The 57671-nt window shown below is 56.7% G+C and carries 48 protein-coding genes and 1 pseudogene (1 of these 49 running past the window's edge); 23 read left to right on the top strand and 26 right to left on the bottom strand.

What is annotated here, in order from left to right; genetic code table 11:
• The 3 genes from ACUTQW_RS23870 to ACUTQW_RS23880 form a co-directional block, all read left to right on the top strand.
• On the top strand, window positions 1-1653 hold a 1653-nt coding region (locus ACUTQW_RS23870; protein ID WP_445654992.1), incomplete at its 5' end, for a VENN motif pre-toxin domain-containing protein.
• 5 nt (window positions 1654-1658) lie between these two features.
• Window positions 1659-2003 (top strand): hypothetical protein, encoded by a 345-nt coding sequence (locus tag ACUTQW_RS23875; RefSeq protein ID WP_020439820.1) that lies wholly within the window; start codon window positions 1659-1661, stop codon window positions 2001-2003.
• 237 nt (window positions 2004-2240) lie between these two features.
• Window positions 2241-2624 carry a hypothetical protein gene (locus tag ACUTQW_RS23880; RefSeq protein ID WP_144080251.1) on the top strand — a complete coding sequence of 128 codons (384 nt, stop codon included), beginning with the start codon at window positions 2241-2243 and terminating at the stop codon, window positions 2622-2624.
• A 60-nt stretch (window positions 2625-2684) separates the two neighbouring features.
• Here the strand turns inward: ACUTQW_RS23880 and ACUTQW_RS23885 are convergent.
• Window positions 2685-2989, bottom strand: a pseudogene (locus ACUTQW_RS23885) (hypothetical protein).
• Window positions 2990-3264: 275 nt separating this feature from the next.
• Between ACUTQW_RS23885 and ACUTQW_RS23890 the strand changes: the two are divergent.
• The 6 genes from ACUTQW_RS23890 (at window position 3265) to ACUTQW_RS23915 (ending at window position 7001) form a co-directional block, all read left to right on the top strand.
• The gene (locus tag ACUTQW_RS23890) at window positions 3265-3447 is read left to right on the top strand and encodes a hypothetical protein (protein ID WP_232808086.1); all 183 of its coding nucleotides are present in this window, start codon (window positions 3265-3267) and stop codon (window positions 3445-3447) included.
• A gap of 17 nt (window positions 3448-3464) precedes the next feature.
• On the top strand, window positions 3465-3632 hold the full coding sequence (locus ACUTQW_RS23895) for a DUF596 domain-containing protein (protein WP_232808085.1): 168 nt from the start codon (window positions 3465-3467) through the stop codon (window positions 3630-3632).
• A 218-nt stretch (window positions 3633-3850) separates the two neighbouring features.
• Window positions 3851-5305 carry a VENN motif pre-toxin domain-containing protein gene (locus ACUTQW_RS23900; protein ID WP_006328110.1) on the top strand — a complete coding sequence of 485 codons (1455 nt, stop codon included), beginning with the start codon at window positions 3851-3853 and terminating at the stop codon, window positions 5303-5305.
• The gene (locus ACUTQW_RS23905; RefSeq protein WP_020439818.1) at window positions 5302-5553 is read left to right on the top strand and encodes a hypothetical protein; all 252 of its coding nucleotides are present in this window, start codon (window positions 5302-5304) and stop codon (window positions 5551-5553) included. Before ACUTQW_RS23900 ends, ACUTQW_RS23905 begins: the two co-directional genes overlap by 4 nt.
• 119 nt (window positions 5554-5672) lie before the next feature.
• Entirely contained in the window at window positions 5673-6242 is a 570-nt protein-coding gene (locus tag ACUTQW_RS23910; protein ID WP_020439817.1) for a hypothetical protein, read from the top strand.
• Window positions 6243-6425: 183 nt separating this feature from the next.
• A complete protein-coding gene (locus ACUTQW_RS23915; protein WP_004948194.1) occupies window positions 6426-7001 on the top strand; it encodes an Ail/Lom family outer membrane beta-barrel protein in 576 nt (191 codons plus the stop codon).
• Window positions 7002-7086: 85 nt separating this feature from the next.
• On the opposite strand, the gene ACUTQW_RS23920 is transcribed toward ACUTQW_RS23915, so the two are convergent.
• From ACUTQW_RS23920 to hycA, 21 genes are all read right to left on the bottom strand, one after another.
• The gene (locus ACUTQW_RS23920; RefSeq protein WP_020439816.1) at window positions 7087-9234 is read right to left on the bottom strand and encodes a phosphocholine-specific phospholipase C; all 2148 of its coding nucleotides are present in this window, start codon (window positions 9232-9234) and stop codon (window positions 7087-7089) included.
• A 125-nt stretch (window positions 9235-9359) separates the two neighbouring features.
• Window positions 9360-10202: an NADPH-dependent 7-cyano-7-deazaguanine reductase QueF gene (gene queF / locus ACUTQW_RS23925; RefSeq protein WP_006328106.1), complete on the bottom strand. Its 843-nt coding sequence runs from the start codon at window positions 10200-10202 to the stop codon at window positions 9360-9362.
• On the bottom strand, window positions 10180-11076 hold the full coding sequence (locus tag ACUTQW_RS23930; RefSeq protein ID WP_006328105.1) for a queuosine precursor transporter: 897 nt from the start codon (window positions 11074-11076) through the stop codon (window positions 10180-10182). Before ACUTQW_RS23930 ends, queF begins: the two co-directional genes overlap by 23 nt.
• On the bottom strand, window positions 11077-11679 hold the full coding sequence (locus tag ACUTQW_RS23935) for a helix-turn-helix domain-containing protein (protein ID WP_006328104.1): 603 nt from the start codon (window positions 11677-11679) through the stop codon (window positions 11077-11079).
• Between the two features lie 568 nt (window positions 11680-12247).
• Window positions 12248-12562 carry an NIPSNAP family protein gene (locus ACUTQW_RS23940; RefSeq protein ID WP_004948175.1) on the bottom strand — a complete coding sequence of 105 codons (315 nt, stop codon included), beginning with the start codon at window positions 12560-12562 and terminating at the stop codon, window positions 12248-12250.
• Between the two features lie 59 nt (window positions 12563-12621).
• Window positions 12622-13923 (bottom strand): cytosine permease, encoded by a 1302-nt coding sequence (locus ACUTQW_RS23945; protein ID WP_004948173.1) that lies wholly within the window; start codon window positions 13921-13923, stop codon window positions 12622-12624.
• Window positions 13924-13943: 20 nt separating this feature from the next.
• A complete protein-coding gene (locus tag ACUTQW_RS23950; RefSeq protein WP_004948170.1) occupies window positions 13944-14633 on the bottom strand; it encodes a helix-turn-helix transcriptional regulator in 690 nt (229 codons plus the stop codon).
• A gap of 25 nt (window positions 14634-14658) precedes the next feature.
• Window positions 14659-15069: a GNAT family N-acetyltransferase gene (locus ACUTQW_RS23955; RefSeq protein WP_006328102.1), complete on the bottom strand. Its 411-nt coding sequence runs from the start codon at window positions 15067-15069 to the stop codon at window positions 14659-14661.
• Window positions 15070-15883: 814 nt separating this feature from the next.
• Complete coding sequence (locus ACUTQW_RS23960) at window positions 15884-16906, bottom strand: HoxN/HupN/NixA family nickel/cobalt transporter (protein WP_006328091.1); 1023 nt, start codon at window positions 16904-16906, stop codon at window positions 15884-15886.
• Window positions 16893-19211, bottom strand: a complete 2319-nt coding sequence (gene hypF / locus ACUTQW_RS23965; protein ID WP_020439814.1) for a carbamoyltransferase HypF — start codon at window positions 19209-19211, stop codon at window positions 16893-16895. Before hypF ends, ACUTQW_RS23960 begins: the two co-directional genes overlap by 14 nt.
• Before the next feature lie 275 nt (window positions 19212-19486).
• Window positions 19487-21643: a formate dehydrogenase subunit alpha gene (gene fdhF, locus ACUTQW_RS23970; protein WP_020439813.1), complete on the bottom strand. Its 2157-nt coding sequence runs from the start codon at window positions 21641-21643 to the stop codon at window positions 19487-19489.
• An 11-nt stretch (window positions 21644-21654) separates the two neighbouring features.
• Window positions 21655-22197, bottom strand: a complete 543-nt coding sequence (gene hydN / locus ACUTQW_RS23975; protein WP_020439812.1) for an electron transport protein HydN — start codon at window positions 22195-22197, stop codon at window positions 21655-21657.
• Between the two features lie 140 nt (window positions 22198-22337).
• Window positions 22338-22808 carry a hydrogenase maturation peptidase HycI gene (gene hycI, locus ACUTQW_RS23980; protein WP_004948151.1) on the bottom strand — a complete coding sequence of 157 codons (471 nt, stop codon included), beginning with the start codon at window positions 22806-22808 and terminating at the stop codon, window positions 22338-22340.
• Entirely contained in the window at window positions 22801-23214 is a 414-nt protein-coding gene (locus ACUTQW_RS23985; protein ID WP_004948148.1) for a formate hydrogenlyase maturation HycH family protein, read from the bottom strand. Before ACUTQW_RS23985 ends, hycI begins: the two co-directional genes overlap by 8 nt.
• Window positions 23211-24008: an NADH-quinone oxidoreductase subunit B family protein gene (locus tag ACUTQW_RS23990; protein WP_004948145.1), complete on the bottom strand. Its 798-nt coding sequence runs from the start codon at window positions 24006-24008 to the stop codon at window positions 23211-23213. The genes ACUTQW_RS23985 and ACUTQW_RS23990 overlap by 4 nt, the downstream gene beginning before the upstream one ends.
• Complete coding sequence (locus tag ACUTQW_RS23995; RefSeq protein WP_006328068.1) at window positions 24005-24538, bottom strand: formate hydrogenlyase complex iron-sulfur subunit; 534 nt, start codon at window positions 24536-24538, stop codon at window positions 24005-24007. The genes ACUTQW_RS23990 and ACUTQW_RS23995 overlap by 4 nt, the downstream gene beginning before the upstream one ends.
• A 12-nt stretch (window positions 24539-24550) precedes the next feature.
• Window positions 24551-26254, bottom strand: coding sequence for a hydrogenase large subunit (locus tag ACUTQW_RS24000; RefSeq protein WP_006328067.1), 1704 nt, complete (start codon window positions 26252-26254; stop codon window positions 24551-24553).
• A gap of 18 nt (window positions 26255-26272) precedes the next feature.
• On the bottom strand, window positions 26273-27208 hold the full coding sequence (locus ACUTQW_RS24005; protein ID WP_006328066.1) for a respiratory chain complex I subunit 1 family protein: 936 nt from the start codon (window positions 27206-27208) through the stop codon (window positions 26273-26275).
• 10 nt (window positions 27209-27218) lie between these two features.
• A complete protein-coding gene (locus tag ACUTQW_RS24010; RefSeq protein ID WP_006328065.1) occupies window positions 27219-29093 on the bottom strand; it encodes a proton-conducting transporter transmembrane domain-containing protein in 1875 nt (624 codons plus the stop codon).
• Window positions 29090-29707, bottom strand: a complete 618-nt coding sequence (locus tag ACUTQW_RS24015; RefSeq protein ID WP_006328064.1) for a 4Fe-4S dicluster domain-containing protein — start codon at window positions 29705-29707, stop codon at window positions 29090-29092. The genes ACUTQW_RS24010 and ACUTQW_RS24015 overlap by 4 nt, the downstream gene beginning before the upstream one ends.
• A gap of 89 nt (window positions 29708-29796) precedes the next feature.
• Entirely contained in the window at window positions 29797-30264 is a 468-nt protein-coding gene (gene hycA / locus ACUTQW_RS24020; protein ID WP_006328063.1) for a formate hydrogenlyase regulator HycA, read from the bottom strand.
• Window positions 30265-30516: 252 nt separating this feature from the next.
• Between hycA and hypA the strand changes: the two genes are divergently transcribed.
• From hypA to ACUTQW_RS24070, 10 genes are all read left to right on the top strand, one after another.
• On the top strand, window positions 30517-30861 hold the full coding sequence (hypA, locus tag ACUTQW_RS24025) for a hydrogenase maturation nickel metallochaperone HypA (protein WP_004948123.1): 345 nt from the start codon (window positions 30517-30519) through the stop codon (window positions 30859-30861).
• 18 nt (window positions 30862-30879) lie between these two features.
• Window positions 30880-31683 carry a hydrogenase nickel incorporation protein HypB gene (gene hypB / locus ACUTQW_RS24030; protein WP_006328061.1) on the top strand — a complete coding sequence of 268 codons (804 nt, stop codon included), beginning with the start codon at window positions 30880-30882 and terminating at the stop codon, window positions 31681-31683.
• A complete protein-coding gene (locus tag ACUTQW_RS24035) occupies window positions 31674-31970 on the top strand; it encodes a HypC/HybG/HupF family hydrogenase formation chaperone (protein WP_037431747.1) in 297 nt (98 codons plus the stop codon). The genes hypB and ACUTQW_RS24035 overlap by 10 nt, the downstream gene beginning before the upstream one ends.
• Window positions 31957-33084: a hydrogenase formation protein HypD gene (gene hypD / locus ACUTQW_RS24040; RefSeq protein WP_006328059.1), complete on the top strand. Its 1128-nt coding sequence runs from the start codon at window positions 31957-31959 to the stop codon at window positions 33082-33084. The genes ACUTQW_RS24035 and hypD overlap by 14 nt, the downstream gene beginning before the upstream one ends.
• Window positions 33081-34097, top strand: a complete 1017-nt coding sequence (hypE, locus tag ACUTQW_RS24045; RefSeq protein WP_006328058.1) for a hydrogenase expression/formation protein HypE — start codon at window positions 33081-33083, stop codon at window positions 34095-34097. The genes hypD and hypE overlap by 4 nt, the downstream gene beginning before the upstream one ends.
• 113 nt (window positions 34098-34210) lie before the next feature.
• Entirely contained in the window at window positions 34211-36265 is a 2055-nt protein-coding gene (gene flhA, locus ACUTQW_RS24050) for a formate hydrogenlyase transcriptional activator FlhA (protein ID WP_020439805.1), read from the top strand.
• A 212-nt stretch (window positions 36266-36477) separates the two neighbouring features.
• Window positions 36478-36903: a hypothetical protein gene (locus ACUTQW_RS24055; protein ID WP_041417649.1), complete on the top strand. Its 426-nt coding sequence runs from the start codon at window positions 36478-36480 to the stop codon at window positions 36901-36903.
• Window positions 36900-37412, top strand: coding sequence for a hypothetical protein (locus ACUTQW_RS24060; protein WP_020439803.1), 513 nt, complete (start codon window positions 36900-36902; stop codon window positions 37410-37412). Before ACUTQW_RS24055 ends, ACUTQW_RS24060 begins: the two co-directional genes overlap by 4 nt.
• An 18-nt stretch (window positions 37413-37430) precedes the next feature.
• Window positions 37431-38804 carry a pyridoxal phosphate-dependent decarboxylase family protein gene (locus ACUTQW_RS24065; RefSeq protein ID WP_020439802.1) on the top strand — a complete coding sequence of 458 codons (1374 nt, stop codon included), beginning with the start codon at window positions 37431-37433 and terminating at the stop codon, window positions 38802-38804.
• A gap of 47 nt (window positions 38805-38851) precedes the next feature.
• Window positions 38852-39505, top strand: coding sequence for a hypothetical protein (locus tag ACUTQW_RS24070; RefSeq protein ID WP_006328047.1), 654 nt, complete (start codon window positions 38852-38854; stop codon window positions 39503-39505).
• 69 nt (window positions 39506-39574) lie between these two features.
• Here the strand turns inward: ACUTQW_RS24070 and ACUTQW_RS24075 are convergent, their stop codons facing one another.
• From ACUTQW_RS24075 to ACUTQW_RS24090, 4 genes are all read right to left on the bottom strand, one after another.
• Window positions 39575-40207 (bottom strand): 4'-phosphopantetheinyl transferase family protein, encoded by a 633-nt coding sequence (locus ACUTQW_RS24075; RefSeq protein WP_006328045.1) that lies wholly within the window; start codon window positions 40205-40207, stop codon window positions 39575-39577.
• A gap of 166 nt (window positions 40208-40373) precedes the next feature.
• Entirely contained in the window at window positions 40374-41294 is a 921-nt protein-coding gene (locus ACUTQW_RS24080) for an efflux RND transporter periplasmic adaptor subunit (RefSeq protein WP_006328043.1), read from the bottom strand.
• Window positions 41291-42010: an ABC transporter ATP-binding protein gene (locus ACUTQW_RS24085; RefSeq protein WP_006328041.1), complete on the bottom strand. Its 720-nt coding sequence runs from the start codon at window positions 42008-42010 to the stop codon at window positions 41291-41293. Before ACUTQW_RS24085 ends, ACUTQW_RS24080 begins: the two co-directional genes overlap by 4 nt.
• A gap of 8 nt (window positions 42011-42018) precedes the next feature.
• Complete coding sequence (locus ACUTQW_RS24090; RefSeq protein WP_332271447.1) at window positions 42019-43185, bottom strand: ABC transporter permease; 1167 nt, start codon at window positions 43183-43185, stop codon at window positions 42019-42021.
• 609 nt (window positions 43186-43794) lie between these two features.
• Here ACUTQW_RS24090 and ACUTQW_RS24095 point away from each other — a divergent pair.
• The 4 genes from ACUTQW_RS24095 to ACUTQW_RS24110 all read left to right on the top strand — a co-directional run.
• Window positions 43795-44790, top strand: a complete 996-nt coding sequence (locus tag ACUTQW_RS24095; protein ID WP_037431738.1) for a DUF6347 domain-containing protein — start codon at window positions 43795-43797, stop codon at window positions 44788-44790.
• Between the two features lie 136 nt (window positions 44791-44926).
• On the top strand, window positions 44927-51688 hold the full coding sequence (locus ACUTQW_RS24100; protein WP_445654993.1) for an SDR family NAD(P)-dependent oxidoreductase: 6762 nt from the start codon (window positions 44927-44929) through the stop codon (window positions 51686-51688).
• 82 nt (window positions 51689-51770) lie between these two features.
• On the top strand, window positions 51771-56021 hold the full coding sequence (locus ACUTQW_RS24105) for a hotdog fold thioesterase (protein ID WP_197912312.1): 4251 nt from the start codon (window positions 51771-51773) through the stop codon (window positions 56019-56021).
• A protein-coding gene (locus tag ACUTQW_RS24110; RefSeq protein ID WP_020439796.1) for a PfaD family polyunsaturated fatty acid/polyketide biosynthesis protein crosses the window boundary here: on the top strand, window positions 56018-57671 show its 5' portion. 1379 nt of this gene lie beyond the right edge of the window; only the first 1654 of its 3033 coding nucleotides appear in the window; it begins with the start codon at window positions 56018-56020; its stop codon lies beyond the right edge, outside the window. Before ACUTQW_RS24105 ends, ACUTQW_RS24110 begins: the two co-directional genes overlap by 4 nt.

The raw sequence follows: 57671 nt of genomic DNA on the forward strand, positions 1-57671 counted from the left end.
CAGGCGCAGCTGATCGGCGAGATCGGCAATCAGGCGATGGACATAGCGCGGACCGAGGGGGATATCCGCTCCATCAATGCAGGCAAGGCAGAGCTTGAGAAAAACGGGATCAAAGAGCCGGGTAAGGATGCCACGAAAGAGCAGTGGAAAGCCTACAACGAGAAGCTGCACGCGACAGACAGCTACAAAGCGGCGCAGAAGCAGTGGGGCACCGGCAGCAGCGTCCAGCAGGGCATGCAGGCGGCCACGGCGGCGATTCAGGGGCTGGCGGGCAACAATCTTGCGCAGGCGATGGCCGGGGGGCTGAGCCCTTATGCGGCTGGGGTCATCAAGGCGATGACGACCAACGCGGATGGCAGTACCAACGTTGCTGCGAACGCGATGGCGCATGCGGTGTGGGGTGCGGTAGCGGCCAAAGCCAGCGGTAACAGCGCCCTGGCGGGAGCCGCCGGTGCGGCCAGCGGAGAACTGATGGCGCGCTACATTGCGGGTGAGCTTTACCCGGATGTGAAACCTGAAAACCTGACGGAAGACCAAAAACAGACGCTTAGCGCGCTGGGGACGCTGGCGGCAGGACTGGCAGGCGGGCTGGTGGGTGATGGCACCGGGGATGCGGTAGCGGGGGCGCAAAGCGGCAAGAACGCGGTTGAGAACAATTATCTGAGTGATGCCCAAAAAATTCAAAAAGATAAAGAGTTGGCAGAGTGTGGCACGCTGGTCTGTAAAGCGGGTACTCAGGCTAAATGGACTGCGATAGATGCGGGCCAAGATGGTAGCTTTGCGGCGGGGATGGTTGCAGGGGTGCCAGCAGGGCTATATGACACGGTTGAAGGTATCGTGCAAATGGGCTTGAGCCCAGTAGAAACCTATGATGCTTTGAAACAGCTTTTCAACAGTGGAGATGTGCTCGGTAATGTGTCTGATGCGGTAAAACAATCGTATATTGAGCGCATCGACAAGATGGAAGCTGAGTATCAAAAAGCAGGTGCGAGTGGCTCGTTTAACTCGGGTATCGAAGGCGGTAAACTGCTTACTGATATTGCATCTTTAGCTGCTGGCGGTGCCGGGCTAGTGAAAGGTGGGGTGGTAATCACGGAGAAGGTTGCTGCTAAGGTTATTGGGAAAGTTGATAAGATAGTGTTGAAAGATGCATCATTGCTAAAAAATAGTGATGGTATTTATGAGATTAATATCAATGCCACTCCAATTGAAGGGCAAAAGCGCCTCAATACGGTCGATACAATGGGTAATGGTAAACTTAATCCTGCAGAGGCAGCAGCCGCAGCGAGAATGGAGACGGTTTTAGGCTCAATGGAGCGCTTACCTGATTCAGTAGCCGGGCAGAAAAGTGCTGATTTTGTTATTACCAGCGGACCACAGGCTGGAAAAACTGTTGATTTGATGTATACGACGAAAAACCTTTCGCAGAAAGAAATTGATGGCCTAAATAAGTTCTATGAGAAAAATATGACCATTTCTCCAATTGAGGGGAAAATTCCAGCAGGGCAACAACAAATTCTTGACCATTTAGGTAAGGCAGATATTGTTCCTGTGGACTTTAGTGTGCTGACACCGGGTAATCAAAAAGTGTTCTTAGACTTTGTAAAAAAACTACCTGAGTCGCAGCAATCAAAAATTATTATTATGAGGTAAGTATTATGGGGTCTACAGTTTTCTTCGGTTACACTACGGATAAAAGTTTACATGTGACATTGAATCGTGGCGCTTCGGATGCATTAGAGTTACTTATTGATGATGCATTGGAAAAAAAACATCCCAAACTCCATGAGAAAATAATGGAAATGCTTCCGCTTGACCAAATCCATTTCGTCGAGCTAGATGACCATGAGTTTAATATGGTAATTAGAGAGATTCGTCAGTGTATTTCCTCTTGGGATGCACCGACGGAATGGCAATTACGAGAGAAGAAAGTCTGGGAGGAAGAGGCTGAACCATTAGTTGTGTTGGATCCAAGATATAATCAGGAGACGGATTGCGAGTAATAAGCAAGAGAACTATCAGAAAACTGGTCAACTCCTGATAAATGCAAGGTCGGAAGATGCGAAGAAGATCATAGCTAGAACTGAGCTGTTCCCTGAAGGTGATGGTTGCAAATATGAGTTTTACTATGTTGATTTTTTTCAGGAAAGTTAGATTGGTTCGATCCTGATGGGGGAGCTATGAGAGATCTGACTGAACTGCTTACAGTCATTCATGCTCGTTATTTGGGGGGGGATTAAGTGGATATAGAAATTACAAGCCCTATCAATATCACATTGGACGTAATAGAACTTGATGAACATATTCCATCATTGAAGTTTAATTTGGCGATTCAAGTGAATAAATTTAATTATAGCTTGAGCGTAACTTCCCAGCTATGGCTTGAATGTCAATGCTTTGATGAGTTTATCGATAATATACGGAATGAGGATATTGCTCATCTTAAAGATATGAATGGGGGCTTTGAATTGATTTTAAATCCAGTTTTAGGCTGGCTTGAATGGTCATGCGCCAAAGAAGATCTGGATGGGAATGTCACAGTATCAAAAGGCAGAGAAAAATTAACGGACGAGGCAAAATCTGCAATATATGCAGCGTTTAATAATTATCCTAAATGGTGGTGACTGTCAGATCTAAGCTACTAAGACTGAAAGTAACCCCAGCCTTGGCTGGGGTTGTTGCTTCTAAGCCCTAAATCCCCCAACCTCCCGCCGCCGCAACCGGATCACTCCGGGGGCGGTAGCGATCTCCAGTTGTTCAGCCTCAGTGATCCCAGCATCGATCAGCCAGTCGCCACCAATAACCAGCTCACCGTTCTGCCGCACCCAGTCCGCCCCCAGATCCGTGCGGTGCTGGCTGGGTATACTCGGCTCATCCATGAGCCTCGCCCCTGTCGGGGCCGCTGCAAGCAGCGTTCAAATCTGCTCCAGGCAGATTTGTCACACAGTGCTTCCCAGATAGCATCGTCGGTAACGGTAGTGGTCCACAGTTAAGTTTAGGTGCTCCTGTATTTAAAGGAGCTACTGACGCTGATGTTATGACTTACTTTAAGCAACTTTCGGGGTCAGAGAATATGCCATCAGCTAAGGTGGTTCCTGGTAAAGGTACGGTGTATTCGATAAAAGTCACAGAAGGACCTTCTGCTGGTAGCACTTTGGCATTGAGAGACTTTTCAACGTCAGCACAACAAACTGGTGCTAAATGGACCATAGATTTAATGACTCCATCTATAAATGGTGGAAGAAGGGTGGAGATTAAATTTAAATGATTAAAAATATCAATGAGATATATACATCTGTTGCCGAAAGTTCTTATGGATTGTCTTTGGGGGCTATATGGCAACATATCAGTGTTGAATGTTCTGAGTTGCCTGATAACTACTCTTTCAGGAAAAAAATATTTTTTGTTATTTTGGGTAACTTATTGAATGATAAAAAATTAAATTAGCTACGAATGGCGTGTTTTTGACTGCTCCTGTTGAGCAACAAATAAAAATGTTGCAAGAGGCCTGGCCTGCTTACCCATATGAAGATGAGGATGATGATTTAGATGAATATGGAATGTGGTTTTTAGTTAAGGCACCTGTTGGGGTCGTTTGGCTAACACCTGATGGTGGAGAGCTATGGACTTGAAATAATCCCGGCTACCGAGCCGGGATCCTTTTATCAGCCGTTACCAGCTCCATCCGTCACGGCGCTTGAACACCGGCGCATCGCCGATATCGTTCAGCTGGCCCGGAAAATCCTTCGGCCACAGGGCCACCTTCTTGCGGTTGTCGAGAATAACTATCTGAGCAGTAAGCAGATAGATGCATGGTCTGCTGAAATGAAATTCTGTCAGACCAGCGGTGGTGAGCGACGGCCCCCTCGTCATTCGCGATCAGGACAAACAGACGCAGAACGTCAGCGATCTGAGCCGCGACGTCGAGCACGCCAACCAGACGTTAAGCCCGATCTTCGACAAGGAGAAAGAGCAGAAACGGCTGCAACAGGCGCAGCTGATCGGCGAGATCGGCAATCAGGCGATGGACATAGCGCGGACCGAGGGTTCGATCGCCGCGACCAAAGCCGCGAAAGAGAAGATGAATAACGTCACGGACGCCGATCGCCAGGCCGCAGCGGCTAAACTGGCGAAAGAGAAACCGGGTACGGTCATCACCGACGACGATATCAACGCGCAGATTTACCAGACGGCGTATAACCAGGCGTTTAGCGAATCGGGTTATGGTACGGGCGGTAAGGTGCAGCAGGGGATGCAGGCGGCGGTCGCTGCGGTGCAAGGGCTGGCCGGTGGCGACCTGAAAGCGGCGATTGCCGGTGGGGCGGCACCGTATCTGGCGGAACAAATACACCTTCTGGCACCGAATGAGGAAAGCCGTGTCATCGCGCATGCGGTGGTGGCTGGCGCGTTGGCCGAGTTGCAAGGCAAGTCGGCGGCGGCAGGAGCTGCGGGGGCTGCGACTGCGGCATTGGGTACCAAAGCGATTGCCGAGGCCATGTTCGGCACCAGCGACTTCAGCAAAATGAGTGAAGAGCAGCGCCAGACGGTTTCTGCATTGGCTACGCTTGCAGGTGGTTTGGCCGGCGGTCTGGCGAGCGGTGATACGGCGGGGGCGGTAGCTGGCGGGCAATCGGGTAAGAATACCTCCGAGAACAATGACCAGTTTAGCTTGCCGCCAGGGATGATGAGCTACGGTCAGGGAGCCTCTACTTTGGCAGAACAAATGGTGAAAGAGGGTAAAAGCTCGGCAGAAATCAGTTCTGCGTTGAATAAGTATGCGAGAGGAGATTTACCTGAAGGTGCGAATATCGCCAAAGTGATTGTTAATGGCTATAAAGATGGTGTGCTGATAGCAGGGGCTATTTATCTGGGACCTGCGGCATCCATAGGTAAGGTAGCTGTCAGCTCTATATTGAGCGGCGGAGCGAATGCAGCATATCAATGGTACGACATGAATCAACCGGGAAATGAAAACAAAACTTATGATTATTGGGGCACTACAGCGGCGGCAGTAACGGGAGGTTTGGCTCCAGGAAGAGGTATCCCAGCAAATATCGGTATTGCAATGGGAGGCACTCTCTTTACTGATGGAGCTGATCCTGTGTCGGTTGGTGCTGCAGCAGGCGGTGCTCTTGTCGGGGGTGGATTTGGTAAGTATGCGCCTGTAGGCGTTACTAAGATCCTTGGGGACGATAAGGTTCCAGGGTATGTGTATGATTTCATCGGCGGTATGTCGTTCGAGTTTACTAGCGGCTTTATAAAGGATGTTTCAAAGCCTGTTGATGAAAAGGGGAGTAAAAAATGATGGGATCGCTTATTAAATACATCAAGCTATTTATCTATAGTTGGGTATTTTGCATTGCCTTCTTGCTATTAATTGGTGCGGTTATTTCAACTGTGTCATTTTTCACTAGTGGGGAGTTTAAATTTCCTTTTGATCAGGTCTTAAGAGCTGTGTTTTTCGGCTTTGTCGGCGGAAGTGCAATATCGTTGGCGGCTATTTTATTTAAGCTTTTAGATTGGTATCGGTCGTGTAAAGACAAAAAGGTATAATGATTAAGGTGTTGTGTTGGTTTTTTTAATTCTTAGTCGGGCTGAATGCCGTGTTTTGAATGGTGATTTTATTCAGCCCAACTTAAAATGAATTTTTAGTTTAAATATTGAGATTAATCATGCTTGTAAAACGATTGATAAAAATACTGACTGTTACCCTCTCTGTCGGCGCTGTCTCTGGCTGTTCAGTGAGCTTAACAAAATCTATGGAAGATTATGCGGGTACAGATTCCGCCAGGATCAGAGTGAAAAACTACCTGCCGCCGTTAACGCTGGAGGTTTATGAAAAATCAGGAGAGTGTTACAAACTTGTCGACGCCAGGACGTTAACCGCCGGGGTTAACGTTATCGGTATAAAGTCTACCTACAATAAAAAATTGCCGGGTATGCTGCCGCCGTCGCCTGAAATGCAGGGCATGGATGCGATAGAGTATAAAATCAAAGCGAATCAACATGTCAGCATCACCTATAAAGAAGAGACGTTTAGATCGCAATACAATCAAACTATCGCCACCCGCTCCTCCAGCTTCATTCCTGAGGTCGGTCACGACTATGATATTTACCCAGTCAATGCGTATGTAAGCATTATTGATTTAACCGCGGGTAACCATGCGACAAGATTTTGGGGGAAAGAAGATAAAGAGTGCCATTACAAGACCGGGTTACTGGGCGGCAGAAATTACTATTAATGCGTGATGGTTCGCAACTTACGAGTTCGACTGATTTATTTTTATATCAAGTCAGTTATTATTTGTTCTTGTCTATTAGCTGTTGGGTTTATAAAGTCCAATAAAATATTCATACCATCAATAACTCATGGGCACACATGAGTTAGCACTACGTTTGTTCTACTTACTATTAAGGATGATTCGATGAAGAAGTTAGTTATCGCCAGCATGGTTATTTCCACTCTGGGCCTCAGCGCTGCGGCCCATGCCGGGCAAAGCACCCTCACTGCCGGTTATGCGCAAAGCAAGGTGCAGAATTTCAAAAATATCAACGGCGTTAACCTCAAATACCGTTACGAGTGGGATTCACCGATCAGCGTGATCAGCTCCTTTACTTATATGAGCGGCGATAAGAGCGAATCTTACTATATATATCGCGACAGGATCGATAACCATGCGGAAGTCAAGTATTACTCCTTGTCGGTTGGCCCGGCGTACCGTATTAACCAATATATCAGCGTCTATGGTCTTTTGGGTTTGAATTATAATAAGGTCGATTACACGTCATCCTGGAATAACTACGCCTACAACACTTACGAGTATATGGGCGAAGAGAGAGGCAGCCAGAAGAAAACGTCCTTTATGTACGGCGTCGGTTTCCAGGTAAACCCGATGGAGAATCTGGCGTTTGATGTCGGCTACGAAGGCTCCAGATTGGATGTCAACGGCAGGAACTTCTCGATCAACGGCTTCAATATCGGCGTTGGTTATCGTTTCTGATGAGTTGAACGCTGTCGGCCTCCCCATTGCAGGAGGCCGACAACCGTTACCCCTATTTTTCGATAAACCGCCCGCCACAAATATCTCAGGCTTTGCCCATCAGCGGATCGCTGACGCTATCCCGGCCGGTTTCCAGGCGGCCTGCCAGCCGCCGCTGCCAGCCGAGTGCACTCTCTAGCACCAGATCGTACCAGCCGCCGCTGGACAGGGTATCGAAGGTCTGCCGATGGTTTTCGCCCGGCGGCAGTTCAATGCGCCACGGGCCGTTTTGCGTATAAGGGCAGCGGGCGATAGTGACGGTTACTGCCTGGTCGCCGGGGTTATTGAGCGCCAGTTCCAGGCTGCCGTCATGTGGAACCAAACGCACTTCCGGCTGCGGCCGTTGCAAGGTGCCTCGCAGCTCACGGTGGAAGCCGTTAGGCCCTAGTAGCCAGAGGTGGTACTCGTCCGCCGTTTGCCAGTCATCGCTGACCGCCTTGCCGGCCTCGACGGTGTAACGACGCGGGATCTGGTCCAGATCCCGCTGGTCGTAAACGTGAAACACCGCGCCCTGCTCACCGGTATTCAACAGATTGAGCGTCAGCCGTTTTTGTTCGGGATAGGCGCTGGCTTCGACATGCAACTGGTAAGGCAGCGCCCGGGAAGGGCGCGCCAGCCGCTGCTGATGCGGTAACTGCTGGCTGCCAGGCGGCGGCAACGGCACCTGCGGCAGCTGTTCCTGGTGCATGCGCAGGCGGTCGGCGCCGTGGCGGGTGGTGGTCGGCAGCTTGGGCAAGGTTTCCCCGTTGGGATCGACAAAGTTGAATGCCGAGGTGAGATCGCCGCATACCGCGCGGCGCCAGGCGCTGATGTTAGGTTCATGCACCTGAAAACGTTTTTCCAGAAATTGCAGTACCGAGGTGTGGTCGAATACCTGAGAATTGACCCAGCCGCCGCGGCTCCAGGGCGACAGGATCAGCATCGGCACGCGTGGCCCGGGGCCATAGATGCGGCCATCCGGCGGCGGTTGCTCCTGCGAGCCGGGCGGGGCGACATGCTGGAATATCTCGGTTTCGAAAGGCACCGTAGATTTGCCGGCGAAGCTGCCGTCTTCCCGCAGCGAAGGTGCCGAAGGGGAAGGCATGTGATCGAAGAAACCGTCGTTTTCGTCGTAATTCACCAGCAACACGGTTTTGCTCCATACCTCGGGGTTGTCGGTCAGCGCATTCAGGATCTCCTGGGTAAACCAGCCACCTTGCACCGGGCTGGAAGGCCCGGGGTGCTCCGAGTAGGCCGCCGGGGCGATTATCCAGCTTACCTGCGGCAGTTTGCCTTGCTGCACGTCGGCGCGAAAACCGGCCAGCATCGCTTCCAGATCGTTGCCGTCGGCGGCCGGCAGGGTATTGCCGTTGCCTTTGTACAACGGCGCGCTGTCGTTCAACTCGTCGCGGTAGGGCACAAAGGCGGTGAAGTCTTTCGGCGGTTGCGCCGGGTTGCCCACTTTAACGCTGGCGGCGCGGTACTGGCGAAAGCCCGCCAGCGGGTTATCGGTGAAGTTATCCGGCAGGAATTGGTAAACCTTCCAGCTGACGCCACTCTCCTCCAGCCGTTCCGGATAGGTTTTCCAGTCGTAGCCGACGCCGACCGGGCCGGGACTGTCCCACTCGTTAACCACCACGGCGACGTTGGCCGCCGACGGGCCGTTGGTGCCGGTCCAGTGGAACATGCGGTTGGTGTTGGTGCCCGCGTGGATTGAGCAATGATAGGCGTCGCACAGGGTAAAGGTTTCCGCCAGGGCAAACTGGAACGGCAGCTCGTGACGGCGGTAATAGCCCATCGAGGTCGGCGTTTTATAAGCGGGCCAGGCACTCATGCGGCCGCTGTCCCAGGCCGATTGCTCATCCACCCAGGAATGCGGCGTGCCCTCGACGCGCTGGGCGTTGCCGCGCTTGCTGTCCAGATGGTAAGGCAACACCAGCCGCTCGGCGCCCTGCTGTTGCCAGACGTGGCGGCCTTCCGGCAGAGGAATGGTGATGCGATCGCTAAAGCCGCGCACGCCGGGCAGGGTGCCGAAGTAGTGGTCGAAGGCGCGGTTTTCCTGCATCAGGATCACCACATGCTCGACATCCTTTATCGTGCCGGTGCGGTTATTGGCCGGTATGGCCAGCGCTTTGCGAATCGAGGCGGGTAACAGTGAAAATGCCGATCCGATGGCGGCAGCCTGCAGTAACTGTCTGCGTGAAAAGTGGGGCATGCGTCGTTAACTCCCTTTAGCGGTGTGGTTTGAAGATAGTTGTTAACGACGGTAATGGCCAAAAATAACAAGGAGATGAATGGAGGAAATAATGCCCCCGGGTGAGGGCATTACAGGGCTGGCGTTTATTGTCTGATCAACCGGCCCAGGGTTGGTGCCGTTTCGAAATCACTGCGGAACGGGTTGATGTCCAGACCGCCACGACGGGTGTAGCGAGCGAATACGCTGAGTTTTTCCGGCCGGCAGTGTTGCTTGATGTCGTTGAAAATGCGTTCGACGCACTGCTCGTGGAACTCATTATGCTGGCGGAAGGAGATCAGGTAGCGCAGCAGGCACTCACGATCGATTTTCCGGCCTTGATAATGGATCACCACGCTACCCCAATCCGGCTGGTTGGTGACCAGACAGTTGGATTTCAGCAGATTGGAGGACAACGTCTCCGCCACGATTTCCGCCTGTTCGCTGGCAGCACCGTGCAGATATTCCGGTTTGAAGTCGAAGTCATCCACGGCAATATCCAGGTCGTCAATATTGATGCCCGGCAGGCGGTCGATCTGCGATGAATAACCCTCTAACCCCGGATACAGCTTCACCCCGACTTGACCGTTGGCGGCCTGCGACAGATCTTTTTGCATCGCGGCGCTGACCTGTTCCACGCTGTCGAAGCGGGTCTGGTTAAAGCTGTTGAGATACAGCTTGAATGATTTGGACTCGATCAGGTGGGTTGAGGAATAGGGCAAGGTGAATTCGCCAATGCCGACCACCGGCTTGCCTTTGGCATTGAGCCAGGACAGCTCGAAGGCGGTCCACAGATCAAAGCCGTGGAACGGCAGGTTCTGTTCATCTACGCCGATCAGATCCCGACCTCGTGCGCGCGGCAGGGCTTCGAGCAACTCGGGAGCATACTGGTCCGGGTAATCGGAGTTGGCGCCAAGATGGGTGATTTTATCTTGTTTCTTGATATGCATATTTATTGCTCCTTGCAAGATCGGTATTGATATAGCGGTTAAACAGGCTGCGGGCGGCGTAAATCGGCCCAACACCGACCAGGGCGTAGACTACCTTGATCAGGAACTGTGACAGGATCATGGTTTTGATGATATCCCAGCCCAGGACGTTGTAGAACGCCAGGGTACAGAACACCACGCTGTCGATGGCCGAGGCGACCACGGTGCTGGTGATCACCCGCACAAACAGGTAACGGGAGTTGGTCAGTTCCTTGATTTTGCACAACAGATAGGAATTGACGTTCTCGGAGATCAAATAGGCCGCGGATGAGGCTACCAACACTGCCATGATGCTGTGGACGATGCCGTCATAAGTCTTGCTGAATTCCCACTGCGGAATGCTTGGCACCAGCGTGGTCGCCCAGACGCCCAGCACAAAAATCAGGTTGGCCATAAACGAGATGATAATGGTGCGTCTGGCCAGTCGCAGTCCGTAAAACTCGTTCAGAATATCCACCAGGATAAAGGTGAGGGGGTAAATGAATATTGCCGGAGGCGTGATCAGGTTCAATGCGGGGATTTGAATCGGTTTGACGCCGCACAGGGTTGAGAAAATATAAATCACGCTGAGCGCCACGGTAATGATCAGATAGGCATACCAGGATCGTTCATGACGATCACTGAGCTCATAGGCGGTTTGCTGCTGATTATTGCCGTAAATTTTGCGATAGAGCGCTTGTAACTCATGGCGGCTCAGATCTTCCGAGATGTCGCTGTCGGCCAGTTCATTCAGCCCCATGGTAATGGTTTTACCGGTGGCTAATACCATGACATTGGCTGCCAGAGTGCCATGACGAGTAAAACCCAGCAGTTTGAATTTTTGATTAGATTCCATTTATAGCCTTTCTCCAACGATATAACCCAGAAATCGCACGGTATCCTCCATGCCGTCATCTTCTTTGCCGTTAACCACAAAGAAGCCATTTTTTCCCGAGTGATACAATAAAGGCGAATCGCAAACCAGCACCGGCGGGCGTTTTATAATAATGACCTCGCCTGGGATAAATGAACCTTTTATTTCGGTTTCTATTTTCATTGCTACCATATTTGACTCGTCACCGAAGAAATAAGTCAAAGGGAAGGCTGTAACCAACTGCCCGACCTTCCAGGCCGCCACCGATAAATATCGGGACTGGGGAATGACGGGGATAGCGGAAGGGTTTTTATTCCCCTCGGTGGAAAGTGTTTCGTTGAGCCGCTCCAGTTTTTCCAGATCATAGTCCTCGATCTCTTCGCAGGAAACGCCAAAGAAATCTGAGATCCGGTTAACGGTGGCCTGTTGCACATTGTTGACCCGGCCGTCCAAAATTTTATAAAGGGTAGTGCGCGTCAGGCCGGTGCGGTTAGAGAAGGATGCCTTGGTTTCGCCCCGGGTACGCATCAGATATTCAATATTTTTAATGATGTTGATTTTGCGCTGAGCGTTGGTGGTCTTCATAAGCATTCCTTACAATATTGTCGCGGGCATTACTATATCGTAAGTACCGACATTGTCTATAACGGGCGCATCCATTACGGCGCTAAGCACCTGATTACTCTTTTAAATTAGATGGATTGGCATTAACACATTCACGTTATTGATTTTTTTGTCATGATCAACGAGATGGAAGATGTAAGTAATAACATTAAAATCAATATGTTATGTTTAATTTTCATAAAAGTGGACACAAAAGTGACTTTTATGTCCACTTTTATGTTGACCAGAGTGGTTTGGGTGGGCTAATGTTCGCCCATACTGAAGTGTTTCTTGATGATCAAAACAGTTAAAAAACGGTCATTAACGGCTTCTATAATAAAAAACTCAGAGGGGAGGCGTTTTCCGTTCTCTGAGTAATAAAGGATGTTTTAGCAACTGGCACCAGGGAATTCCAATCTCGTCTCCAGCTTTAAAACCGCAGTTTTAAACCTAGCCTAACTCCAGATACCAGTCGGCTGCCCAGCCGACCGATATCTATTTTATTGCCTCAGGCCATTAAAGCCGAACCCCGCCTTATTTTTCTCTTCGCTCAGTCCTGTCCAGAAAGAACCGGACGCATAAAGCTCCGTTCATAACTGATGATGCTGCGATTGCGTTTTTCCAACTCATAGGCAGCGCAACATTCTGCATCCGCGGCCATTTTTATGCGGTATTCCTCGTAGGCGGCCAGGCTGGGAAAACTGAATAACGCCAGCGCAATGTTATTGGCGCCTTCCGACGGCAAAAAATAGCCGTGGTGCGTGCCGCCCATGCGATTGACCAGGGGGATCCATAAACGGGCGTATTGCTCAAATTCGGCGATTTTATACGGGTCTAAAACATATCTTAGGGTACAGGTGATCATTCGGGGTTCTCCTCACTCCCCGCAAGCGGGGAGTGTTGGTATGATTCGGGCAGACCGGATTACGTCAGTTTTTGTGAGGGCACCGGCTTCTGATAGCGACCTAGCGCCAATTTGGCTACCCAATATAAGAGACTGGCGACCAACAGTGAATTGATTGTTGGCACGCCCCACTCGGTAACCAACCCAACGATGCCGCCCACAATACTGGCGATAATCGCCGCCCAGCCAATGGTTGGCGTTTGGTCGGGCAATTTGCCTGCCTGTCGGCTCTCATCCAGAATTTTGCGGTGGGTGCGCAGCAGATAATAATCCACCAGCATGATGCCGATAATCGGCGGGAACACCACACCCAGCACCGTCAGGAAATCGACGAAGCGGTCCAGGATCCCCAGCACGGAAAGCGTGGTGCCCAGCACGCCGATCACCAGCGTGGTGGCGGTGTACTTGAGCCTTTTGCCGGTCATGCCTTCGACGGCGTTGACGATGCCGAGCGAGGACGAATACAGGTTGAGATCGTTAACCCTCAAGGTGGAGAACACCACGACCAGCAGGCCTGCACCGCCGGCGGCCTGAGACATGATGGTCACCACATCCGCCGTACCGAGCGTTTTGGCGATCAGGATCGCCAGGCCATTGACCACGAACTCACCGGCGACGATGGTGAAAATGGTCACGCCAAACACATGCTTGCCGTTTTTGGAATAGCGGGTCAGATCGGGGGTCATCAGGCTCGCCACGATGGCGCCGCCGACCACGATGGTGATGCCGGCGCTGATGGTCAGCGGCTCTCCCGGCGGCACCAACTGGATGATCTCCTGCAGGTTATGGCCGGAGAGGACGGTGATGGAAATATAGGCCACCAGCATGATGAACATCGGCACCGCAATGCGGGCGGCAATGCGCAATGCCTTGAAGCCAAACGCCACCAGAATCGTCAACAGGGTGCCGGACAGGCCGGCGGCCAGGCCAAAGCCCAGTTTATTGCCCAGGGCGAAATCCAGCGATTTGGCGAAGATGGCGTTTTGTATGCCAAACCAGCCCAGCAGGCTAATGGCCACCACCACCCCGATCAACACCGAGCCCAAGCGACCGAAACCGCACCAGCGGGCCAGCAGGCTGCCGGAGATCCCTTCGCGCATGCCCGCCAGCCCAAGGCCGTAGGTCACTACGCCAAAGATCAGGCTGCCGATGAAAATGGCGATGAACGCATCGAACAGCGTCATGGAGTGGCCGAGCACCGCCCCAAGCATAAACTGGTCCAGCGCGGTCAGCATGCCCATATGCACGATGGCCACGCTTAAAAAGGAGACTCTTTTATCCTGCGGTACCCGCGTTAACGGGTAGTCTTCAATCTTGATCACGATAAGGTATTCCTTGCTGTTCAGATAAACTGGATGCCTTTTGCTATCAGGCGATCGGGAATATAGCTGTCCAGACGCGCATATTTGCAGAACTCCTCGAACTGCTGCTGTGTATGGACGTCAGATTTCTGATAGATGTTATATATTCTATTTTCTATCGTTTTAGTGCTGATGTTATATATTTTGGCGATCTCTTTCACCGACAGCCTTTGCAGCATTAAAAATATAACGTCGAGCTCGGCTTGAGTGAAAATACTGCTGTTCACTTCTGTGGTCAGCACGCTGGGTTTTTGCTGGTTGATGTATTTTAGCGGGGATAGCGTGTTAAGCGGTTTGGCATTCCACATGACCCCGAATACCTGTTTCTTATCATTGTAAATGGGCAGTTTTTCGCTGATAAAGGGTGTCAGGCTGTCTTTTCCGTACCAATAATGCGTTTCTATTACGGCAACCCGATCCCGCGACATTTCTGTCATCTTGTCGTGTTCTATAAAGTCGTCTGCGCAGTCGGCCCAGTCGGCGGGAAACTCGTCGTCCCGTTTTCCGGCGATATCGAAACTCAACGGCGTATTGGTATAGAGGTAGGCGGCATGGTTCATATAGATATGACGGGATTCCAGATCCTTAATGCCCCAGGGATCACTCAAGTGCTCCATCATGGCAATAAGACCCTTCAAATAAAATTCATTATTTTTATCGGGCGAATCCATTCTGACCTCACCGATTAGAATTGGGTTAAATTTCTTTCGCCAGGTAATGACGCGTATGCTTTTTGGCATAGCCGCCTAAATTGCCGTAGACCTGATAACCCAATTTTTCGTAAAAGCCCCTGGCCTGGAAGTCGAACGTATCGACATAAGCCATGTGGCACCCTCGTTTACGGGCTTCTTTTTCCGCTTTTTCCATCAATTGGCGGCCATAACCGCTTTTGCGATGAGCATCGCTGACCCAGAGATATTGCACTTCAAGGCCGCCCCACCAGGTTCTGGCCACCAATCCGGCGACGATTTTACCGGCGTCATCGGTAACGGTCAGAAACAGCGGGTGGATGTCTACGGGTTGATAATTTTCGTTGTGGGCCCAAAGGCTGTCGATAACGTACTCTTCGTCCTGTGGGTTTGGCTGGTCCGTCACATTGATATTCATGGCAGTAATATACTTTCCCTTAGTAATAATTTGCGTTGAAATTAAATGAAATCCGCCCAACTAGCTTAACTATCATTTTTCATAATGTATTACAAGGGTGCTTTTCACCCGTTCCCGTCAGGCATACCTGCGGTTATATTGAACGTGACGGGGCCAACAATAGCGTAATACACGCATAAATAGCGATAGGCCCTGCCTCAGTAACCTATTCCTATTGCGCCTCACCAGGGCCTCACCAGGAACGTCGATCTGCAGTTCAAGGCTCCACCGGTAGAGCAAGCCAACTTGCCAAAGGGGAGCCGCTATCTTCCGTTGTTTTACATTATCCCGCTCAACGTTAAATGTTCAGACGTTGCTGCCGTCAGTTGGCGTGCAACAGAATCACGCCTATGCTTACCGGCCTTATTATTTTCCATAAATATAAGATTTACGCATTCCTTACGCTTTCAATACGGTTTATGACTTTTATTATTTGCGTTTATATAAATACCCGGAAAATCATCTTTAAAAAATAATTTTATTCTTTAAAAGGTGAATTTCTGCATGATCGGAACGCAATATTGCATTTTTATTATATGGGGTTATTTATTAAGATGTGCACCGCTTGTCATCGCAAGCTTCGTGATATTGGTTCTGCTCTGGAACACCTCCTTTGACGTGATAAAAAGGAGGTTTTTTCGCTTTGCCGGCAAGTTTACAGGCGAAGACGAGCACCCCGGTGGCCGCAGCGGGTTTGCCACTGCGGCGGGAATAATTAATCGAGCCTCATTTCTTCGCAAAAATAGACGCCTGACAATCAAGATATAAACAATGATTAAACCGCCAGTGCGTCATAGTTTTTACGCCGGTAATTGACCGCCGACAGCACCCAGAACAAGACAAACAGTGCAATAGCGGCGTAGCCGACGCTGCCCATGTTGTCATTGAGCAGCGCGATGCCATCCCAAAGGGCGCCGTGCAGGTTCAATTTTTCGGCCAGCAGCCCCAATCCTTCCAGCCCGCCAATCAGCACCGCAATCGCCACGCTGGTGGCGGTGATGGTCATGTTGTAATACAGCTTGCGCACCGGTTGGTTGAACGCCCAGCCGTAAGCGCCAATCATGACGAAATTATCCAGCGAATCCACCAACGCCATACCGCTGGCGAACAGCAGCGGGAAGATCATGATCGACCAGACGGACATGCCTGAGCCGGCCCCTGCGGCGGAAATGCCCAGCAGGCCAACTTCGGTGGCGGTATCGAACCCCAGCCCAAACAAAAATCCCACCAGATACATATGCCAGCTTTTATTCACGGTATTGAAGGTCACGCGGAACAGCCGCGTCATCAGGCCACCGTGCTGGTGCGCCAGGGCACTCTCCGTCAGTTTTTCGCCCCTTTTCACCCGGCGGAAGGTGCGATAAACATCGCGCAGAATCAGCCCGTTGAGGACCGCCATCGCCAGCAGGAACAGCGAAGAAATCAGCGTGCCGAGGGTGGAGCCGTAATCATGCAGCCAGCCGATGCGGCTGCCGAACGCCAGCGAGGTGGCGGCGATGGCCGCGCAGGCCAGAATCACGATGCTCGAATGCCCGAGCGAGAAAAATGCGCCGACGGAAACCGGCCGTTGGCCCTGTTGCATCAATTTGCGCGTCACGTTATCGATAGCGGCGATGTGGTCGGCATCCACCGCGTGGCGCAAGCCGTAGCTGTAAGCCAGCAGCGCGGCGGCCATCAGCGCCGGGTGCTGATGAAATGCGGCAAAGGCCGCAGCCCAGGCCAGCAGGTTAACGGCGATCAACGCCAACAGCAGCCAGAAGGCGCGGGTATTTTTTTGGAAGAACTCAGGGTAATTCATGTTGCGTCCTGTCAGAAAGAGAAGAAGAAAGCGGGGATTGTTGCGCACAGGCGACCATCGCCTGGCCGAATGCCAGCCCGCCGTCGCCTGCGGGGAGGCGTTGTGGCAGCAGAACCTGCAGCGGTGCCAGATGATGCACCAACCGTTGGCGTAGCAGGCGGTTGTGCAGCACGCCGCCGCTCAGCGCCACCTGTTTGATGCCGTACTGCGCGGCGAAACGCTGGGCCAGGGCGGCGAACCCTTGCGCCAACGCGTCGTGAAATGCCCAGGCGCGCTCGGCCGGCGGTGTGCGCCAGCCAAGCCATTGCGGCCAGAAGGCGGCGAGATCGAGCAAATTGTCTTTGAGCGGCAGGTGCAGCGGGTGGCGGCAATGGGTTGCCTGATGCGCCAGCGCCTCCAGCCGGCAGGCCGCTTCGCCTTCCCAACTGAGTTGCAAGGGCGCGCAGCCTAGCGCGGCGGCGGCGGCGTCAAACAACCGACCGCACGACGATGCCGGCGGGGCGTTGATGCCGGCCTCGATCGCTTTCAGCAGCGGTTGCCACGGTTGTTGCAGCAAAAACTGCGTTTCCGGCAGCCGTTGCCAACCGTCGACAAAGCGCGCGCAGTGCGCCAGCAGGTTGCGCCACGGCTCTTGCGCGGCGCGATCGCCGCCCGGCAGCGCCACTGCCGGCAAACCGCCGAGCGAGCGGCAGTGGCGGTAGTCCACCCGCAAACATTCGCCGCCCCACAGCTGGCCGTTTTCGCCATATCCCAGGCCGTCCAGCGCCAACCCGATGACCGCGCCGCCGTCGAGCGGCCACTGGTGCTCCGCCAGGCAGGCCGCCAAATGCGCGTGATGATGCAGCACCTCGGTCAACGGCACGGATTGACATTGCGCCCAGCGGCGGCTGGCGTAACCCGGGTGCGCATCGGTGGCGATGCGCTGCGGCCGGCAGTGATACAGCGTCAGGAAATGGGCGATAGCGTGTTGCCACTGTTGTTGAACGTCTTCCTGCGCCAGATTGCCGACATGCTGGCTGAGGATCGCTTTGTCGCCGCGCACCAGGCAGAAGGTATTTTTATTGTCGCCACCGACCGCCAGCAGCGGCGGTTGAACCGGGAAACCGGGCGGCAGCGGCAGGGCATCCGGCGCGTAACCGCGAGAACGGCGTAGCATCTCGGTGCCCTGCGGTTGCTGTCGCAACAGCGAATCATCGGCGCGTTGCAGGATCTCGCGGTTATGCATCAGCCACAGATCGGCAATGCCGACCAGATCCTGCAGAGCCTGTTCGTTGGTTAACGCCGGTGCGCGCCCGGCGGCGTTGCCGGAGGTCATCACCAGCGGGCGTCGCACTGCTTGCATCAGGAGATGATGCAAGGGGTTGGACGGCAGCATTACGCCGACTTCGTCGAGATGCGGCGCAACGGCATCGCACAGCGCGGAGTGGGGCCGCTGCGGTACCAGGACGATCGGCGCCGCCGGGGAAAGCAGCGTTTCGCTCAGCTGCGCCAGCGAGTGGTTGCCGGTGCAGCGCGCCAGCCAACTGACATCCGGCAACATCACCGCCAGGGGTTTGCCCGGCCGCCGTTTACGGTTGCGCAGGCGCATCACCGCGTGCTGATCGGTGGCGTCACAGGCCAGATGGAAACCGCCAATGCCCTTGATGGCGACGATTTCGCCGGCGCATAACAGCGCCGCCGCCTGTTGCAGCGCCATATCCGCCAGGTTGATGGCTTTGCCGTCGGCGTGGCAGCTGAAAAGCTGCGGCCCGCATTGGCTGCAGGCCACCGGCTGGGCATGAAAGCGCCGGTCCTGTGGCGAGTGGTATTCCCAGGCGCAGTGTGGGCACAGTGCGAACGGCGCCATGCTGGTCGCCGGGCGGTCGTAAGGCATATAGCGAATCAGGGTGAAGCGCGGGCCGCAATGCGTGCAATTAATGAAGGGATAGCGGTAGCGGCGATCGTGCGGATCGTTCATTTCACGCAGGCAGTCGGGGCAGGTTGCGGCGTCGGGAATGACTTGCGTGTCCATTTGGCTTTGCCGGCTGCGGCGAATGGCAAAGTCCTGCGGCGGCTGCAACCAGGTGAAGGGGCGCAGGCCGATATTGTCAATCCTGGCCAACGCCGGCGCCTGGCGCTGCAGCATATGCAGGAATATATCGATATCCACCGGTTGTACCAGCCGGATTTCGACCCCGGCGCTGTCGTTCCAGACTTCGCCACGCAGGCCGAGGCGCTGCGCCAGTTGCCAGACAAAGGGGCGGAATCCCACCCCCTGCACCTTGCCGCTGATGCGAAGCAATAATCCTGACGGTGACTTGGACATCTTACCTACCCAATAAGTAGGGGACGAACAGGTTCGTCCGAGGTTAATAACAGAGTGGTCTTTGAGTCCGAGATACCCGGGCCTAGCGCACCGAGGGACCATTATGGGACACGTCCCTGTGTCCCACCCTACGGGCCGACTTGAAGTCGTTCCAATTTGCTCCCGGCAAATTGGTCGACGGCCAAGGCCGTTACGACCCCTTCGGCACGCTCTCCCTAATTCCGGGCTTGGTCAGCTATCTGGGACGAACAGGTTCGTCCCGGTTTGGCTAACGGTCACATCACGTCTTCCACCGCCCTGCGCAGGCGGGCTTTCATATCGCTGTAGCTTTGGCTGGCGTAGTTTTCCGCCCAGTTTTGATCGCCAATCGCTTCGAGCTTGACCGCGCAGTACTTGGTTTCCGGCGTTTTGGATATCGGATCGAGGTTTTCCTGCGTCAATTCATTGCAGGCGCCAATCCACCACTGATAGGTCATGTACACCGCGCCCAGGTTAATGCGTTCGTTGTAGTTGGCGCGGGAGATCACCTTGCCGCGCCGCGAGGCGACCCACACCAGCTGCTGATCGCCAATGCCCAGGGCGGCGGCGTCCTGCGGGTTGATTTGCACGAAGCCCGGTTCGTCCGCCAGGGTTTGCAAGGCGGCGCAGTTACCGGTCATCGAGCGGCAGGAGTAGTGGCCGACCTCACGCACCGTACACAGCACCAGCGGATAAGCGGCGTCCGGCACTTCGGCCGGGGCGCGCCAGGTGGTGGCAAACAACTGCCCCTTGCCGGACGGGGTGGTGAATTGATTGCCCTGATACAAATACGGCGTGCCTGGGCTGTCGAGCGTGGTGCAAGGCCATTGAATGTGGCCGAGTTCGCCCATTTTTTCGTAGGTCGCGCCGTAAAACAGCGGGCACAGCTCGCGCATTTCATCCCAGATTTGCTGGTTGTCTTCGTAATGCATCGGATAGCCCAGTTCGGTCGCCAGCAGGCTGATGATTTCCCAGTCGCGCTTGACGTTGTACTGCGGTTCGATGGCTTTTTCGAAACGCTGGAAACCGCGATCGGCGCACGAGAACACGCCGCCGTGCTCGCCCCAGGAGGTGGATGGCAGGATCACGTCCGCTTGTTCGGCGGTTTTGGTCATGAAGATGTCTTGCACCACGATAAACTCAAGCGCATCGAACGCGCTGCGCACCAGGCTGAGATCGGCTTCGGTCTGTAGCGGATCTTCCCCCATGATGTAATAGGCTTTCACTTTGCCTTCGTGCACCAGGTGCGGCACTTCGGTGATGCGATAACCGATATCCGGATCCATACCGGCGGCGTCAATGCCCCAGGCGGCGGCGAATTTGGCGCGGACGGCGGGGTCGGTAACGGATTGATAGCCGGGGAATTCGTTTGGCAGCACGCCCATGTCGCAGGCGCCCTGGACGTTGTTCTGGCCGCGCACCGGGCCCACGCCGACGTTGGCGCGCCCGAGGTTGCCGGTCAACAGCGCCAGGCTGGCCAGCCCTTTGACCACATCCACCGCCTGGCCGAACTGGGTGACGCCCATGCCCCACATGATGGTGGCGGAAGGGGCGCTGGCGTAGGTGCGCATCGCCTGACGGATTTGCTGGGCGCTGACGCCGGTCAGCTGTTCCACCGTTTCCGGCGCGTAATCGGCCACTTGCTGGCGATAGGCGTCGAAGCCTTCGGTGTATTTCGCCACATAATCGCGGTCATACAGGTTTTCTTCGATCAGCACGTGGCCGAAGGCGTTAACCAGCGCCATATTGCAGCCGTTGTTGATTTGCAGATGCTGATCGGCGATGCGCGCGGTTTCAATGCGGCGCGGATCGCAGACCACGATTTGCGCGCCTTTCTCTTTGGCTTTCAGGACCCGACGGGCGACGATCGGGTGCGAGTCGGCGCAGTTGTAGCCGATGATCAGTAAACATTTGGAGTTTTCGATATCGCCGATCGAGTTGCTCATCGCGCCGTTGCCCAGCGTGGCTTGCAAACCGGCGACCGACGGGCCGTGACAGACGCGGGCGCAGCAGTCGACGTTATTGTTGCCGATCACCGCGCGGGCGAACTTCTGCATCACATAGTTGGTTTCGTTGCCGGTACCGCGTGAGGAGCCGGTGTGCATAATGGCGCGTGCGCCGTGTTGCTGCTTGATGGCTTTCAGCCGCTGTGCGGTGTAGCGGATGGCTTCGTCCCAACTGACCGCTTCAAACTTGCCGCCTTTTTCACGGCGGATCAGCGGTTGCGTCAGGCGCGGCGTCAGCAGCTTGGTATCGTTGAGGAAGTCCCAGCCGTAGTAGCCTTTCAGGCACAGTTCGCCCTGATTGGTTGCGCCGTCGGCGGCTTCTGCGCGAAGGATTTTACCGTTATCCACCACCAGTTTCATTTTGCAGCCTGCGCCACAGTAAGGGCAGACGGTCGTGATTTTTTTCATTGGTTCAGCTCCTAAAACAGAGACGACAGGTTGTCGAGCGCGGCACGGCGGCGTTTCTCGGCGTTCATTTCCTGCAACAAATTGCGGTCAACGCAGTGCAGCGCTTTGGTGGGGCAGGTTTCCATACAGGCCGGGCCGGCGGCGCGACCGGTGCACAAATCGCATTTGTGGGCTTCGGCTTTGTCGCTGATGGCCGTCAGTTGCGCGCCGTTCTGGCGGATCACCGGGCGGGTGATCACCTCCATGGCGCCGTAGGGGCAGGCCACCACGCAGGTTTTGCAGCCGATGCAGCGTTCCTGCATCACCAGCACCATGCCGTTTTGGCGGCTGATGGCGCCGTTGGGGCAGACGTTGGCGCAGGGCGCGTCTTCACACTGGCGGCATAACACGGCGGTACTGACGTTAACGCCTTTAATCACGTGTAGCCGTGGGGCGAAGGTGGCGGCGGTCAACGCCGAAATGTCCTGGGTGGCGCTGTGCGCCATGACGCAGGCGATTTCGCAGGTACGGCAGCCGATGCATTTCTTCGGATCGGCGATGATGAACCGGTTCATCAGGAACTCCTGGTTTACGGGGTTGGCGGTGGCGGTATGACAAGGTCTATACATAAAGCGTGCCAATCCACTAATATCAATAAAAACAAAAAGTTATGTTTTTGGTGACGAGCGAGCCGACAAAAATGACGATGACGATGTCAGGCCGTCGTCACGGTTAATGTCGAATAGCCGCCGTGGGCCTGCCAGTGACCCAGGCGCTGATGCAGGGTTTTCACCGCCTGCTGCACCGCCGGGCCAATGGGGTAGTAAAACGCCACCACCTCCGGTTGAATGCCGATGAAGGTAATGTCCGGTATGTCGGCGCGCAGTTGGTCGATCAGAAAGCTGAGCGGCATGTTGTGGGTGGTCATGATGAACATGTCGGCGATATCCGCCGGATCTATCACCCGGGTTTCACCCGGTGCCAGCCCCATGTCGGTGGCGTCGACGATCACCAACCGCTGCGGCCGCAGTTGGCGAATGGCGTGAATGTCATTCTCCGGTGCCGCGCCGCCGTCGATCACCGTCCAGCCGGCGGGTGGGGCGGCCTGGCACAGTTCCGCCAGCAGCGGGCCGGCGCCGTCGTCGCCCATCAGGCAATTGCCGACGCATAACAAAACGCTATCCATGGTGCCTCCTGACCATCAGATAAATCGCCGGTTCGTTTTCGATGGACTGCAACAGGGCGATTAACCGTTGGCTCCAGTCTTGTTGCTGCGGCGTCATTTGCCCGGCGGCGCGGCTCAGCGCGCTGGCCAGCAAATGGGTGTGGCTGCTGTCGATGCAGATTTCGCCAAAGCGTTCGACGCCGGCCAGTTTGCGCCTGGCGGCACCCTCGGCCGGCAGGTGCGCAATCCAGTCGCGAAATGCCGCCAGCGGGCAATCGAGCCTGGCCTCCAGACAGTCGATCACCCCCAGGTGATGGCCGATCGCCAGGCTGTAATAGATCACTTCCTGCGCCTTGGGGGGCGCTTTCTTTTCCTGCACGAACTTGCGGCTGAGGGAATAAAACGTCACGTGGCAGACCGCGCTCATAGCCGTAACTCCCCGTGCTGTACGCGTTGATAAAGGGCCAACAGATGACCGACGATCTCCGTCAGGCGCGGGTCGTCTTGCCGTTGCAAATACGCCGCCACGCGCTGTTCCGCCGTTTGCGCGTCGGTGGCGGCCAGCAACTGCAGGAAGTGATCGGCGATTTGCCGGCCGTAGCGATACCCGGCCAGGCGCCGCGCTTCGCGATCCACCGCCACGCGCAGCGGCTGCGGCAGTTGCGGGTGCAGCAGCGCGGTGGCCTCGCCCTCGGTTTCATCGTGCTGTTGGCGGTGGATTTTCTGTTCGAGCAGGCCGAGCGCCATGGCGAAGCCGTAAATCGTGGCGGCGGGCGTCGGCGGGCAGCCGGGGATATACACGTCAACCGGTACTATGCGGTCGGTGCCGCCCCATACGCAGTACAAGTCGTGGAAAATGCCGCCGCTGTTGCCGCAGGCACCGTAGGAAATACAAATTTTCGGATCCGGTGAGGCCTGCCAGGCGCGGATCGCCGGGATGCGCATCGCACGGGTGACCGCGCCGGTGAACAGCAAAATGTCGGCATGGCGCGGCGAGGGCACCACTTTAATGCCGAAGCGTTCGGCGTCGAACAGCGGCGAAATAGCGGCGAAAATCTCGATCTCGCAGCCGTTGCAGCCGCCGCAGTCAACGCGATAGACATAGGCGGAGCGGCGGATATCTTTCAGCAAGGTGGTTTTTAGCTGGGCGATGCTGTCGTCGAGAGTTATCGGCACCGGCTGCCCGTTGGCGTCACGCGGGCCAATCAGCGTCTGGTTCATTGGGCGACCTCCCGGGTCAAATGGCGGCCGACGTCGATACGGTCGGCCTGGGTCAGGCTTTGTTGCTGCTTGCAGGCGGGGCAGGTTTCGAACTGTTCGCGGCGCTGCTCGCCGAGTTCGAGCAGCGCCAGGGCGTAATCGATTTCCTTCTGCGGGGCATAAGCCTTGCCGCATTGGCGGCAGTGGCAGAGGGCGAAATCGGCGCTTTCGAGCAGGTCTTCTTTGCGCCACACCGCCAGTTCGAACTGGTTCGACAGACGAAGGGCGGTCGTCGGGCAGACTTCTTCGCAGCGGGCGCAGAAAATGCAGCGGCCCAAAAAGAATTGCCAACGAATGACGCCGTTTTCGACATCGGTTTCCATGGTTAGCGCGTTGGACGGGCAGGCGTTGGCGCAGGCGCCGCAGGCGATGCATTGCTGCGGGGTATACTCCGGCTTGCCGCGAAAGTTGGCGTCCACCGCCAGCGGCTGCGCCGGGTAGGCCACCGTGGCGTTGCCGGTTTTCAGCACTTTTTTAATCAGTTTCAGCATGGTGTCGTCCCCTTAAAACGGTGCGTTTTTCCGCTCGATGCCGTAGCGCTCAATTTCCTTGTACGGCACCACGACAGACTTGCGTTTGCGGATATCGACGATGGTCATGCGGTCGGTGCAGGAATAGCAGGGATCGAGGCTGCCGATGATCAGCGGGGCGTCGGAAACGGTATTGCCGCGCAGCATAAAGCGCAGCGTCGGCCAGTTGGCGTAGGTGGCGGCGCGGCAGCGCCAGCGGAACAGTTTCTGATTGTCGCCGGTCATGCTCCAGTGAATGTCGTCGCCGCGCGGCGCTTCGGCAAAGCCCAGCGCGAACTTGTGCGGCATATAGGTAAAGCCCTCCACCGCCAGCGGCCCGGCGGGCAGGCATTGCAGGCCGAATTCGATGATGCCGAGCGAGTTGAACACTTCGTGAATGCGCACCTTCAGGCGCGAATACACGTCGCAGCCGGTTTCGACGCACAGTTCCACCGGCAGCTTGGCGTAACCGGCGAACGGATGATCGATACGGGTATCCCGGCGGTGGCCGCTGCCGCGCAGCATCGGCCCGACGTTGCTGTAATCGCGTGCGATCTGCGGATCAAGCCGGCCGACGCCGATGCTGCGCTGCTCGGTATTCGGCGTGCTGAGCAGAATATCCACCAGATCCTTGAGCTCGCTGCGCATCTCTGCCGCCAGCCGCAGAGTTTGCAACATGTCGTCTTTCAGGATGTCGCGCCGAATGCCGCCGATCAGATTCAGGCCGTAGGTTTTGCGCGCGCCGGTGAGAATTTCCGCCATCTTCATCGATTTCTCGCGCACGCGGAAAAACTGCATGAAGCCGCTGTCGAAACCGACGAAGTGGCAAGCCAGGCCGAGGTTGAGCAGGTGGCTGTGCAGCCGTTCCACCTCCAGCAGGATCGAGCGGATCATTTGCGCCCGTTCCGGCACCTGAATGCCCATGGCGTTCTCCACCGAGCTGGTGTACGCCACGCTGTGGGTAAAGCCGCAGATGCCGCAAACCCGGTCGGACAGGAAGGTCACTTCGTTATAACCCATACGCGTTTCCGCCAGCTTTTCCATGCCGCGATGGACGTAGAACAGGCGGTAATCGGCGTCGATAATGTCTTCACCGTCGACGAACAGGCGAAAATGGCCTGGTTCGTCCGAGGTGATGTGCAGCGGGCCAATCGGCACCACGTTGGCCTTGGCGCCGGCTTCGCTGACAAAGGGATAGGTTTCGACGTCGGTGGTCGGCGCCGGCCGCTGGCGGTAATCCATCGCGTCTTTACGCAGCGGGTAAAGGTCATCCGGCCAGTCGTCCGGCAGCACCAGACGCCGTTCATCCGGCAACCCCACCGGGCGCAAACCGTACATGTCCCGCACTTCGCGCTCGCCCCACACCGCCGCCGGCACCCGTGGCGTTACCGACGGGAACTCCAGCGTTTGGGCGTCGACTTCGGCGCGCACGGTGATCCAGCATTTGACCCCTTGCTCCATCGACAGCACGTAATACAGCGCATAGCTGCCGCACAGCGTGCGTTCGTCGTTGCCGAACAGCACCGAAAGCCAGCCGCCCTGCTGGTAATACAGCCATTCCACCACTTCCGGCAGCGCATTCAGCTTCACCGTTACCGTGAGCTGATCGGCGGTTTGCCATTCTGCCGCCAGCACGGCCGCCGGGAATTGTCGTTGCAGCGCCGTCAGATAATCTTGGCCCAGATGTTCAGTAATCATGATGTTCCTACTTGTGAATTAGCTGACGACCAGCCAGGAAACCAGCGCCAAAAATGCCAGGCCGAAGCCGGCCCAGGTGGTGCGAGCGGTTTTTAAAAAGCGCAGCCGTGCGACGCTGTTTTCCACGACGGCGACGGCCACCACCGCCAGCAGCAGCTTGCACAGCGATAACGCCAGCGCCGCCGCCAGCGCGGGCAGGGTCAACGCCGTGGCCTGGCCCCAGGGCACGAACACGCCGATAAACAGTTGCAGCACCACCAGTTGCTTCAGGTTGATGCCCCACTTGAGCATGCCGAGCGCTGCGCCCGCGTATTCGGTCAGCGGGCCTTCCTGCAATTCCTGTTCGGCTTCCGCCATGTCGAAAGGCAATTTGCCCATTTCGATAAAGGTGGCGAAACCGCAGGCCAGCAACGCCAACAGCAGCGGCGCGCTGGCGTACAGCGGCCAATCCGCGACGCACTGGCTGATGGCGCTGAGCTGGGTTGAACCGGCGACCAACGCCGCCACCCACAGGCCAAGCAGCAGAATCGGCTCCACCAGAATGCCCAGCACCGCTTCGCGGCTGGCGCCAATGGCGGTGAAGGGGCTGCCGGTATCCAGCCCGGCGATGGCAAACACGAAGCGCACCACGGCGAACAGATAAATCAGCGTGATGACATCGCCGATTGCCGGCAGCGCAGAGATCTGCAACAGCATCGGCAGCGCGCAGGCAATGGCCAGCAGGGTGCCGGTCAGCAGATAAGGCATGGCGCGGAAGGCGATTCCCGCAGCCGCAGGGGCGAGGGATTGGCGTTTGAGCAACTTGGCGATGTCGCGGTATTCCTGCAACACGCCCGGCCCGCGGCGGCTGTGGAGGCGGGCGCGCAACTGGCGGCTGACGCCGGCAAACAACGGCGCAATGGCCAGCAGCAGCAACGCCTGCACGACGCCAATCAGTAAAGTGGGATAAGTCATCAGGTTCTCCTTAGGCCAGCGCCACGACCAGCAGCACCGCCAGCTCGATGGCGGCGACGCCACGGCAAAACGCGTTGAGGGGCGCGCGATGCAGCCAGCGCTGTAATGCGGCCGGTTGCAAGGTTTGGCGCAGGGCGTACAGCGGCGCGAACATCACCCGCAGCGGCTGAGCGAAGCCGGTGGCGGTGATCACCATCGAGGCTTCGTGACCGTAGCCGCAGGCCCAGGCTTCACCGCCCGTGCGGCGCGCCTGGCGTTTCCCCCGATAAACCGCAGCGATCAGCAACGGCAGCAGCGGCATCGCCAACAGCAAAATGGCGATCAGCGGCGGGGAAACCAGCAGATGTGCGCCGAGCGGCGCTTGCGGAGTCAAGGTGGCGGCAAGCCGGGCAAACAGCGGGATCAGCCACGGCGCGCCAATGCCGCACAGCAGGCACAGCAAGGCCGGCAGCAGATGGCTGAGCATCATCGGCCACGTCGCCGGCCGGGCGTTGGCGGCGGCTTCACAGCGCGGCGCACCGAGGCACACCACGCCAAACACTTTGCTGACGCACATCACCGCCAACGCGCCGGTGATCGCCAACGCCACCGCCAGCAACGGGCCAAGCAGCCGGCCGACAAAGGCCGATGCGGCGCTGAACTGGAACAGGCCTTGATAAATCAACCACTCGCTGGCGAAACCGTTGAGCGGCGGCAGCGCCGCCATCGACACCAGCCCGATCAGCAATGCGATGCAGGTCCACGGCATCAGCCGCGCCAGTCCGCCCATTTTTTCCATGTCTTTCAGCCCGGTTTGCTGTTCGACAGCGCCGGAGGCAAGCAGCAATGCCGATTTAAACAGGCTGTGATTGCACAGATGAAACAGGCCGCCCATCAGCGCCAGCGCGGTCAGTTCAGGCAATTGCAGCGCCAGGCCGACCATTGCCCCGCCGATGCCGAGCAGGATGATGCCGATATTTTCCAGCGTGTGGTAAGCCAGCAGCCGACGCAGGTCATGCTCCATCAGCGCATACAGCCCGCCGAAAAAGGCGGTGCCTGCCGCCAGCAGCAACACCAGCAACCCCCACCACAGCGGCGGTGTGCCCAGCAGATCCATACCGATTTTGATCACGCCGAGCAGCCCGACTTTCATCAGCGCGCAAGAAAAGAGCGAGGCCGCCGGGGCGGGCGCGCTACCGTGCGCTTGCGGCACCCAGCCGTGCAGTGGCATCACGCCGGCGTAAATGCCGAACCCCGCCAGCGCCAGCAGAAATGCCCCGCTGCGCAGCGCCGAAGGCAAGGCTATCTCGCGCAGGGTGCTGAATTGCAGGCTGTGGGTCTGGCTGTAGATCAACGTAAAAGCGGCGACCAGCAGCAGCGTACCGAAGCGCATCAGCAGAAATTGGCTGTGGCCGGCCTGCTGGCTCTTGGCGTCTTGCCGCCGAACAATCAGGAAGTAACCGCACAGCGCCGCCAACTCCAGCAGCAGCACCAGCGCCAGCGCATTGTCCGCCATCACGGCCGCGCTCAGCGCCGCGGGCATCAACAGCATCAGGCTGCCCTGCCGGGTGCGGTTATGATCGTTGAGCGTCGTCAGCCAATGGCAAAGGTACAGCCCCACGAACAGGTTGCTCAGCGCGATCACCAGCAGCAACAGCGCATTCAGGCCGCTGATTTCCACCGCATAGTGCAGCCACGGCAGGCGGGCAGGATGAGGCGTGGTGAACAGCCAGGGCAGGGCTGCCGCCGTGGCGGCCAGCGACACCAGCAGCGTGCCGATGCCGCAAACGCCGGCGCAAAAACGCGGCCATATCGCCAGCAGCCAGCACAGTGCGGCCAACAGCAGAGAACCGCTCAGTGACAGCGTCAGCAACAGCAGCGGGTCGGGCAGAAAATCGGTGATCATCGGTTCGGCTCCTTGCGGGCGACGGGAGGGCTGACAAACGGCAACTCGGCGGCTAACGCCTGCATCGCATTGCGGCGTTTTCGTTCGCTGGCCTGTCGCACGTCGTGGTCGGCAACCAGCCGGATGGCGTTGGTCGGGCAGGTGCGAATGCACGCCGGGCCGTCAGGGCTGAAGGCGCACAAATCGCATTTCACCGCCACCGCACGGACCCCCGGTTGGCAATCGAGAAACGCGCTGACCGGGCGGGCGGAGGCGGGGGGCGGCGGTGCCAGCGCGGTCTGGCAATCGCCGGGAATGGCCAGCGGCACGCTGCCGCCAAAACCAATGGCGCCAAAGGGGCAGGCGATGCCGCACAGTTTGCAACTGACGCACAGGCTTTCGTTCAGCACGATGGCGTTATCCTGATGCGTTATCGCGTTCACCGGGCAAACCTGCGCGCAGGGCGCGTCTTCGCACTGGCGGCACATCACCGGCGCGGAATCGCGCGCATTGCGCATCACCCGTAAACGCGGCAAGGCTTGCAACCCGGCCAGGCGGTGTTCGGTCGCGCAACTGGCCATGCAGGTATTGCAACCCATGCATAATTTGGCATCCGCAATAAGAAAGCGGTTCATGCACACTCCTTGCGGTTTCGTCACTTTTGACGAAATCGACAGTAAAAATGACGTTTCGACAGTCGCTGTCAGTAATAAAACGGCGTTATTCAGGCCGGCAGAATAATTTTTTTCAATTCTTCATGAATGGCGCAGTCGCCATGCAACGAATCAAATAAGCATTGGTAAATAACGGCGATTTTATTCAGGTAATGCTCCAGCACCGCGGGCTTATCACGGTTATTGATTTGGCCGTCAATCAGGCCGCTTTCATCCAGCGTGGCGTGAGCGAAAGGGGCGAAATTCTCCTCTTCGTTTGGCGCGGCCAAATTAATGCTGTAGCAGATATCGCGGCTGTAAAAACCGTCGCTCAATTGAATGCGCAAGGTGAAGTGATTGAACAGCGTGAAGCGGATGTCCTGACCCTGTCCGCAGATAAATTCATGATTAATACTCTGTTTTGTGGTGGTTACCGCTTTGACCAGCGTGTTGTGGTAATGCTGCCATTGCGTCATCAACCGGTTGTTTTTGCCGGAGATATAATCGGCCTGGCTGGTCAGTTCATTTATTGTGCTCATCTGTGTCACCCGCTGTGTCGACATTTCCTGTGGTAACGCTAATAGGGCATAAATCGTGCCAGCTTGGTTTTGTTTTAATTAATGACTTTAAATTCAATGGCGCGGTGAATTATTTGACGCGTGAGTTAACGCTGCATGACGGCTTTTGCTGTCGATGACATCGACACTCGACAAATGTGTCGGCGCCTGACTGGCACCGTATTTGCACAGGTATTTTCAGTTGGACGTTTTATTGCCGTTACCGGAGGCAGCATGCACGAAATAACGCTTTGCCATTACGCGCTGGAGATTATGCAGCAGCATGCGCAGCAACAGCAGGCGCGGCGAATTACCGCCGTGTGGCTCGAGGTGGGCGCGTATTCCTGCGTCGAGGCGCAGGCGCTGCATTTCTGTTTCGACATGGTGTGCCGCGGCACGCTGGCCGAAGGCTGCACGCTGCATTTACAGCAACAGCAGGCGCTGAGCTGGTGCCATGACTGCCAATGTGAAGTGGCCTTGCCGTTGCCGCAGGTGCGCATCTGCCCGCACTGCGAAGGCCACAACCTGCGGGTGCAGGCCGACGACGGCATACAAATAAAACGCCTGGAAATTGAATAACCATAAAGGGGAAAGCTTATGTGTAGCACTTGCGGTTGCGCCGAGGGCGAAGTGGCCATTGAAGGTGACGTTCAGCCCACCAGGGTGCCGTTCCGCCCGCGCCAGAACCCGAAAGGCGATCTGCATTATGGCTTTGGCGCGGCCGGCACCCACGCGCCGGGCATCAGCCAGCGGCGCATGCTGGAAATCGAAACCAACGTGTTGGCGAAGAATGACCGCCTGGCGGCGCACAATCGCGAACATTTCGCCGCGCAACAGATCCTGGCGCTGAATCTGGTGTCCAGCCCCGGCTCAGGCAAAACCACCTTGCTGACGCAAACCCTGCTGCGACTGCGCGATAGCGTGCCGTGCGCGGTGATAGAAGGCGATCAGCAAACCACCAACGACGCCGAACGCATTCGCGCCACCGGTGTGGCGGCGATCCAGGTCAATACCGGCAAAGGGTGCCATCTGGACGCGCAGATGGTGCATGACGCAGCCCACCGCCTGGCGCTGCAACCCCACAGCCTGCTGTTTATCGAAAACGTCGGCAACCTGGTGTGCCCGGCCGGGTTTGATCTCGGCGAACGGCACAAGGTGGCGGTGTTGTCGGTGACCGAAGGCGAGGACAAGCCGCTGAAATATCCGCATATGTTCGCGGCGGCGCGGCTGATGCTGCTGAACAAGATCGATTTGCTGCCGTACCTGGATTTTGATCTCGACGCCTGCATCGCCAATGCCCGGCGGGTCAACCCGCAGATTGAAATCATCACGCTGTCCGCCACCCGCGGCGACGGCATGGACCAGTGGGTGAACTGGCTGGCGGTGCAACGATGTGCATAGGCATTCCGGGGCGAGTTGTAGCGCTGGACCCCCTGCACTCGCAGCATGCGTGGGCGGAGGTGTGCGGCGCCCGGCGTGAAATCAACATTGCGTTGGTGTGCAAGGCCGGCCAGCCGCGTGAGGCGTTGCTGGGCTCTTGGGTGCTGATCCACGTCGGTTTTGCCCTGAGTCGGCTGGACGAACGGGAAGCCGCTGAGATGCTGGCGGCGTTACAGGCGATGGGCGAAGTGGAAAACGACGTGGCGCTGTTTATGGCGGGGGAAGGCAATGATGATGAAATACGTTGATGAATTCCGCGATCCGCAGTTGGTGAAATCCCTGCTGCAGCGCATTACGCAGCGGGCGGCAACGCTGCCGTTCAGCGCCGAACGTCCATTGCAACTGATGGAAGTGTGCGGCGGCCATACGCACGCCATTTTCCGTTTTGGCCTGGATAAGCTGCTGCCGCCGCAGGTGGAGTTTATTCATGGGCCAGGTTGCCCGGTGTGCGTATTGCCGATGGGGCGTATCGACGCCTGCCATGAAATCGCCGCCAACCCCTCGGTGATTTTTTGCACCTTTGGCGACGCGCTGCGGGTGCCGGGCAAGCAGGGATCATTGATGCAGGCGCGGGAACGCGGTGCCGATGTGCGGGTGGTGTATTCGCCTCTGGACGCACTGCAACTGGCGCGCGCCAATCCGCAGCGGCAGGTGGTGTTCTTCGCGCTCGGTTTTGAAACCACCATGCCGGTGACTGCGGTGACGCTGCAACAGGCGCGTTTGGAGGGCATTCAGAATTTCAGCGTCTTCTGCCAGCACATCAGCCTGATCCCGACCTTGCGCAGCCTGCTGCAACAGCCGGAGGTGCGCATTGACGGTTTCCTGGCGCCGGGCCATGTCAGCATGATCATCGGCACCGAACCCTACCGCTTTATCAGCGGCGAACACCATAAACCCCTGGTGGTGACCGGCTTTGAACCGCTGGATATTCTGCAAGGCGTAATGATGCTGATTGACCAGTTCTGCGAGGGGCGCAGCCGCACCGAAAACCAATACCGCCGGGTGGTGCCGCAAAGCGGCAACCTGCTGGCGCAGCAGGCGATGGCGGAGGTGTTTGCGATCGGCGGCAGCAGCGAATGGCGCGGATTGGGCACCATTGCCGATTCCGGCATCGGCCTGAGCGCCGCTTATGCCGATTTTGACGCCGAACGCCGCTTTCAGCCCCAGCCTCAGCAGGCGGCAGATGACCCGCGTGCCTGCTGCGGCGCAGTGCTGACCGGCCGCTGCAAACCGCGCGATTGCCCGCTGTTCGGCGGTGTTTGCACGCCGCAAAACGCCTTTGGCGCGCTGATGGTGTCTTCCGAGGGCGCTTGCGCCGCCTGGTATCAATATCGTCGAGAAACAGAGGAAAATGCGGCATGAATCCGGTTATTACCCTGGCACACGGCAGCGGCGGCAAAGCTATGCAGCAACTGCTGGAATCGCTTTTCCTGCCTGCCTTCGCCAACCCGCAGTTGGAACAGCGTGAAGATCAGGCGCGCATCGCGTTGGCGTCGTTAATGCGGCAGGGCGATCGGTTGGCGTTTACCACTGACAGCTACGTCATCGATCCGCTGTTTTTCCCCGGCGGCGATATCGGCAAGCTGGCGGTATGCGGCACCGCCAACGATCTGGCGGTCAGCGGGGCGACGCCGCGCTACCTGTCCTGCGGCTTTATTCTGGAGGAAGGGCTGCCGCTGGCGGAATTGACGCGGGTGGTGGAGTCGATGGCGGCAACCGCCCGCGAAGCCGGCATTCAGATCGTGACCGGCGATACCAAAGTGGTGCAGCGCGGCGCGGCGGACAAGTTGTTTATCAACACCGCCGGCATTGGCGTGATCCCGCAGAACATCGAGTGGTCGGCGCAGCGCATTCAAGCCGATGACGCGATCATCGTCAGCGGCACCCTGGGCGACCACGGCGCCACCATTCTCAATCTGCGCGAACAGCTTGGTATGGCGATGGACATCACCAGCGATTGTGCGGTGCTAACGCCGTTGATTGCGCCATTGCGGGCGATTGACGGTGTACACGCATTGCGCGACGCCACCCGCGGCGGCGTGAACGCCATACTGCACGAATACGCCGCTGCCTGCGGTTTCGGTATCGACATCGATGAGCAGCGTCTGCCGGTGAAACCGGCGGTGCGTGGCGTTTGCGAACTCCTGGGGCTGGACGCGATTAACTTCGCCAATGAAGGCAAGCTGGTGCTGGTGGTGGCGCAGGCGGCGGTTCCTGCAGTATTGGCTGCGTTGCAGGGGCACCCGTTGGGCGCGGATGCGGCGGTGATCGGCCGGGTGACCGACGGTGCCACGCAGGTGCGGCTGCGCGGAGCTTACGGCATCAACCGGTTGCTCGATTTGCCGCACGCCGAGCCTTTACCTCGCATTTGTTGATCCGATCGGGGGAAGCGGCCGCCGGTCGGCAGTAAACTTTGTGCCGTAGCTCACATAAAAATAAAAAAATTCAATTACCGCAACCGGATGCCTAACCGGCAGAGTGATGGTCAATGTCGAATGCAAGCATAGAAAAACAGGAACTGTTGGAAATTGCCCGCTTGTTGTTCAGCCAGCGCGGCTATGGCGATTTGCTGACCCAACTGCAACAGATCGTTCGGCGCCGGCGGCTGGCGGACGATGTGACGTTGCTGTTGCCGCACCCGAACAGCGCGCGAGTCGGCTTCCACGGCCACGATGGCCACGGACAGCCGCTGAACTATCAGGATGAAACGCTGCTGGCCAATGGGCCGATCGCGCTATTACGCGAGAATGCGCAACCGTTGCGCCTGTGCGGAGCCGATCTGCACCAGCGTTACCCGCAGTTGGCGATGTTGGCGCTGTATCCGCCGCTCAGCCATTATTGCCTGATGCCGCTGCGCACCGGCGGGCAGCTGCTTGGCGGTTGCGAACTGTTGCGTAACGACGGCAACGCGTTCGAGGATGCGGCGCTTGACGCATTGATCCCCTTGATGGAGCTGACGGCGCTGGCGGTAGAGCAGGTACAACTGCGCGAAACCGCCGAGCGCCAGCAGAGCCGGTTACGCCATGAGCGCGATGATTTCCGCGTGCTGGTGGATGTCACCAATGCGGTGCTGTCCAAGCTGGATCTGGACGATCTGATTGGCGAGATCTCCAGCGAGATCCACCGCTTCTTCAAAACCGATGCCATCAGCATTGTGCTGCCGGGCGATCGCGACGATCGCGTGACGATCTACGCCACCCATTATCTGAAAGATAACGTGGCTAAACGTCAGCAATACAGCGTACCCCTGGCCGGCACGCTGTCGGAAAAGGTGATGCAGAGCGGCGAAATGCTGCTGCTGAATCTGAAACACTCGGATCCGCTGGCCGAGTATGAACGGCAGCTGTTTGATCTGTGGCATGAGCAAATTCAGACGCTGTGCGTGCTGCCGCTGATTTTCGGCCAGAAAACCCTCGGCGTGCTGAAGCTGGCGCAATGCCAGCCGGATAACTTCAATGCCGCCAACTTGCGGGTGTTGCAGCAGATCGCCGAGCGTATCGCCATTGCGGTCGATAACGCGTTGGCCTATCAGGAAATCAGCCGCTTGAAAGAGAGTTTGGTGCATGAAAATCTGTATCTCACCGAACAGATTAATGACAACAACCCGGATTTTAGTGAGATCGTGGGCCGCAGCACGGTGATGTCCAGGGTGCTGCAACAGGTGGAAATGGTAGCGAAAAGCGACTGTTCGGTATTGATCCTCGGCGAAACCGGCACCGGAAAAGAGTTGATTGCCCGCGCCATTCACAATTTGAGCGAGCGCCGCGATCAGCGGATGGTGAAGATGAACTGCGCGGTGATGCCGGCCGGGCTGTTGGAAAGCGATCTGTTCGGCCATGAAAAGGGCGCGTTTACCGGCGCCAGCACCCAGCGTATGGGGCGTTTCGAGCTGGCGGACAAAGGCACGCTATTTTTGGACGAGGTGGGGGAAATCCCTGTCGAGTCGCAGCCTAAATTGCTGCGCGTGCTTCAGGAGCGCGAGTTTGAGCGGGTTGGCGGCAACAAGCTGCTTTCCGTCGACGTGCGTTTGATCGCCGCCACCAACCGCGATCTGCAGCAAATGGTCGCCGACCGCGAGTTCCGCAGCGACCTCTATTACCGGCTCAATGTCTTCCCGATACTCATTCCGCCGCTGCGCGAGCGACCTGAGGACATTCCGCAACTGGTGAAATTTCTTACCTACAAGATTGCACGGCGCATGAAACGCACCATCGACAGCATTCCGGCCGAAACGCTGCGCATGCTGAGCCAAATGCCGTGGCCGGGCAACGTGCGCGAACTGGAAAACGTCATTGAACGGGCAATATTGCTGACGCGGGGCACGGTGCTTAATCTGCAACTGCCGGAGCTGCAATATGCGCAGCCTTCCATCGCGCCAATCGCAGTGCCGCCGCCGGCAATAGCGGGTGAAGATGAATATCAAAGGATTGTGCGGGTGTTGAAAGAAACCAACGGCGTGGTCGGTGGGCCGCGTGGCGCTGCGCAACGGCTGGGGCTGAAACGTACCACTTTGCTTTCACGGATGAAGAAAATGGGTATTTGAATCGGTAAAGGTCTCTGGGGGTAGTGGCACGTTATTATAAAAAGGGCGGCATTTAATTAGACGCTTATAATTAACGCTGAAATTATCCCTGGGTATTTTTATCATTAACGTTGCTGACAACTCCGGCTTGATGTTTTTTTAATGGCGCTCTGGCGAGTTTATAATACGTCACCTATAACTAACCGAGTGTTTTTATTGGCGGGGCGCTAAGTATGCTATCAATTCCAAGTGTATTAATATCCAACAGGCACAGTATTTTATTAAAGGATGATGTCAGGTTGTTGCTCACGGCGCTTGAGGGAGTTGAGGGCGACTTTCTGGTAAATATGGAGCCTGCGTGCCGACAGATACTGACCTGTTTAAATCACGAGATGGCGAGGGCGGAAAGGGTCAGTAATGAGGTATTCAGTATTTTTGATGATTACTTCGGTATAACACGAACCTCGGATCGACCCTTGGACGTTTATATTTCATCAGGCATTCATTGTGCATTGCTTTTTAGTGAAGAAATAAAGGTGTCTGAAACGGCAATGCGGATTGATGAACAAGAAAGATTATTGCAAGGAATACATGAAGCGTTGTTAATTGGCGTTGATTACCTCAGTACTTCAGAACGGCATGGCAGGGAGCGGATATGACGAGTCCAGAGTTGACCCGTTGGAAGGTCGGGCATAAGATTTTTACCCTTTTTATTCAGGCTGCATTGTTGGCATTGCATAATGTTGAAGCGTATTTTCTGCAGGGTAACAGGCATGAGGGTATTCTCTCATTGAGACATGCGGCCAATATGATGAGAATGTCTGCTCTGGCAATGAAATACAGCGCTGACTTTCAGAAAGGAAAGTATGAAAGCATTATCCGGCCCTCTATGCCTGAGAGATTCAGCGGGTTGGGGAGTATGGATCACGCCTATTTAATTAAAGTCATGGCGCGCATAAAAAAGAATAAAGAACGGATGCAGGCATTTTTTGGTGAGGAATACGATGATTTTGTTGCCTCGGTACAGCAAGCCTACGATGCCCACATTTTTGTCTGCGAGCGCTTTGTGGAAAACCAAAATAGCCTGAGAAGCGCAAATTTACACCCTGCGGCTGAAGTGCTCACTGAGTTTAAAATTAAACGTTTGTCTTTTATTCAACCTAAATGATCGGGGGGTAAGGAAACCATGTTTAATCAAGAGGAATTGGCCCTATTGGCCAGACAGCTCTCCGCCCTGGAGGCGAGTTTCTCCCTGTTGCCTGACTATGAGGAAAATGAAGCCTTGGCGCCGATGGAGGCGGTATTGAGTGAGCTATCTTCAAGGATGGCCGATAATTATCCCTATTTTCACCCCTTTTATTTGGGGCAAATGCTGAAACCCCCTCATCCCATTGCGCGTCTCGCCTATTCCTTATGCCTGTATATCAACCCTAATAATCATGCACTTGATGGTGGAAGAGCCACCTCGGCGATGGAAAAGGAAGCGGTTGCCGAAATAGCCCACATGTTTGGCTGGTCCGAGCATCTTGGCCATCTGACCAGTGGCGGGACCTTTGCCAATCTGGAAGCGCTCTGGATTGCCAAAATGCTGCGCCCAAGGACGACGGTGGCCGCTTCAGAACTGGCGCATTACACCCATGAGCGTATTAGCCAGGTGCTGGACATGAGGTTTGAAAAGATCCCTTGCGATGCCGCCGGGCGGATGGATCTCGTCGAGCTGGAAACGAGGCTGCAACAAGGCAATATAGGTACCCTGGTCGTGACATTAGGCACTACCGCCGCAGGAACGCTTGATCCCCTGGATGCCATTCTCGCGTTAAAAAGAAAGTATCACTTTAGAGTTCACGTCGATGCCGCCTATGGAGGCTATTTTTCTCTGTGCGAGGGGCTGTCTGTGGCGAGTCGGAGTGCGTTTGAGGCCATGGCGCAAGCGGATTCTATCGTTGTCGATCCGCATAAACATGGCATGCAGCCCTATGGATGCGGCTGTGTCTTGTTTAAGGATCCTGGGGTAGGAATACATTACAAGCACGATTCGCCGTACACCTATTTCAGTTCGGATGAATTGCATTTAGGGGAGATCAGTTTGGAATGCTCACGGGCAGGCGCATCGGCCGGCGCGCTTTGGGCCACCCAAAAACTGCTGCCTTTGGTGGCGGGCGGCACGTTTGCTGCTGCGCTTCAAAGTTCCAGGGATGCCGCCATGTCACTGTTCCAGTGGTTGGAGGAAGAAGCGGACTGCGTGACGGTTTTGGAGCCCGCTCTGGATATTGTGCTGTGGTTTGTGGCTGGCGCCAGTGCCCAGGCCAGTTCAGCGCTGTCGCAAAGGGTGTTTGAAAAGGCCGCTGAAATGAATCTCCATCTGGCATTGGCACACGTCCCTAAAAAATTGCTGCGGGATAAAATCGCGCCGGACAGCGCATTTTGGGATGCGGAGTCGGTGTTGTGTTTACGGGTATGTTTGATGAAGCCGGCGCATATTGCCTGGTTGCCGCAGATTAAAACGCATCTGCGGGTTGCGATGAATGAGGTTGTCAGGATACCGGCGGAAAAAGCATAAATCATCAGTTGGGAAACCGTATTAAAAACCTTACGGGAGTTTAATGTATGACAGCAGATCTTCAGGAGCGTTTTGCTTATAGCGTGTTGGATGAGACTCACGCCGAACGGACTATTGCATGTCTGTGTACGGTATTTAGCGCTCAGGAACCGCTGGGGAAGGCGATAGGCATATCCTCAGACGAGTTAACGCCTTTCGTAACGGATTTGGTTCATCACGCGATAAAAACCCAGCTGTCTTGGGTGGCAATAGAAAAAACCTCATCCCGGTTGGTGGGGGTAAGGATATTGACGGATTTTCATAATGACTTTATCCCCGGCGATTATGAAAGCCAAAAGTTGAATACCATCTTCGCTTTTCTTGATTCGCTTTATGAGTTTCAACACTCTGACGAGGAAAACGAAAGTAAACCGCTGCTGCATTGCTGGATGACCGCAGTGTTGCCGGCATTTCAGCGGCAAGGGATTTTGCGAAGCCTTTATCGGGCGGCGAGTTTGTCAGCCATTGAAAAGGGATTTAGATTTGGTATTTCGGAGGTGACCAGCCCGTATAACCTCGCTTTTCTGGAAAGCGACGTGACTGTGAAGAAATTGAATACCCTTCATTATACGAAATATCAAAAAGACGGCGTTTTTCCTTTTTCATTGGCTGAAGACAGCGAGCTGTGCGTGTTATGCCGATATCCCCTGGTAGTACGATAGCCCTTTTCCTGGGTTGTGGATGATTGTCGGGCCGATGGCGGAAACGGTGCGTGGATCGCCGACGGCCGATCAGTGCGCCGCCGGCGCCAAAATCAGGGTGATGACTTCGCTGTCGCGGAGTAAGTAACGGCCTCTGACGCGATACCCGGCGGGCAGCCTGGGGGCCAGCCTCCGGGTCAGTTGTAAAGTAAACGCGTTCTGTTGCGGATTAAGTTCACACAGCCCAGCGGCTTCGAAACCAAACATATGCTGAACCTGCGGGAAAAGTGCTTTAAATAAACTTTCCTTGGCGGAAAAAGTGATCAGCAGCGCGGTTTCGTAGGGAAGCGGGCTCTTGGCCAGCAGCGCACGTTCATCGGGCGTGGTAAAGGTCGTCGCGATTTCTCGCATAACTTCCGGCTGGAGCCGCTCAATATCAACGCCCGGATTTATGCGATAACGCTGAGGAGAAAGCACCGCGATGGCCCATTTGCCGGTATGCGAAATACTGCCGCACCAGCCGGCTGGCCAGACCGGCGCACGATCGGGGCCGACAGCAACGGCATCGCGACAGCCGGCATTCATCAACAGCTGACGCGCGGCATAACGCCCGGAAAGATAGTCGGCCCGCCGTTTCGCCACCGCCGACGCCAACACGCCCGGCAAGGGGATCGACAGTTGGGCAAACAGCGCATTGTGGTAACCGCAGCTATCAAATTCCACAAGGCATGCCGTAACGGCGGGGACATCGGTGACAAACCCCGTGCTCTGTTGGCGTATAAAGGCGGAGGCGATAAACGTCGTTTCAAAAGTAAACATATGCCCAGCGTAATACGTTTATAGGCGAACATCGCAACCGATGCCCTTCGGCGCCTGGCGCCCCATCAGGTTACCCCTCGCGTGCCGTCGCGTCGGGTTTATCCGCCGGCAAAATACGCACCAGTACGCGCTGCCCGATACGGATCTGCGGCGCATCCAGGGTCAGTACGCATTCAATAACCCGCGTATCCTGATTCACATTGGGGTCGTCCGTGGGTTGTCGGGCGCCAAACACTTCGCTCAGGCGCAAAACCTGCGCTTTATAGATGCGCTTATCGTTATTCTCCAGAGTGACCTCCGCATGCTGCCCAGGCTGAACGGCGTTAACGAAAACGTCCTCCAGCTCGGCGCGTACGATGCGTGGCGCATTGGGGGCCAGCATAAACAACCGGGTGACGTTCAGCGTCGACGCGCCTTCGCCCGGTTTGGCGTCGCGTTTGACAATGCGGCCATCCGCCGGCGCAACGACCAGATATTTTTCCACTTCCAGCTCAGCGGCTTTGACCCCCGCGTTTGCCGTTTCCAGCGTGGCCTTCTTCATCGCCAGCTCGCGCTGTTGCAGTACCATTTGATCCGCAGCGTTGTCATGCTCCTGCGCGGAAATCACCGTGGTATTGAGCTTTGCCAAGCGGTTGAACTCCCGTGTCGCTATGGTCAGCTTCTGCTGTGCCCATTCCAGATCGCGCACTGCCTCGATTTGTTGTTTGATCTTGATGTTTAGCGCATCAAGCGCTTCGTTATCTTCGATGCGCGCCAGCAGTTGGCCTTTTTTTACCACCGCGCCTTCCTCTACCAGAATCTCTTTAATAATGCCGGGGCGGGGGGCATCGATACTGATTAAGCCGCCTTCGATGCTGATATAGCCTTTAGCCACGGCGGCCCAAGGGGAGGGCGTGGCGGTGGCGGCAGCGGCGATAGGAGTGTCATCGCAGCCACTCAAGCTCAAAGCCAGAGACATTGCCAGTAAGCAGAGACGCAGGACGTTTTTCATAGGGTGCACGATCTCTCAGGAATAGGACGAGTGTCGTCGGTGATGTGTCCATCTTCGATGGTAATTACCCGGTCGGCATGATCGATCAGGCGGCTGTCGTGGGATACGGCAAGCACGGTGTAGCCTTTTTCGCGGGCGATATTATGCAGCAGGTCCACCACCGTCTGCCCGTTGTGCTTATCAAGCGCGCTGGTGGGTTCGTCGGCAAAAAGAAAAGGCGGATCTTTTACCAAGGCGCGCGCAATCGCCACGCGCTGCTTTTCTCCCCCGGAAAGCTCGGTTGGACGCAGGGTTTTGCGCTGGCTCAGGCCAACGAGGTCCAGCGCTTCGCTTGCCCGCCGGGCAGCTTCTTTTTTCGGGACTTTCGCGCCGTAGACCAGCGGCAGGATGACATTATCCAGTGCGGTCATCGCGGCGAACAGGTTAAAGCCCTGAAACACAAAGCCGCAGTTCATCAGCCGAAAATATTCCAGCTCATGACGCGACATGGTCGTCAGCGTGGCGTCGTTAACCTGTACGCGCCCGCTATCTGGGCGCAGCAGCCCCGAAAGAATCGCCAGCAGCGTACTTTTTCCGGAGCCCGACGGCCCGATAATCAGGGTCAGCTCTCCATTGAAAATGCTGAGGTCAATATTCCTGATCACCGGCTGTACGATTTTCCCCACGGTGAAGCCGTGGGAAATCTGCTCGGCCAGAATTGTGGCAGTTTTTTTCATCGTATTTCTCAGCGTAGTAACGTAAAGGGTTCGGCACGATTAAGCGCGCGCAGGGCAGAAAGCCCGGAGAGCAGCGTAATGATCATCACCAACAGCAGAATGCCGGCAGCGGCAACCAGCGGAATGGTAAAGGTGACATAAAACAGCTCAGCCCCGGCGGCGATAAGCACGCTGACCAGTGCGGCAATGCACAATCCCACCACGCCAATCCAGAAAGATTGTTCCAGCACCACGGCGCGCAGGGATCCGGACGATACCCCGAGCGCGCGAAGCGTGGCGTATTCGCGCAGCGCGGAAACAATAGCCGCCATCAGCGTCTGGCTGGTGATCACCACGCCTACGATAAAGCCAAGCACGGAGGAGAACAGGAACCCCCCGCCCGCGCCTGATTCAAACAGCCAGTACGCGACCGATTGAATGGAAAATTCCTCGGTGGTCCAGATTTGGTAATGGCGAAACGAACCGTGCGGCTGGAGCCGATCGCGTACCGCCTCAGCCTGCGTCGGGTCTTTTATTTTCACCAGGAAGTAGTCGACGTCGTTATTGAGCAGGCTCTTATCGATGGTGCGTGCGGTGGTGAGTGAAGAGATGACATTGGCGCCGCCCATGGAGCGCATCCCTCTGACCGTCCCGGCCACATGTACCCGCTTGCCTTGCAGTTCGGTATAGTCGCCCACTTTCACGCCCAGCTTGTCGAGATCGCTTTCATCAACCAGCAGATTGCCGGGCACCCGCAGCAGCTGTCTGAGTTGGGGGTTCAGCAGGCGTGAAAATGTCATGGATTCTGCTTTTGGATTGATGCCTATCAGGGTGGCGGAGATGCGACCGCCGGTCGGCCGTTTCCAGTCAGCCAGCGTCCAGGTATAGCGTTCGACGTCGATGACGTCGGGATCCATGCGCAGTTGATTTTCAACTTTTTCAGGAATGGAGCGCGGCTGATCGACACTTTGCGTACCGGGAAACCCAACCCATAAATCGGCAGAGGAACGATCGATATAAACGCTGACGGCGCTGAACATGCCGAGCAGTAATCCAAACTGAATCAGCACCAGTAATCCTGCAAAAGCCACGGCTAGCACGGCCGGTAAAAACCGTCGCCACTCGTAAATCAAAATAGCTCGGGCTAATGAAAACATAGGGCGGCTATTCCTTACCAGATAATGGGCCTGTGTCATAACAATGGGGTGATGTAATTAACCGGACAGGCGGCTTAGCGCGTCTTTCGGTTAACGCACGAATGAATTAATTCCCCGTCTAATTATTTTTAATTAATTAATTGGCTATAATTTTCTCCGTAATGCCTCATGGCAGGCCATATTTACGCCTGCGTTGATAATAAAAAAATACAGCGCTCGGACTATCGCACTTGCGATTTGTTTATGTAAAGGCCTTTTTATGAATATTTAATGAACCTAATGTCTTATTTTTGAAGTTGGTCAATAAAATGCACTATCTATTTGATTTTAATGGTTAAGTTGTTAAGGTATAAAATTCTGTTTTTCTATTTTTATTGTGTTGTAAATTCTAAAAAAAAGAACAAATGCAGATTTATGTAAAAATGCGGTCAGGTTAAATTAAGTTAACTAATTGATTTTTAATGTGATAGTATTTTTTGGTTTCTAAGATTGCACTGACTATCGGCTAAGTTGAAATATAAGCTTTAGGCATGTATACCGTTATTTCATAAATTTGATGTGATATTATTCCCCACATATTTATATGTATTTTTTAACTTGTTTGTAACACTTCTTTGTTTGGCTATATATGGCGGGACTGGGTTCGTTATGACGCACATTTCTACGTATAACAGGTTGTCAGGGGCGGCTTTCATGAATGTCGCCATTCGCAGCGCACTGGATTGTCTAATAATCGGGGGTATTTTTTTTTACGTTAATCCGTCGGGGGGATTTACTTCTGTAGGAATTTTCCTAGCCTTGTTCCCGCTGGTGGCGATTATTTCCATCTCGGGTGAGGTTGTTTATGATCTCCTCAAAGGGTACGCAACAGAAGATTATGCTGTTCATCGCCGAACGTCTGAAAAAATATCGCCTGCGGGCTGGGGGGAAACGCTCTGGGGGCGAATCGCCGGCTGCGCGGTACTGCTGGCGCTGATTATCGTGCCGCCGCTTTATTGGTTGCTGCAAGCGTTTTCACCCGAAGGAAAAACCTTAACGGGCTGGGTGCTGGGTGCGGTCTGCCTAGTGGTTATCGCGGCGTGTTGCCTTACCCTGCGTATCGTCGGCGATCGGATTATCGACTGGTATGTCGGACGGCTGGCCATGCCGCAGCAGGAGGCCAGCAAAGAAGCCAGCGACAGATTTATGGTTTTTAATTATTTTCTTCCCTGGGCCGTGATCGCGGCAATCATTGCCGGCCTGCTGTCGTGGGGATATTTTTCACCGAGAAGCGAACAGGCTCCCGCCTATATTGACGTTGCAGAAATGGCCTTCAGTTGCGGCGGAACCGCTTATATTATCGCCCTGTGGATCGCCTATATCACGCAAAAACAGGCAACCATCGATATTAGAGCCCATTTATTACGTTTCGAGGACGATGACACTCTGGATGAAGGAACGATGTATTTTCTGATCCACGCATGGAGTGGCTGCATTATCGTCGCGATATTCATCATTAGTCGCTTCTTTTCCTGGGCATCTTTTACGCCGCTGCAGGTGACGTTAATTGACGCTCTGGTCGCGGCGCTTAGCGCTATCGTAGGCGCGCTGGGGGGATTGCTAAGAGCAAGGACCAGTTTGTTAACGCAGGGAATCAAGAAATAATAACGTAAAGCTTCATTCACTTTATTGAAATAAAACAGCGCTTATTACGCTGCCGATAATGGCAGTGATTGTACTGTGCCCGTAAGAAAATTATGGGCGGGACATGGGGTCCATTCATCTGAATCGCGAGGAATATATGTCAGAGACATATCTAACGCATGGTCAGAAAACACATGGCGATATTGCTATTGTCGGCATGGCCAGTCATTTTCCTGATGCATCTAACCTGCATGAATTCTGGGAAAACATTACCAATAAATGTGATTCGCTAACGGATATCAGTTCAATGTCCGACGCCGCATATTGGCGCAAAGAGGATTTCTACGATCCGGATGCGACGGCTGCGGATAAAACCTACGGCTATAAAGCGGGTTTCGTTCCCGCGATTGAATTTGATCCGGTCGCATTTAAGATCCCGCCGGCCATTATGGACTCCATCAGCACCGCCCAACTTTTCTCGCTCTATATGGCAAGGCAGGTGATGCAGGATGCAGGGCTGGCGGATAAAAAAGACGCTCAGGTCGATCGCGACCGTATCGGCGTCATTCTGGGGGGAGGAGGCAACGGCAATACTTCGTTCTCGCTGGCGGCGCGTCAGCAGGCTCCTTATCTGCGCGAAATCATGATCAAATCCGGCCTTTCCGCGGAAGTGGCCGACGATGTGATCGCCCGTGCGCATGAACTCTACCTGGAGTGGAACGAAGACAGTTTTCCCGGTTTTCTGGGGAATGTCGCCTGTGGACGCATCGCCAGCTATTTTGATCTTGGCGGCACGTCGTACATGGTTGACGCCGCCTGCGCCAGCAGCCTGGCGGCGATCAAGGCGGCGATAGGCGAGCTGAATTCCGGCAGCTGCGATGCGGTATTAACCGGCGGCGTTAATCTTGAAAACTCGGCCTTCTCGTTTCTTTGCTTCAGCAAAACGCCCGCGCTTTCAAAAAGCAATCGTTCGCGTCCGTTTGATCGCGACTCCGACGGCATCATGCTCGGCGATGGCGTTGGGCTGCTTGTGTTGAAGCGGCTCGAAGATGCCGAACTGGCTGGCGATCGCATCTATGCGGTGATCAAATCTCTTGAAGCCTCCAGCGATGGCCGGGCAAAAAGCATTTTCGCTCCACGCTACGAGGGGCAGATCAAAGCCCTTAAGCGCGCCTATGCCAGCGCGGGTATCCTGCCTGGCGATATTCAACTGATTGAGGCGCATGGAACGGGCACGGCATCCGGCGATGGCACCGAACTCAAGAGCCTGCGCGCGGTATTTGACGAGTATCGTCTGCCGGCGCATTCGATTGCCGTCGGCAGCGTAAAATCTCAGATCGGGCACACCCGCTGCGCGGCGGGCGCGGCCTCGATGATTAAAGTGGCGCTGGCGTTACACCACAAAGTGCTGCCGCCTTCCATTAATGTCCAGCAGCCGATGGAAGCGCTGAGCGTTGAAGATAGCCCGTTTTATCTCAACAGCGAGACGCGGCCCTGGCTGCGTCCGCTTGACGATTCGCCGCGTCGTGCAGCGTTAAGCGCCTTTGGTTTTGGCGGCACTAATTTCCACGCCATTCTCGAAGAGTACGAACAGGATGCGCACGGCGCTTACCGGTTAAACGAGTCGACCTACACCCTGTTGTTCAACGGCGATAATGCCGGCCAGCTTTTGCAGCGTTGCGAGTCGGCGCTGGAGAGCTTCAGTACCGGTTCGGCCGCGCGGGCTTTGCGACAGCATCTTGCCGCCCAGGATATCAACACGCTGGAACCGCATCAGGCACGCTTGTTGCTGGTCGCTACCTCGGCCGAGCATGCCGGGCAACTGCTGCAAACCGCCGTAAAACAGCTGCGAAATAATCAGGACAAGGGCTGGGAGCACCCGCAAGGCATCTATTTCCAGCCGAAAGGGAAGGATCTGAGCGGCAAAGTCGTGGCGCTTTTCCCGGGGCAGGGATCGCAGTATGTCAACATGGGCCGCGAAGTCGCCATCGATTATCCAGAGATGCGCCAGGCGCTGGAAACCTTGGATAAATTTGCCGCTGATGTGCGCGGTCATGGCTTGTCAGACATTGTTTATCCGACCCCCGCATTTTCGGATGCCGAACGCGACGCGCAGCGGGAGCGTTTAACGGATACCGCCAACGCACAGCCTGCCATTGGTGCGGTTAGCGCGGGTTATTACGCTATTTTGAAATCCAACGGCTTTACGCCCGATTTCGTCGCGGGCCATAGCTACGGCGAAGTGACCGCACTATGGGCGGCGGGCGCGCTTTGCGATGCGGACTTTTATCGCGCCTCGCTGGCTCGCGGTATGGCGGCAGCTTCGGCCGTCGCGCAAAACGAGGGCGACGGCGGTGCCATGTTGGCTGCCGCCCTGACGGTTGAGGCATGTGAAAAGCTGCTGGTGCGCTACCCCGATATCGTGCTGGCTAACGACAACTCACCGGCACAGGTGGTCTTGGGCGGCGCCACGGCGCGCATCCACGCGCTGTACGACGAACTGAAAGCCGGCGATGTTCAGTGCCGTATTTTACCGGTTTCCGCCGCGTTCCATACGCCCTTCCTGCAGGCTGCCTGCGCGCCATTCCTGGAAAGTCTGTCATCCATCCGCTTCGACACGGCGCACTGCACCGCTTTCTCAAGCGCATCTGCGGCACCCTGGCCTGCCGACACCGCAACATACGCGGAAACCCTGGCCCAGCAGATGATCATGCCGGTTCGTTTCCGGGAAACCATTGAAGCCCTTTATCAGCGCGGCGGACGGCTGTTTGTTGAAATCGGGCCGAAAGGGGTGCTGGGAAAACTGGTGGCAGACATCCTGAAAGGGCGTGAACACACGCTGATCTCACTGAATACCGGCGATTCGGGAGACGATCGCCTTCAGTTGGCCCGCGCCCAGGCTCGGTTATTGGCCGAGGGGGTCAAGCTGAACGCCCTGGATCGCTACGTGCGCCCGGCTCCAGAGCAGGATGATCTTACCGGTCGTTTGAGTTGCCGTCTGAACGGCGGCTTTTACCTGTCAGAAAAAAACCAGCGTCGGCGGCAGCACGCGCTGCGTGAAGGTGATACCGAAGTGGTCGAGAGCTTCATCCGTGCGCGACAGGGTGCAGCGCTGCCCGCGGCCCCCGTGCCCGCAGCCCCCGTGACCGCAGCGGCGAAAGCGCAGCCTGCCGTAGCGCCCCTGCCTGCCGCGGCGGTGTCACCCCTGTTTCAATCCACCAAATCCAACACGTCGGAAGCCCTTCACAAGCGAGATCAAGCTATGGAACAGATTAATCAGCGAGTTGAAAGTAACGATAACACCCCGTTGAATGGGGTTCTGCAGGCTCAGCAGGTGATGAGCCAACTGCATCAGCAGTTCCAGACCAATCAAAAAGAGTATATTCAGCTATTGGACTCGCTGCTGAATAAGCAGTACGCGCTGCTGGAAAACTTCCGCGATCACCACAACTTACCGACGATCCTTGCCAGCCTGGGGCAAAGCGTGCAACTGCTGGATAAAAATCTGGAGTTGTATCACAGCAACCATGAGCGCTATTTCTCGACTCAACAAAGTCTGTTCCAGCCGGGCCAGGCGCCGATGCCTGCTGCGCCTCGCGCGCTGAACACGCCGGTGCAGGCTTACCCTCAGGCCGCCGTAGTGTCCGTGTCGCCTGTCGCAGCGCCTGTTCATCCTGTCGCGGCGCCGGTCAGCCTCTCGGCACCGCGTCCTTCCGTCCCTGAAATGCCTGCCGTAGCCAAGGCACCGTCAGCGCCAGCGCCGTCAACGCCTGCACCGCAGGCGGCGAAACCGGCCGCCAGCCCGATGTCGCCGGACGTTGAAGCGCAGCTTTCCCGCTTTGCCAGCATTACGGAGGCCGAAATCACGGCGCGGCTGGTCGCCATTGTCAGCGATCGCACCGGCTATCCGCAGGACATGATAGACGCGAACATGGATCTGGAGGCCGATCTCGGCATTGACTCCATCAAGCGCCTGGAAATTTTCGGTGCCATGTTTGACGCCTTCTCCGCCGATGCCGGCATCTACCACGACGCGTCGAAAAATAAGGACCTGGAGACGTTCGACATCGAAGCGCTGAGCAATGTTCACAAAATGTCGTTGTTCTTCAAAGAGATGATTGATGAAATCATTGCCGACATCCGCCGCAAGCAGGGCCTGGATGCAGGGGAAGAAACGCCGGATAGCGCGTCCTCTAAAGACTTCTTCACTGAAGATAATCAGCGCGAAAGCGAAGCGGAGTTGCCTGCGGATGCGTTGCGCGCTTCCGAAGATATCGGTGGCGACGCCAAACTGCGCACGCTCGGCTTTGTCACCTCTACGGTAGACGTCGCAGAGGTTGAATCGGCAAAAAAGTCTTCAACTGAATCGCAGCAGTATGTGGCGCCTGCGGTTCAGTCTGCAACAGAAGAAACAGTAAGCGTAAAGCCGCATACACAACGTTTTAGCGTGACTTCGCAACCCCTGCCGACGCCGGATTGCGATACGCAGACTTTTGCCGTCAAACGTCACTGGCTGATTGTCGATGAAGGAAAAACCTTCATCGATGACGTAACGAAACAGCTGACGCAACGGGGACAGACGGTCTCGGTGCTGGCGCTGCATTCGGCCGCCGCCAAAAATAAAAAGCAGGGGAAAACGCAGCACGTCTACAGCCTCGCTCACCCGAATGAGGCGACGCTGGATACCGCCATCACGGAAATTGAGCAGGCTCGCGGCGCGTTAGACGGCGTGATCTGGCTGCAGGCCACGCGCGAAAAAGTGAAAAAGGTGACCGACGTTTTCAGCGCCAATGGCTACCGTTCGCTGGAAACCGCCTTCCTGCTGGCGAAGCGGCTGCAGGAGAGCCTGAACCGCGGTGAACAGCACCCAGGCTGGTTCTTTGTGGTCACTCGCGGTGACGGTCAGCTGTCCCTTTCAAGGGCAGGCGGTCTCTCCGCCATGCTCCCGGCGGGCATTAGCGGGCTGACCAAATCGCTGAATATTGAATGGAAAACGGCATTTTGCCGCACGCTTGATATCGACGCCGGGCTGAAAAGCGGCGAGGCGGTGAGCATTCTGCTGGAGGAACTCCAGGATGCGCGCCGCGATCTGGCGGAGGTCGGGCGCAGTGCTCAAGGCGAACGAATGACGCTGGCTTTGAGCGCAGCGCCGACGGTGAACGAAGAGACGCCGCCCGACGTTAGCGAGCGGGATGTGCTGGTGGTCACCGGCGGCGCACGCGGGATAACCGCAAAATGCGTGATTGAATTGGCGCAGCGCAGCCAGGCTCATTTTATCTTGCTTGGCCGCACCGACATCGATGCACCCTTGCCGGCGTGGGCGCAGGGCACTGCCACGGTAGCGGAACGCAAGGCAGCGGCGATAGCCCAACTGCAATCCGAAGGCGTGCAACCAACGCCGGTAAAAATCGACGCCATGCTGAGCGGCTTGCTGCATAGCGACGAAATCAACGCCACCCTGCACCAGATTGCTCAGGCTGGCGGAGAGGCGATTTATCGCCACTGCGATATTACCGATGCGCAACAGGTTGCGACGGTACTGAACGAGGCGCAGCAGGTTGTCGGCCCCATCACCGGCATTATCCACGGTGCGGGCAACCTGGCCGACAAGCGCATTGAGAAAAAAACGCTGGCTGATTTACGTTCCGTGTTTGACGTGAAGGTCCGAGGGCTGGAAAACCTCTGCCGCGCGCTGGATATCACCGGGTTAAGGCACGTGATGCTGTTCTCTTCCGTGTCAGGTTTCTTTGGCAACGCCGGCCAAACGGATTACGCGATGGCCAACGAGACGCTGAACAAGTTTGCATGGCTGCCGCTGCAGGCGGAGGGGCAACCGACAGTGCGCGCCATCAATTGGGGCCCGTGGGACGGCGGCATGGTGAACGATACGCTGAAGCGCGCCTACGATACCCATAACATGGTGATCATTCCGCTGGAGACCGGCACTGAATTGTTTGTGCGCGAGTTCACGGACGCGGCGCATCCGCAGGTCATCATCGGCGGAGACAACTATCGCGCGAAACGACGCTTGACGGCGCTCGCGGAAGGGTACGAAGTCACGCGCCTGCTCCAGCCGCAGAACAATCCGTTTTTGCAACATCATGTGATCAACGATAACCCCGTGTTGCCTGCCACCGCAGCCATCGCGTGGATGACGCGCGTCTGTGAAGAGCGGTTCCCGGGCTATCAATTGCTGCGGGTCAGCCACTTTACCGTCCTGAAAGGCATCGTGTTCGACGGCAGCGAAGCGGAGCGTTATCGCGTGAGCATGACGCCTCATGCCGGCGACAGGCCTGACGACGATCATCTGGCAGTCGATCTGATCATCAGCAGCCAGCAGGAGATGAAGCACTATCAGGCCACGCTGTTGCTCGCCCTACAGGGAAGAGAAGCGCAGTTTGCAGAATTGCACGGGGATCTCGACGTCGCGATCCCGCTGGCGGTGCCGCTTTATGGCGATATGACGCAGGGCGCGCAGCTGTTTCACGGTAACGCTTTCCGCGGCATTCAGCAGGTGGTGCACATCGATGAGCAGAGCCTGATCCTCAAATGTCGCTTACCGTCGCTGGCGGCCCGGGAGCAGGGACAGTTCCCGGCCAACTCCTTCAACCTGTTTATTAACGATGTCGGTCTTCAACTGCCGCTGCTGTGGTTGATGCAGCAATCGGACAAGGCGGGGCTGCCTGCGGCGATAGGGGCTATCGAGCAATATTCGCCACTGGATTTTGACCAGACATTCTACGCCTCCATGCGCATTACCAGTCAGACGGCAACCCTGCTGCTGGCGGATATCACTTTGCACGACAAACTGGGCAACGTTTATAGCCGGTTTGAAAAAGTGAAATTCACCGTTTCCACCACGCTTCGGTCGCTGTTTACCTGCGCCGACGCAGCGCTGGAAAAAAAAGAGCACCGCTAAACGGCGCGCTTAACCGCTGACGATGTTCATCCGGGCGCGGTTAAGCGCCCGGCAACAGGCTTATGTTCAGGAGTGGCTGGTAATGGAAAATATTGCGATCGTGGGGTTGGGCTGCCTGTTTCCGGGGGCGGATTCCACGGAGAAATACTGGGAGAATTTGATTCAGTGCCGGGACTGCGCCTCGCCGCTTTCCGCTGCGGAAACCGGCATCGACCCTGCGGTCTATTACCATCCGGTGGCGGGCACGGCGGATAAAATCGGCTATAACCGCAATGGGCACATCCGCGATTTTCACTTTGATACCTCCGGCTACGCGCTACCGGCGCAAGAGCTGGAGACGCTGGACAACTTGTTCAAGTGGACCCTGCACGCCGCAGCGCAGGCGTTAAATGATAGCGGCTATCGCGGGCAGCCGCAGACGCTGGCAAAAACCGGCCTGCTGATTGGCAACATCGGCATGCCGACGCACAGCGGCAAGCGGCTGATGAGCCGCTTTTATCACCAGATGCTGACTCCCTATCTGCGTCAGTTGCTTGGCCGGGACGATTTTGCCTTCGACCGCGTCTGGCCTGAAGAGACGCTGTCCGACTTGAATCTTATCACGGGCGGCCATAATGCCACCGTCGCCGCCCAGGCGCTGGGGTTGCAGGGGCCGAGCTACGCGTTGGATGCGGCCTGCTCTTCTGCGTTCTATGCCATCAAAATGGCCAGCGATTACCTTGCCAGCGGCAAAGCCGACATGATGTTGGCGGGGGCGGTGTGCCATGCCGACCACATCTATATCGATCACGGTTTCAATGTGTTGCAGGCGTTTCCGCAGCAAGGGCAGTCGATCCCCTTTGACCGCACATCGGAAGGCTTGAAGGCGGGAGAGGGCGCAGGCGTGATCGCCATGAAACGCTACGCTGACGCCATTCGCGATAACGATAAAATTTACGGCGTTATCGAGGCGGTCGGTCTCTCCAACGATGCAGGCAGCCGCCATATGCTGGTGCCCGACAGCAACGGACAGCAGCTGGCGCTGACACGCGCCTATGGCAAGGCCGAGCCGGATATCGATTATCTGGAGTGCCATGCCACGGGCACGCCGGTGGGCGATCAGATCGAGCTGGCGGCCATGGAAGCCTTCTTCGCGCAGGCGTCGACTCGCCCTCTGCTTGGCGCCAACAAAGGGATCAACGGCCATATGCTTACGGCCTCCGGCATGGGCAGCCTGTTCAAAGTGATCCTCGCCATGCAGCACAATCTCATCCCGCCTACGCCTGGCGTGCAGCAACTGGTTAACACGCCCGCCGGCCAACTCGGCCTGGAAGATGTGGTCCGCGAGGCTCGCCCCTGGCCGCAGCGCGAGCGTCAAAAACGCGCCGGCATCAACGCCTTCGGTTTCGGCGGCGTCAACGCCCATCTGGTGCTGAGCGAGGATCACCCTGCGCTGCGTGCGGCGCTGCCGCAAGCCGCAGAGCCATTAAAAGCAGAGCCGCTGGCGCTGGTCGGCATCGGCGTACACGCCGCCGATACCGAGGATACGCTAAGTCTCGATCGCACCTTCCGCGAGGGCAGGCAACATCAGCGCCCACTGCCCGCTACGCGCTGGTTGGGCGTAGAGCGCCAGCAGGATCTGCTGGCCACGCGCGGTATCGAACAGATCCCGCAGGGGGCCTGGATCGAGACGTTTGAATTTGACTGTAAACGCTTCCGGCTGCCGCCAAATGTGGTCGGCCCTCATCTGCTTTCGCATCTGTTTCTTCTGCCGGTGGCGGAACGCGCTTTTCTCGACGCGGGTTATGCCCTGGATGGCACGCGCCGTAATCTGGCCGTGATTGTCGCAGGCGGGGTGGATTACAGCTGCTTGCGTTATCAGGCGCGTAACGAGATTAGTTGGCAGCTGGAACAGAGTCTACGCAGCCAGGGCATTGCGCTGAGCGAAGAGGATCTTCAGGCATTGCAGAATGTCGTGAAGGACAGCCTGTTCCCGGCGCCTTACCCCGAAGGTATCACCGGTGGCATCGGTAATGTGGTCGCCAGCCGGCTGGCTGCCCATTTGCATCTGAACGGACCGGCGTTCTCCCTGTACAGCGAAGAAAACGCCGCGTTTAAGGCCATTGAACTGGCGCAATTCCTGCTGGCGCGCCACGAGGTCGAGGGCGTGCTGATCGCCAGTTGCAGCTTTGGCGGCGCGCTGGAGAATGTGCTGTGGGACCATCAATCCGTGCAGGCGAACCAGACGCCGGGCGATGGCGGCAGCGTGGTGGTCGTGCGCCGCGAGCAGGATGCGCAGCAGGCAGGAACGCCGATTTACGCCGTTATCGACGGGCTGGCCGTTGGGCACGAGTTGAGCCCGGCGCTGGCTTACACCGCCAGCCGCCAGGGGATTGCCGATAGCGCCAGTCGCGCATTGCAGGCCGCCGGCTGTAGCGCGGCGGATGTCGACTATCTCGAACTCTATTCCGGAGCGCGCCCGGGGGAGATGGAAACGGAACTGGCCGCGCTGGCCGGCGTCTATGCCACGCCGGAACGGCAGGTGCCGGTGACTGTGGGGACGCTGAAGGCGCACTATGGCCATCTCGCCGCCGCTGCGGGATTGCTGGGGATCGTGAAATGCGCGTTGCAGTTGTCGCAGCGCTATCTGCCCGCGGTGCCCGCGTTCAACCAGCACTCCTCGTTGGCGAAGCAGGCAGACGGACGCTTTAGACTGCCGCAGCAGACGCAGGAATGGGTACAGCCGAGGGGCGCTTTGCGTCGCGCGGCGGTCAACCATATCGGCATCGATCGCGCCTGTAGCCATCTGTTATTGCGCGAGCCGCTGAGCGGGCCTCGCGCGCAGCCGGCCGCAGCGAACTCCGCAGCGAGAGGCGGGCTGACGGTCACCGTCTATACCGGGCGGGAGAAACCGCTGGGCGAGTTCATCGTCAATGCGGATACGCTGGCGCGTTTTGCGCCGCGCAGCCCGACGCAGACGCCGGCCGGGAATAGCCTGGCGAACAACATGGCCCTGCACCATCTGACGCGCCATGCGCAGACGCATCTGCATTACCTGCATGTTCAGCAAAATTACTATCATCTGATCCGCCAACTGCTGGCGGGGCAAGGCCCGGTCGCCGAGCCGCTGTTTAATGAGCAGCAGGTGATCGAGCTGACGGATGGGCTGGTGAGCAACGTTCTGGGGCAAGACTACGCGGGGGTGGATCAGTATCCGGTACGTACCCGAATGCCGTCGCCGCCCTACCTGTTTGTTTCCCGCATTACCGCCCTGAGCGCGAAAAAGGATCGGCTGGAACCCTGCTTTATCGAATGGGAATACGATATTGCACCGGACGCCTGGTTCCTGGTCGACGGCAAAACGCCCCCCTTCGTCGCGCTGGAATCCTCGCATGCCATGATTGTCGCCTTCACCGTTATCGGTTGCGATCACCTGTTCAAAGGGCAGCTTTGCTACCGGGCGGTCGACAGCCAGACCACGGTCTACAGCGAAATGCCGCGTGCGGGCGAAGTGTTGCGCGGACGGGTAAATATCACCTCCTTTGTCAGGGCCGGCGGCGTGGCGCTGATTGCTTATGAATACTTCTGCTACGTCGGCGATCGGCTGGTGTTTAAGCTGGTCGCCAACTCGGGCTTCTTCGGCAAGCGCGAAATCGCCAACGCGCGGCAGATTGATACCACCGGCTATTTCGCGCGCGCCGTGCAGGCGCGACCTTTTACGCCGCCGTTGCGTTGCGAGCGCCGCGAATTTGACGACGCTGCGCTTGATGCCTTGATCCGCGGGGACGTCGCCGCCTGTTTTGGCCCGCACTACGCGGGGCATGCGGCCGGCACGCTGTGCGCACCCGATGCACGCATGCTGAACCGGGTCACGTCGATCGATCCTTGCGGCGGCGCCTGGGGGCTGGGTGAGGCGATGGGCGAAGTGGATATCGATCCCGACCACTGGGTGTTCCGCGCCCACTTCAAGAATGACCCGGTGATGCCGGGCACCTTCCTTGTGGAGGGGTGTGAACAACTGGTGAAATTCTTCCTTTATTACCTCGGCCTGAATGCCAGCCCCGACCTGGTGGCGCATACGCTGTGTCACCACCAGTACAGCGCCAAGTTCCGTGGCGAAGTGAAATGCGAACGCGACGTGCTGCGCTACCGGCTGACCTGCAAGTCAATCGATGCGCGCTGGCGGCCCGACGGCAAAACGCCTGATGCCATCGCGTTGGTTTTCATCGTGGAAATTCTCTATCGCGGCAGCGTAATCGGCCTGTGCGATAACCTTGGCGCGGGCTACACGCACCGCCTTTCTCAAGACGCCAGCGCCCTGACGGCGCTTCAGACACAGGAAGTTTCATCATGAGCCCGCGTTTCTCCGTCAATCATTCGGGCGGTAAACGCCCGTTCGATGCCCTGCCGCTGGTGGCAGGTTCAGCCGCGCTTTATGACCTCGGACAAGCCTTACAGGTGGTTCAGTCAGGCGATGAGGCGCACCTCTGCGCTTTGGGCGAGGCGTTACCTTCGGCGGAAGCAAAGCCGATCGGCACCTTGCCTGCGGTAACGGAAGCGGAATTGGGTGACGGCAGCTTCTGCCGCGACTATGGCGTGCGCATGGCTTACTACGCCGGTGCGATGGCGAACGGTATCCATTCGGAGGCGATGGCTATCGCGTTGGGGCAGCAAAAAATTCTGGGGATTTTCGGCGCGGGGGGGCTCGATATTCCCCGCATTGCCCAGGCCATAGCCACCCTGCGTCAGCATCTGCCCGATGGGCCTTTTGGCATTAACCTGCTGCATAACCCCGGCAACCCAGCCTGGGAAATGGCCTGCGTACAGCTTTGCCTTGAGCATCAGGTGACGATTGTGGAGGCCTCAGCCTATATCAACCTCAGCCCGGCGCTGGTCTGCTACCGCGCCTGCGGCCTGACTCGTGGGCGCGACGGCACCATTGCGCGCCGCAACCGCATTATCGCCAAGGTCTCGCGTCGCGAGGTGGCGCAATGTTTTCTGCGGCCGGCACCGGAAAATATCCTGAAAAAGCTGCTTGCCGACAACCTGATCAATGCCGAACAGGCTGAGCTGGCGCGTCAGGTGCCGATGGCGGACGACATTACCGTGGAGGGGGATTCTGGCGGCCATACCGATCAGGGCACGCTCGCCTGCATATTCCGCTCAGTGGTTCAGTTGCGAGACGACATTGAACGCGAATCGGGTCACCGCCATCGGGTGCGCATCGGCGCGGCCGGCGGCATCGGCACGCCGCACGCGGTGCGGGCCGCGTTCGCCCTCGGGGCCGCCTATGTAGTGACCGGTTCGATAAACCAGGCCTGCGTAGAAGCAGGCACGTCCGACACGGCCAAACAGATGCTGGGGCGAGTGCGGATTGGCGATGTGGCGATCGCGCCTTCTGCCGACATGTTTGAGATGGGTGCCAAGGTTCAGGTGCTTAAGCAAGGCAGTATGTACCCGGTACGCGCGCAGAAACTCTATGCGCTCTACAAGCAGTATGAGGGTCTGGCTGCGCTGCCCGCCGACGACGTCGCCCAACTGGAAAAACAGATTTTCCGTCAACCGCTGGCCAACGTCTGGCAGGAAACCGTGGCGTATTTTCAGCGCTGCGGCCGCCCGGAGGTCATTGAGAAGGCGCTGCAGCAGCCAAAGAAACAGATGGCGCTGGTGTTCCAATGGTATCTCGGTCAGTCCTCGCGTTGGGCGATCCAGGGCGAAGCCGGTCGCGAAATGGATTATCAGATCTGGTGTGGCTCGGCGATGGGCGCCATGAACGAATGGCTACAGGGCACGCCGCTGGAAGATCCGGCCCAGCGTCACGTCGCGGAACTGGCGCATTTGCTGATGAGCGGCGCGGCCTGGCTGACGCGCACCGCACTGCTGGAACTGATGCATATCGCGCTGCCCGACACGCTCGGCCGCTATTCCCCCTTTAACCTGACGGTCGGCAGCGAGAGCCAGCCCGCCAGGCAGTCGCTGTCTATCCTTTCATCTTCCTGTAAAC

Source organism: Serratia sp. TSA_7 (assembly GCF_052692135.1).

Excerpts from the sequence above, each read along its gene's own strand:
- ACUTQW_RS23875 (WP_020439820.1), top strand. The coding sequence starts at position 1,659 with ATGGGGTCTACAGTTTTCTTCGGTTACACTACGGATAAAAGTTTACAT.
- ACUTQW_RS23890 (WP_232808086.1), top strand. The coding sequence starts at position 3,265 with ATGATTAAAAATATCAATGAGATATATACATCTGTTGCCGAAAGTTCT.
- ACUTQW_RS23905 (WP_020439818.1), top strand. The coding sequence starts at position 5,302 with ATGATGGGATCGCTTATTAAATACATCAAGCTATTTATCTATAGTTGG.
- ACUTQW_RS23910 (WP_020439817.1), top strand. The coding sequence starts at position 5,673 with ATGCTTGTAAAACGATTGATAAAAATACTGACTGTTACCCTCTCTGTC.
- ACUTQW_RS23915 (WP_004948194.1), top strand. The coding sequence starts at position 6,426 with ATGAAGAAGTTAGTTATCGCCAGCATGGTTATTTCCACTCTGGGCCTC.
- ACUTQW_RS23920 (WP_020439816.1), bottom strand. The coding sequence starts at position 9,234 with ATGCCCCACTTTTCACGCAGACAGTTACTGCAGGCTGCCGCCATCGGA.
- queF (WP_006328106.1), bottom strand. The coding sequence starts at position 10,202 with ATGCATATCAAGAAACAAGATAAAATCACCCATCTTGGCGCCAACTCC.
- ACUTQW_RS23930 (WP_006328105.1), bottom strand. The coding sequence starts at position 11,076 with ATGGAATCTAATCAAAAATTCAAACTGCTGGGTTTTACTCGTCATGGC.
- ACUTQW_RS23935 (WP_006328104.1), bottom strand. The coding sequence starts at position 11,679 with ATGAAGACCACCAACGCTCAGCGCAAAATCAACATCATTAAAAATATT.
- ACUTQW_RS23940 (WP_004948175.1), bottom strand. The coding sequence starts at position 12,562 with ATGATCACCTGTACCCTAAGATATGTTTTAGACCCGTATAAAATCGCC.
- ACUTQW_RS23950 (WP_004948170.1), bottom strand. The coding sequence starts at position 14,633 with ATGGATTCGCCCGATAAAAATAATGAATTTTATTTGAAGGGTCTTATT.
- ACUTQW_RS23955 (WP_006328102.1), bottom strand. The coding sequence starts at position 15,069 with ATGAATATCAATGTGACGGACCAGCCAAACCCACAGGACGAAGAGTAC.
- ACUTQW_RS23960 (WP_006328091.1), bottom strand. The coding sequence starts at position 16,906 with ATGAATTACCCTGAGTTCTTCCAAAAAAATACCCGCGCCTTCTGGCTG.
- hypF (WP_020439814.1), bottom strand. The coding sequence starts at position 19,211 with ATGTCCAAGTCACCGTCAGGATTATTGCTTCGCATCAGCGGCAAGGTG.
- fdhF (WP_020439813.1), bottom strand. The coding sequence starts at position 21,643 with ATGAAAAAAATCACGACCGTCTGCCCTTACTGTGGCGCAGGCTGCAAA.
- hydN (WP_020439812.1), bottom strand. The coding sequence starts at position 22,197 with ATGAACCGGTTCATCATCGCCGATCCGAAGAAATGCATCGGCTGCCGT.
- hycI (WP_004948151.1), bottom strand. The coding sequence starts at position 22,808 with ATGGATAGCGTTTTGTTATGCGTCGGCAATTGCCTGATGGGCGACGAC.
- ACUTQW_RS23985 (WP_004948148.1), bottom strand. The coding sequence starts at position 23,214 with ATGAGCGCGGTCTGCCACGTGACGTTTTATTCCCTCAGCCGCAAGTTC.
- ACUTQW_RS23990 (WP_004948145.1), bottom strand. The coding sequence starts at position 24,008 with ATGAACCAGACGCTGATTGGCCCGCGTGACGCCAACGGGCAGCCGGTG.
- ACUTQW_RS23995 (WP_006328068.1), bottom strand. The coding sequence starts at position 24,538 with ATGCTGAAACTGATTAAAAAAGTGCTGAAAACCGGCAACGCCACGGTG.
- ACUTQW_RS24000 (WP_006328067.1), bottom strand. The coding sequence starts at position 26,254 with ATGATTACTGAACATCTGGGCCAAGATTATCTGACGGCGCTGCAACGA.
- ACUTQW_RS24005 (WP_006328066.1), bottom strand. The coding sequence starts at position 27,208 with ATGACTTATCCCACTTTACTGATTGGCGTCGTGCAGGCGTTGCTGCTG.
- ACUTQW_RS24010 (WP_006328065.1), bottom strand. The coding sequence starts at position 29,093 with ATGATCACCGATTTTCTGCCCGACCCGCTGCTGTTGCTGACGCTGTCA.
- ACUTQW_RS24015 (WP_006328064.1), bottom strand. The coding sequence starts at position 29,707 with ATGAACCGCTTTCTTATTGCGGATGCCAAATTATGCATGGGTTGCAAT.
- hycA (WP_006328063.1), bottom strand. The coding sequence starts at position 30,264 with ATGAGCACAATAAATGAACTGACCAGCCAGGCCGATTATATCTCCGGC.
- hypA (WP_004948123.1), top strand. The coding sequence starts at position 30,517 with ATGCACGAAATAACGCTTTGCCATTACGCGCTGGAGATTATGCAGCAG.
- hypB (WP_006328061.1), top strand. The coding sequence starts at position 30,880 with ATGTGTAGCACTTGCGGTTGCGCCGAGGGCGAAGTGGCCATTGAAGGT.
- ACUTQW_RS24035 (WP_037431747.1), top strand. The coding sequence starts at position 31,674 with ATGTGCATAGGCATTCCGGGGCGAGTTGTAGCGCTGGACCCCCTGCAC.
- hypD (WP_006328059.1), top strand. The coding sequence starts at position 31,957 with ATGAAATACGTTGATGAATTCCGCGATCCGCAGTTGGTGAAATCCCTG.
- hypE (WP_006328058.1), top strand. The coding sequence starts at position 33,081 with ATGAATCCGGTTATTACCCTGGCACACGGCAGCGGCGGCAAAGCTATG.
- flhA (WP_020439805.1), top strand. The coding sequence starts at position 34,211 with ATGTCGAATGCAAGCATAGAAAAACAGGAACTGTTGGAAATTGCCCGC.
- ACUTQW_RS24055 (WP_041417649.1), top strand. The coding sequence starts at position 36,478 with ATGCTATCAATTCCAAGTGTATTAATATCCAACAGGCACAGTATTTTA.
- ACUTQW_RS24060 (WP_020439803.1), top strand. The coding sequence starts at position 36,900 with ATGACGAGTCCAGAGTTGACCCGTTGGAAGGTCGGGCATAAGATTTTT.
- ACUTQW_RS24065 (WP_020439802.1), top strand. The coding sequence starts at position 37,431 with ATGTTTAATCAAGAGGAATTGGCCCTATTGGCCAGACAGCTCTCCGCC.
- ACUTQW_RS24070 (WP_006328047.1), top strand. The coding sequence starts at position 38,852 with ATGACAGCAGATCTTCAGGAGCGTTTTGCTTATAGCGTGTTGGATGAG.
- ACUTQW_RS24080 (WP_006328043.1), bottom strand. The coding sequence starts at position 41,294 with ATGAAAAACGTCCTGCGTCTCTGCTTACTGGCAATGTCTCTGGCTTTG.
- ACUTQW_RS24085 (WP_006328041.1), bottom strand. The coding sequence starts at position 42,010 with ATGAAAAAAACTGCCACAATTCTGGCCGAGCAGATTTCCCACGGCTTC.
- ACUTQW_RS24090 (WP_332271447.1), bottom strand. The coding sequence starts at position 43,185 with ATGACACAGGCCCATTATCTGGTAAGGAATAGCCGCCCTATGTTTTCA.
- ACUTQW_RS24095 (WP_037431738.1), top strand. The coding sequence starts at position 43,795 with ATGACGCACATTTCTACGTATAACAGGTTGTCAGGGGCGGCTTTCATG.
- ACUTQW_RS24100 (WP_445654993.1), top strand. The coding sequence starts at position 44,927 with ATGTCAGAGACATATCTAACGCATGGTCAGAAAACACATGGCGATATT.
- ACUTQW_RS24105 (WP_197912312.1), top strand. The coding sequence starts at position 51,771 with ATGGAAAATATTGCGATCGTGGGGTTGGGCTGCCTGTTTCCGGGGGCG.